At 61.2% G+C, this 57,671-nt stretch carries 44 protein-coding genes (2 of these 44 cut by a window edge); 21 read left to right on the top strand and 23 right to left on the bottom strand.

Annotated features, from left to right (window positions below):
• A protein-coding gene (locus tag HCK86_RS11760) for a phytanoyl-CoA dioxygenase family protein (RefSeq protein WP_176084665.1) crosses the window boundary here: on the bottom strand, positions 1-362 show its beginning. It extends 577 nt beyond the left edge of the window; only the first 362 of its 939 coding nucleotides appear in the window; its start codon is at positions 360-362; its stop codon lies beyond the left edge, outside the window.
• A 130-nt stretch (positions 363-492) separates the two neighbouring features.
• Here HCK86_RS11760 and HCK86_RS11755 point away from each other — a divergent pair, with 130 nt between their 5' ends.
• A complete protein-coding gene (locus HCK86_RS11755) occupies positions 493-1,350 on the top strand; it encodes an AraC family transcriptional regulator (protein WP_176084664.1) in 858 nt (285 codons plus the stop codon).
• A 54-nt stretch (positions 1,351-1,404) separates the two neighbouring features.
• On the opposite strand, the gene HCK86_RS11750 is transcribed toward HCK86_RS11755, so the two are convergent.
• The 12 genes from HCK86_RS11750 to HCK86_RS11695 form a co-directional block, all read right to left on the bottom strand.
• A complete protein-coding gene (locus HCK86_RS11750; protein ID WP_176084663.1) occupies positions 1,405-2,706 on the bottom strand; it encodes a TRAP transporter large permease in 1,302 nt (433 codons plus the stop codon).
• The gene (locus tag HCK86_RS11745; protein WP_176084662.1) at positions 2,703-3,221 is read right to left on the bottom strand and encodes a TRAP transporter small permease; all 519 of its coding nucleotides are present in this window, start codon (positions 3,219-3,221) and stop codon (positions 2,703-2,705) included. Before HCK86_RS11745 ends, HCK86_RS11750 begins: the two co-directional genes overlap by 4 nt.
• A 63-nt stretch (positions 3,222-3,284) precedes the next feature.
• A complete protein-coding gene (locus HCK86_RS11740) occupies positions 3,285-4,214 on the bottom strand; it encodes a 3-keto-5-aminohexanoate cleavage protein (RefSeq protein ID WP_176084661.1) in 930 nt (309 codons plus the stop codon).
• Position 4,215: 1 nt separating this feature from the next.
• Positions 4,216-5,244, bottom strand: a complete 1,029-nt coding sequence (locus tag HCK86_RS11735) for a branched-chain amino acid ABC transporter permease (RefSeq protein ID WP_176084660.1) — start codon at positions 5,242-5,244, stop codon at positions 4,216-4,218.
• Positions 5,241-6,107 carry a branched-chain amino acid ABC transporter permease gene (locus HCK86_RS11730; protein WP_176084659.1) on the bottom strand — a complete coding sequence of 289 codons (867 nt, stop codon included), beginning with the start codon at positions 6,105-6,107 and terminating at the stop codon, positions 5,241-5,243. The genes HCK86_RS11735 and HCK86_RS11730 overlap by 4 nt, the downstream gene beginning before the upstream one ends.
• Before the next feature lie 4 nt (positions 6,108-6,111).
• The gene (locus tag HCK86_RS11725) at positions 6,112-6,816 is read right to left on the bottom strand and encodes an ABC transporter ATP-binding protein (RefSeq protein WP_176084658.1); all 705 of its coding nucleotides are present in this window, start codon (positions 6,814-6,816) and stop codon (positions 6,112-6,114) included.
• On the bottom strand, positions 6,809-7,537 hold the full coding sequence (locus HCK86_RS11720; RefSeq protein ID WP_210259900.1) for an ABC transporter ATP-binding protein: 729 nt from the start codon (positions 7,535-7,537) through the stop codon (positions 6,809-6,811). Before HCK86_RS11720 ends, HCK86_RS11725 begins: the two co-directional genes overlap by 8 nt.
• Before the next feature lie 55 nt (positions 7,538-7,592).
• Positions 7,593-8,870 (bottom strand): ABC transporter substrate-binding protein, encoded by a 1,278-nt coding sequence (locus tag HCK86_RS11715; RefSeq protein WP_176084656.1) that lies wholly within the window; start codon positions 8,868-8,870, stop codon positions 7,593-7,595.
• An 81-nt stretch (positions 8,871-8,951) separates the two neighbouring features.
• Complete coding sequence (locus HCK86_RS11710; protein WP_176084655.1) at positions 8,952-9,899, bottom strand: 3-hydroxyacyl-CoA dehydrogenase family protein; 948 nt, start codon at positions 9,897-9,899, stop codon at positions 8,952-8,954.
• A 2-nt stretch (positions 9,900-9,901) separates the two neighbouring features.
• Positions 9,902-10,687, bottom strand: coding sequence for an SDR family NAD(P)-dependent oxidoreductase (locus tag HCK86_RS11705; protein ID WP_176084654.1), 786 nt, complete (start codon positions 10,685-10,687; stop codon positions 9,902-9,904).
• Positions 10,687-11,034, bottom strand: a complete 348-nt coding sequence (locus HCK86_RS11700; protein WP_176084653.1) for a cupin domain-containing protein — start codon at positions 11,032-11,034, stop codon at positions 10,687-10,689. Before HCK86_RS11700 ends, HCK86_RS11705 begins: the two co-directional genes overlap by 1 nt.
• An 87-nt stretch (positions 11,035-11,121) precedes the next feature.
• Complete coding sequence (locus HCK86_RS11695; RefSeq protein ID WP_210259899.1) at positions 11,122-11,958, bottom strand: cyclase family protein; 837 nt, start codon at positions 11,956-11,958, stop codon at positions 11,122-11,124.
• 227 nt (positions 11,959-12,185) lie between these two features.
• Between HCK86_RS11695 and HCK86_RS11690 the strand changes: the two genes are divergently transcribed.
• From HCK86_RS11690 to HCK86_RS11670, 5 genes are all read left to right on the top strand, one after another.
• Positions 12,186-12,950: an IclR family transcriptional regulator gene (locus HCK86_RS11690; protein ID WP_176084652.1), complete on the top strand. Its 765-nt coding sequence runs from the start codon at positions 12,186-12,188 to the stop codon at positions 12,948-12,950.
• A gap of 214 nt (positions 12,951-13,164) precedes the next feature.
• Positions 13,165-14,157: a TRAP transporter substrate-binding protein gene (locus HCK86_RS11685; protein WP_176084651.1), complete on the top strand. Its 993-nt coding sequence runs from the start codon at positions 13,165-13,167 to the stop codon at positions 14,155-14,157.
• A 137-nt stretch (positions 14,158-14,294) separates the two neighbouring features.
• Positions 14,295-15,239 (top strand): D-2-hydroxyacid dehydrogenase, encoded by a 945-nt coding sequence (locus HCK86_RS11680; RefSeq protein WP_176084650.1) that lies wholly within the window; start codon positions 14,295-14,297, stop codon positions 15,237-15,239.
• A 26-nt stretch (positions 15,240-15,265) separates the two neighbouring features.
• Positions 15,266-16,441: a M24 family metallopeptidase gene (locus HCK86_RS11675; RefSeq protein ID WP_176084649.1), complete on the top strand. Its 1,176-nt coding sequence runs from the start codon at positions 15,266-15,268 to the stop codon at positions 16,439-16,441.
• Positions 16,442-16,456: 15 nt separating this feature from the next.
• Complete coding sequence (locus HCK86_RS11670) at positions 16,457-17,425, top strand: amidohydrolase family protein (protein ID WP_176084648.1); 969 nt, start codon at positions 16,457-16,459, stop codon at positions 17,423-17,425.
• Between the two features lie 127 nt (positions 17,426-17,552).
• On the opposite strand, the gene HCK86_RS11665 is transcribed toward HCK86_RS11670, so the two are convergent.
• Positions 17,553-18,167 carry a LysE family translocator gene (locus HCK86_RS11665; RefSeq protein WP_176084647.1) on the bottom strand — a complete coding sequence of 205 codons (615 nt, stop codon included), beginning with the start codon at positions 18,165-18,167 and terminating at the stop codon, positions 17,553-17,555.
• A 101-nt stretch (positions 18,168-18,268) separates the two neighbouring features.
• Between HCK86_RS11665 and HCK86_RS11660 the strand changes: the two genes are divergently transcribed.
• The 7 genes from HCK86_RS11660 (at position 18,269) to ugpC (ending at position 26,212) form a co-directional block, all read left to right on the top strand.
• Positions 18,269-19,135 carry a LysR family transcriptional regulator gene (locus tag HCK86_RS11660; protein WP_176084646.1) on the top strand — a complete coding sequence of 289 codons (867 nt, stop codon included), beginning with the start codon at positions 18,269-18,271 and terminating at the stop codon, positions 19,133-19,135.
• Positions 19,136-19,351: 216 nt separating this feature from the next.
• Complete coding sequence (locus tag HCK86_RS11655; RefSeq protein WP_176084645.1) at positions 19,352-20,395, top strand: LacI family DNA-binding transcriptional regulator; 1,044 nt, start codon at positions 19,352-19,354, stop codon at positions 20,393-20,395.
• 28 nt (positions 20,396-20,423) lie between these two features.
• On the top strand, positions 20,424-21,677 hold the full coding sequence (locus HCK86_RS11650) for a sugar ABC transporter substrate-binding protein (protein WP_176084644.1): 1,254 nt from the start codon (positions 20,424-20,426) through the stop codon (positions 21,675-21,677).
• A gap of 136 nt (positions 21,678-21,813) precedes the next feature.
• A complete protein-coding gene (locus tag HCK86_RS11645) occupies positions 21,814-22,713 on the top strand; it encodes a sugar ABC transporter permease (RefSeq protein WP_176084643.1) in 900 nt (299 codons plus the stop codon).
• Complete coding sequence (locus HCK86_RS11640) at positions 22,710-23,552, top strand: carbohydrate ABC transporter permease (RefSeq protein WP_176084642.1); 843 nt, start codon at positions 22,710-22,712, stop codon at positions 23,550-23,552. Before HCK86_RS11645 ends, HCK86_RS11640 begins: the two co-directional genes overlap by 4 nt.
• A 4-nt stretch (positions 23,553-23,556) precedes the next feature.
• Positions 23,557-25,173, top strand: a complete 1,617-nt coding sequence (locus HCK86_RS11635) for an FAD-dependent oxidoreductase (RefSeq protein WP_176084641.1) — start codon at positions 23,557-23,559, stop codon at positions 25,171-25,173.
• Between the two features lie 4 nt (positions 25,174-25,177).
• Entirely contained in the window at positions 25,178-26,212 is a 1,035-nt protein-coding gene (gene ugpC / locus HCK86_RS11630; RefSeq protein WP_176084640.1) for a sn-glycerol-3-phosphate ABC transporter ATP-binding protein UgpC, read from the top strand.
• Positions 26,213-26,799: 587 nt separating this feature from the next.
• Here the strand turns inward: ugpC and HCK86_RS11625 are convergent.
• Positions 26,800-27,501 carry a response regulator transcription factor gene (locus HCK86_RS11625; RefSeq protein ID WP_176084639.1) on the bottom strand — a complete coding sequence of 234 codons (702 nt, stop codon included), beginning with the start codon at positions 27,499-27,501 and terminating at the stop codon, positions 26,800-26,802.
• Positions 27,498-28,958, bottom strand: a complete 1,461-nt coding sequence (locus HCK86_RS11620; protein ID WP_246739562.1) for a HAMP domain-containing sensor histidine kinase — start codon at positions 28,956-28,958, stop codon at positions 27,498-27,500. Before HCK86_RS11620 ends, HCK86_RS11625 begins: the two co-directional genes overlap by 4 nt.
• A gap of 294 nt (positions 28,959-29,252) precedes the next feature.
• Between HCK86_RS11620 and HCK86_RS11615 the strand changes: the two genes are divergently transcribed.
• A complete protein-coding gene (locus HCK86_RS11615; RefSeq protein ID WP_176084638.1) occupies positions 29,253-36,344 on the top strand; it encodes a YDG domain-containing protein in 7,092 nt (2,363 codons plus the stop codon).
• The gene (locus HCK86_RS11610; protein ID WP_246739561.1) at positions 36,341-38,158 is read left to right on the top strand and encodes a ShlB/FhaC/HecB family hemolysin secretion/activation protein; all 1,818 of its coding nucleotides are present in this window, start codon (positions 36,341-36,343) and stop codon (positions 38,156-38,158) included. The genes HCK86_RS11615 and HCK86_RS11610 overlap by 4 nt, the downstream gene beginning before the upstream one ends.
• Before the next feature lie 159 nt (positions 38,159-38,317).
• Here the strand turns inward: HCK86_RS11610 and HCK86_RS11605 are convergent, their stop codons facing one another.
• Complete coding sequence (locus tag HCK86_RS11605) at positions 38,318-39,043, bottom strand: hypothetical protein (RefSeq protein ID WP_176084637.1); 726 nt, start codon at positions 39,041-39,043, stop codon at positions 38,318-38,320.
• A gap of 573 nt (positions 39,044-39,616) precedes the next feature.
• On the opposite strand from HCK86_RS11605, the gene HCK86_RS11600 reads away from it, so the two are divergent.
• The gene (locus tag HCK86_RS11600) at positions 39,617-43,261 is read left to right on the top strand and encodes an autotransporter outer membrane beta-barrel domain-containing protein (protein ID WP_176084636.1); all 3,645 of its coding nucleotides are present in this window, start codon (positions 39,617-39,619) and stop codon (positions 43,259-43,261) included.
• A gap of 147 nt (positions 43,262-43,408) precedes the next feature.
• Here the strand turns inward: HCK86_RS11600 and HCK86_RS11595 are convergent, their stop codons facing one another.
• The 4 genes from HCK86_RS11595 to HCK86_RS11580 are packed head-to-tail and all read right to left on the bottom strand — an operon-like array spanning position 43,409 to position 47,665.
• Positions 43,409-44,416 (bottom strand): glycosyltransferase, encoded by a 1,008-nt coding sequence (locus tag HCK86_RS11595; protein WP_176084635.1) that lies wholly within the window; start codon positions 44,414-44,416, stop codon positions 43,409-43,411.
• A gap of 16 nt (positions 44,417-44,432) precedes the next feature.
• Complete coding sequence (locus tag HCK86_RS11590) at positions 44,433-45,422, bottom strand: glycosyltransferase family 2 protein (RefSeq protein WP_176084634.1); 990 nt, start codon at positions 45,420-45,422, stop codon at positions 44,433-44,435.
• 24 nt (positions 45,423-45,446) lie between these two features.
• The gene (locus HCK86_RS11585) at positions 45,447-46,385 is read right to left on the bottom strand and encodes a glycosyltransferase family A protein (protein ID WP_176084633.1); all 939 of its coding nucleotides are present in this window, start codon (positions 46,383-46,385) and stop codon (positions 45,447-45,449) included.
• 2 nt (positions 46,386-46,387) lie between these two features.
• Complete coding sequence (locus HCK86_RS11580) at positions 46,388-47,665, bottom strand: oligosaccharide flippase family protein (RefSeq protein ID WP_210259898.1); 1,278 nt, start codon at positions 47,663-47,665, stop codon at positions 46,388-46,390.
• A 245-nt stretch (positions 47,666-47,910) separates the two neighbouring features.
• On the opposite strand from HCK86_RS11580, the gene HCK86_RS11575 reads away from it, so the two are divergent.
• On the top strand, positions 47,911-49,101 hold the full coding sequence (locus tag HCK86_RS11575) for a polysaccharide biosynthesis/export family protein (RefSeq protein WP_210259897.1): 1,191 nt from the start codon (positions 47,911-47,913) through the stop codon (positions 49,099-49,101).
• A 58-nt stretch (positions 49,102-49,159) separates the two neighbouring features.
• On the opposite strand, the gene HCK86_RS11570 is transcribed toward HCK86_RS11575, so the two are convergent.
• Positions 49,160-51,772: an ATP-binding protein gene (locus HCK86_RS11570; protein ID WP_176084632.1), complete on the bottom strand. Its 2,613-nt coding sequence runs from the start codon at positions 51,770-51,772 to the stop codon at positions 49,160-49,162.
• 147 nt (positions 51,773-51,919) lie between these two features.
• The gene (locus HCK86_RS11565; RefSeq protein ID WP_210259896.1) at positions 51,920-53,275 is read right to left on the bottom strand and encodes a WecB/TagA/CpsF family glycosyltransferase; all 1,356 of its coding nucleotides are present in this window, start codon (positions 53,273-53,275) and stop codon (positions 51,920-51,922) included.
• 270 nt (positions 53,276-53,545) lie between these two features.
• Between HCK86_RS11565 and HCK86_RS11560 the strand changes: the two genes are divergently transcribed.
• The 4 genes from HCK86_RS11560 to HCK86_RS11545 all read left to right on the top strand — a co-directional run.
• Positions 53,546-54,160, top strand: a complete 615-nt coding sequence (locus HCK86_RS11560; RefSeq protein ID WP_176084630.1) for a response regulator transcription factor — start codon at positions 53,546-53,548, stop codon at positions 54,158-54,160.
• Positions 54,161-54,279: 119 nt separating this feature from the next.
• Positions 54,280-55,824 (top strand): hypothetical protein, encoded by a 1,545-nt coding sequence (locus tag HCK86_RS11555; protein WP_176084629.1) that lies wholly within the window; start codon positions 54,280-54,282, stop codon positions 55,822-55,824.
• Position 55,825: 1 nt separating this feature from the next.
• Positions 55,826-57,130 (top strand): O-antigen ligase family protein, encoded by a 1,305-nt coding sequence (locus tag HCK86_RS11550; RefSeq protein WP_176084628.1) that lies wholly within the window; start codon positions 55,826-55,828, stop codon positions 57,128-57,130.
• Positions 57,131-57,473: 343 nt separating this feature from the next.
• Positions 57,474-57,671: the beginning of a mechanosensitive ion channel family protein gene (locus tag HCK86_RS11545; RefSeq protein ID WP_176084627.1), read on the top strand. 3,513 nt of this gene lie beyond the right edge of the window; 198 of the gene's 3,711 nt are visible here — the first part of the coding sequence; it begins with the start codon at positions 57,474-57,476; its stop codon lies off the right edge, out of view.

The following is a 57,671-nucleotide window of genomic DNA, read 5'->3' as shown; positions in this document are numbered from 1 at the left end:
TCGACAAAGGCGTCATAGAGGCGCTGCTCCATGCGGTTATCCCAGAGATACTGATGATTGTAGATTTCCAGCATCCCGGTATTGTTGAGTTCCTGCATCTTGTGCTCGCGCCGCTGTGGCGCATACCAGGTGGAGGGATCGTTCGGGTTCTTTTCATCAAACGTCCAGAGGAGATCGACAAGTCGCTCCACATTGGCCGCAGGCACCGCCTGCCGGACAATGACGTAGCCCTTCGTCGTCCAGTGCTCCCAGTCTGCCTCCGACAGAACGCGCAGCGGCATTGTCTTCTTGAGGTCCTTGAGCTGCGTTGTCGCGGCGGTGGTCGGATGGCTGTTGCGCGTGTTGGTTGCTCTCGCTTGCATATCGTCTTCCTATCATGGTCTCACTGAGCATCAGGCGATGAGAGAAAGCTACGTTATTCCGGAAAGGCGTGTTGTCCGCAGACGCACAGAACTGATACTATTCTGGCGTAAAATCCAGAGAGGACGCGGAATGAGGTCACTTTTCGAACATCTGCCGCCGGCGCCGGACTCCTCCTGGAGGATGCTCAACCGACGTCTCAACGATACTATTCCGTTCGAGTGGCATCACCATCCCGAGTTCGAACTGACGCTGACGCTCAATTCCCGCGGCCAGCGATTTGTGGGCAACCATGTCGCCGACTATGATCATGGCGATCTCGTCCTGATCGGTCCCAATCTGCCGCATACATGGGCCTCGCGTGACAAGCGCGATCCGCTGCAGCCGCATGTGGCGCTGGTTTTCTGGTTCAGGAAGGAATGGATCGAGGGGTTGGCTAAGGGCGCGGTGGAACTGGCGCCGGTCAGACGCCTGATCCGCAGCGCCGCCACCGGGCTGGCCTTTGACGCTCAGCTGGGCCGCTTGCTGGCGGCGGACTTCGAAGCAATGTTTTCCCTCCCACCGGCAAGGCGGCTGACCGGACTTTTGAATATCCTGACGACGCTTTCGGAAGACAAGAGTGGTCAGCCGCTTTCGACCGTCGTGCCGCAGGGCATCGAAGGTGACCATGCGCGCATTGATCGCGTGCTCATCTATCTTTATCACCACTACCACAAGCCCATGCGCATCGGGCAGATCGCTGAGATCGCAGCGCTCAGCGAATCCGGACTGCACCGGATGTTCAAGAAACATACGCAGCTCAGCATCTCCGATTATCTCATCGGTTTGCGGGTCGGTGAAGCCTGCGCCCGGCTCTCCCGCACCACCCAGCCAATCAGGCATATTGCCGCCGATGTCGGCTACAATTCGCTTGCCAACTTCAACCGTCAGTTCCTGCGCCTGCGCGGAATGACGCCCCGTGATTACCGGGCGTCGTTTCAGCACCGGTAGAGAACGTCACCACGGGCGCACTGCACGCGCGTCAACGCCGTTCTGCGACCCGCCTCAATAGAGTATCGAGGGTAGCCAGAGTGCGATCTGGGGAAACAGGAACAGCAGAATGATCAGCGCGAAGGGTGCGATCAGGAAGGGCAGAATGCCCTTGTAAAGCTGCTGGATCCCGACATCGGGCAATTGCGCCTGGATGACGAACAGGTTCATGCCGACGGGGGGATGGATCAGACCAAGCTCGACGACGATCACGACAATGATGGCGAACCAGAGCGGACTATAACCATAGCCGACCACCACCGGCAGGAACACCGGAACCGTAATCAGCACCATGCCGATGCCTTCGAGAAAGCAGCCCAGCACGATATAGATGATGACGATCGAGATCATCACCGCCAGCGGCGGCATGCCGGCCGCGTGGGCAGCGGAGAGCAGCAGGTTCGGCAATTGGGTCTGGACGACGAAATTGGAAAACAGATTGGCGCCGATGATGATCATGAACAGCACGCAGCTGGTGGTGACGCTGGTTTTGAAACAGTGCAACAGCCGGTCGAAACTCAGGCGGCGGCCGATAAAGCCGAGCATGATGGCGCCGAATGCCCCGATCGCCGCCGCCTCGTTCGGGCTGAAGACACCGGCATAGATGCCGCCGATGGTGACGACGAACAGCACGATGAACTGCCAGGGCTCGCTCAACGCCCGCAGCCGTTCCATCAGGCTGGCGGGCGGATCGGCGGGCGCCTTTGCCGGATCGCGCCGGGCAATCCACAGCGCGATGATCATGTAAAGCGCCAGCAGCACCAGACCGGGAATGAAGGCGGCGGCAAACAGCCGCTGCACCGATTGTTCGGCGATCGCACCATAGATGACGAGGATGATCGAGGGCGGGATCAGAATGCCGAGACTGCCGCCAGCGGCAACGGAGGCGGCGGCAAAGCCGTCCTGATAATCGGCCCGGCGCATTTCCGGAATGGCGATCCGTGTCATAGTCGCAGCGGTTGCCACGGATGAGCCGCAGACCGCGCCGAAAGCGCCCGATGCGGCGATGGTGGCGATGGAGAGCCCGCCGCGCATGCCCGACAGGATGACGCGCGCGGCCCTGAACAGCTCGGCCGACAGTCTGGAGCCCGAGGCGACATCGCCCATCAGCACGAACAGCGGAATGACCGACAGGCCGTAATTGCTGGCCGTATCAAAGGCGGTTGTGCCGGTCACCGTCTGGGTGACGGAAAGCCCGTTGAGAGCGGTGTTGCCGACAATGCCGCAAATGCCGAGCGCGATCCAGATCGGCACGCGGGCAAAGAGCTGGAAGAACAGCAATGCGATCAGGCAAAGTCCGATGGCTGGAGCGCTCATTTGGCCTGCACTCCCCTGTCGCCGTCCTGCAGCCGATCGGCAAACAGGGTCTCGTAGACGATCTTGGCGGCGGCCAGAAGCGCAGCCCCCATGCCGATATAAGTCATGACCCAGACGATGAAGACGGGGAAATGCAGTTCAGGCTTGATGTCGCCATAGAGATGGGCCTCCAGCATCGGCACCCACATGGTCCAGAGCATGAAGGCAATCATTGCGAGCGCGAGGCCAGCGGCAATGGCGATCAGGATGCGCTGGACAGGTTTTGAGACAAACCCGTCAATCAGGTCGATGACGATCTCGCTGCGGCTGTTGATCACCGATGGCAGGCCGAAAAACACCATCACCGGCAGCAGGATCTGGACGAGATCATAGACACCGCGGATCGGCGCATTGAAGCAGTAGCGCATGAAGACATCGGCCACGACGGAAAGCATGATCGCGGCAAGGGCGGCCATCGCCACCAGAAAGAACAGGTCGAACAACCTGTCCAGAATGCGTAAAATCCGTATTTCCATTCTCCTGCGGACCTCCCATCCGGCATTCAAAGGATATTGCGGCGTGACGTTCCGGCGTCTGTCTCAGAAAGCGACCTTGTCGCCGCCCTTGAGGTCGAGAATGGCCCGCGCCTCCTCCGGCGTTGCAACCTCGCACCCCAATTCCTCAACGATCCGGCGGATCTTTGCAACCTGTTCGGCATTGTTTGACGCCAGCTTTCCGCGGGAAATGAACAGGCTGTCCTCCAGCCCGACGCGGACATTGCCGCCCATCTGGCTGGCGGTGGCGGCAAAGGGCATCTGTGCGCCGCCGGCCCCCAGCACCGACCAGTGATAATCCTTGCCGAACAACCGGTCGGCGGTCCGCTTCATGAAGATCAGATTGTCGATATCCGGACCGATGCCGCCGAGGATGCCGAAAATGAACTGGATGAAGATCGGCGCCTTGAACAGGCCGATATCCATGCAGAATTTCAGATTGTAGAGATGGCCGACATCATAGCATTCATGCTCGAACTTGATGCCATGCGGCGCCAGCTGCTTCGCCGCATTGGTGATATCGGCGAAGGTGTTGCGGAAGATATAGCTGTCGGAATTGGCGATATAATCCTTCTCCCACTCGAATTTGAAACTGTCATAGCGTTTGGCAAGGGGATGGAAGGAGAAGTTGATCGAGCCCATATTCATCGAGCACATTTCCGGCGAGAAGGTCAGCGCCGGGGCAATGCGTTCGTCAATCGTATTATGCAGGCTGCCGCCGGTGGAAATGTTGATCACCGCATCCGTCGCCTGCTTGATACGCGGCAGGAAGGCGGAAAAATGTTTGGGATCGATCGATACGCCGCCATCTTCGGGCCGCCTTGCATGCAGATGCAGGATGGAGGCACCGGCCTCGGCGGCGGCAATCGCCTGACCGGCAATATCCTCTGCTGTGAAAGGCAGCGCATCCGCCATGGTCGGGGTGTGGATCGCACCGGTAATGGCGCAGGTGATGATCGTCTTCTGTTTTGCCATGTCAGGCTCCCTGTTTCTGGTCAAGGCCGCGGACGCGGCGGCTTAAGGGGAAAAGCTCGGCGCCATGCCGGCCGCGGATCAGGCCCCACAACCCATTCGGGGCCTTCAGCATGGTGATGATGGCGACGGCGCCGAGCGCGACGAGATAGATGGTGCCGAGATCGGCGAGCGTTTCGCGCAGCGCGAAATAGACGAGCGTGCCGATGATCGGCCCTTCCACAGTTCCGATCCCGCCGATCACGACGATGAAGATGACGAAGGCGGTCCAGTCATTGGCGGAAAAGGCAGCATCCGGCGAGATCCTGAGCTTCTGCAGGAAGATCAGCGCCCCCACCAGCGTGGTGAGGCCACCGGTGACGATGTAGACGAGAAATTTGGTGCGCCAGATATCGATGCCGAGCGAGCGGGCGGCAAGCTCATTGTCGCGGATCGCCATCAGCGCCACCCCGCGACGCGAACGCAGGAAGAAGAACACCGCACCGGTGACGAAAACCGCAATGCCGAGCGCCAGCCAGTAGGTCAGGGCTTCGCGCGCCGCCCGTCCGTCGGCCAGTGATTTGACAATGATGACCGGCAGCGAAATGCCGGAACCGCCGCCAAGTGCCGTGGTCTGCGCCGCCTGCAGGCGGAACACCTCCGCCACGACCCAGGTGCCGATGGCGAAATAGGCCCCGCGCAGCCGGAAGATCAGCAGTGCGACGGGTGCGGCGATGATCGCGCCGATAAGCGGCGAAAGCGCAAGGGCTGCAAGCGGATTGATGCCTGACAGGATGGTGAGCGCGAAGAAGATATAGCCGCCCGCCCCGACATAGGCCTGCTGGCCGACCGAGACCAGCCCGGCATAGCCGGCAAGCAGGTTCCACAGCGAGGCCAGGGCGATATAGAGAAAGATCTCGCCGTAGAGCCGCATATCAGCCCGTCCGGCCCAGGCCGGGGCTGCGGCCAGAACCACGAGCACCAGCAGGAGCACCACCATCGATATGACGGAAAGCCTTGTCATGCGGGAAACGTGCAGGGGGGAATGTGTCATTCGTCGATCCTCGGGAAAAGTCCGCGCGGCCTGACCGCCAGGATGATCAGGAAGACCAGATGGCCGGCCTGGGTCTGAAAACCGGGATCGATCCTGGCCCCCAGCGTCTGGGCAACACCGAGAATGACGCCGCCTGCCAGCGTGCCCCAGAGATTGCCGAGCCCGCCGATGATCACTGCCTCAAAGCCGAAGATCAGCCGCGAGCCGCCGATTGACGGATCGAAGGCAGTGCGCATGCCGAGAAACACCCCGGCAACCGCCGTGACCGCAAGGCTGAGCGCCATGGCAAGGCCGAAGATATGGGCGCGGTTCAGCCCCATCAGCTGGGCAATATCCTGCCGGTCGGAGGTGGCGCGAAAGGCGCGGCCAAGGCCGGTGTGATAGAACATCCATTGCAAGGCGCCGACGATCGCCACCGCCGTGGCGAAGACGATCAGCGGCATGACGCCGATGGCTGTCTGCCCCATGGTCAGGCTGGCGGTCTCGATCGCGCCGCCATTGAGCTTCTGCGGATCGGCGGAATAGGCCATCAGCAGAGCGTTCTGGATGATCACCGACAGGCCGAAGGTCACCAGAAGCGGCGGCAATATATCGCCGCCCATCGTGCGGTTGAGCAGCAGGCGCTGCAGCAGATAGCCGATCAGCGCCATCATCGGCACGACGACGACAAGGGAGGTCAAGGGACCGATGCCGAGCATGGCGCATGTCGAAAGCGCCAGATAGGCGGCCAGCACGATCAGGTCGCCATGGGCAATATTGACCAGCCGCATCACGCCGAAAATCAGGCTCAGACCGGCGGCAAAAAGCGCATAGAGCCCGCCAAGCAGAATGCCCTGAATGATTGCGTCAAACCAGAACTGCATGGCATCAGACCCCGAAATAGGCATTGGCGATGGCCGCGCGGGTGACGCCATCGGAACGGCCTGCAAGCGATACCCTGCCCTCCTGCAAGCAGTAGAGCCGCGACGAGACCGAAAGCGCCCGGGCGATATCCTGCTCGACAATCATCGCCGTCAGCCCTTCGCCGACGATCGACGGCAGCGCGTCATAGATCGCCTTGATGATGACCGGCGCCAGGCCAAGGCTGATCTCGTCGAGCAGCAGAAGCTCCGGATTGGCCATCAGCGCCCGGCCGATCGCCACCATCTGCTGCTGGCCACCGGAAAGGGCGGTGGCGGGTACCAGACGGCGCTCCTCAAGCACGGGAAACAGGTCATAGACCCGCTTCAGGTTCCACGGTCCCCTGCGCCCGAGCTGGCCGCCGATGATGAGGTTTTCCTCCACGCTCAAGGACGGGAAAAGCAGCCGCCCCTCCGGCACCAGCGCGATGCCTCTGGCGGCGATCTGGTCGACCCTCAATGCGCCGATCGCCGTACCTTTCCAGGTGACAGCATCGGGACGGCTTTTGAGAAAGCCGGTAATGGCGCGCATCAGCGTCGTCTTGCCGGCGCCATTGGCGCCGATGATGGCGACCACCTCGCCGACACCGATGGCAAGATCGACACCGTAGAGCGCCTGAAAATCATTGTAGAAGGCATCGAGGCCGGAAATGGTCAGCAGTGTTTCAGGCATCGGCTTCAATCCCGAGATAGATTTCCCTGACAACCTGGCTCGCCATCACCGACCGGGGTTCCCCTTCAGCAATCTTGCGGCCGAAATCGATCACCATCAGCCGGTCGACAACCGCAAGCAGGGCATGGACGACATGCTCGATCCAGACGATCGAAATCCCGGTTTCGCGCAGTCCGAGAATGGTCTCGATCAGCGCATGACATTCATGTTCGGTCAGCCCGCCGGCAATTTCATCGAGCAGCAATATGCGCGGCCGGGCACACATGGCGCGGGCAAGCTCCAGCCGCTTTCGCTCCAGCAGTGTCAGGCTGCCCGCAATCACATTGGCCTTGGCGATCAGCCCGGTGCGGGCAAGCACATCGAGGCACAGGGTTTCGGCAGCATGGGCGGAGAGCCCTGCGCCCTGCGTCGCGGCGACAAAGGTGTTTTCGAAAATGGTCATGGCGGCAAAGGGTTGCGGCACCTGAAACGAACGGGCGATCCCGGCGCGGCAGCGCCGTGCCGCCGACCAGCCGGAAATATCCTCACCGTCCAGCATGATCCGCCCCTTGTCGGCTGCAATCGTGCCGGTCACCAGATTGAACATCGATGTCTTTCCGGCGCCGTTCGGACCGATAACGCCAAGCGCTTCACCCTTTTCGAGCGCCCAGCTCTGATCATCGGCGACGACGATCGCGCCGTAAGCCTTTTGCACATTGGAAAGTTCCAGAATGGCAGTCATCATCTCTCCATGCTTGGAGCACGGCCGCCTCAGTCGCCAGGCGGCCGCCGCTCCTTCAGTTCAGGAGTTGAAGCGTACCCGTCACCGGAATTTCCGGCGCCGGTGCATTGGTGACAATCTTGAGGTCGAAGCTCTTGTCAGGCTGCATCTGCCACTGTCCGCCGACCAGCGGCGTCTTGGTGACATTCCTGACCGGCCCGTCCGACCAGTTCACCTGGCCGACAATGGTCGGCAGGTTGGTCTGGACCGTTGCGTCGATGATCGCCATCGGATCATCGAGATCGGCAGCGCGGGCAATGACATTGGCCACCACCTCGAACAGCGCATGCTGATAGCCGATCGGCTGGGTCCAGACACGCCCCGTCGCCTTTGTGTAGCCATCGGCGAGATCGGCAGCACTTTCACCGGTCAGCGAGGATGTGAATGGATGGGACGGCGACCACCAGACCTCACAGGTGAGCCCGTTGCCGCGGGCGCCGAGCCCGTTGATCACCGAGGGGAACAAAAGCGCCTTGCCGATGGTGACGATCTTCGGGGCGAACCCCTGCTGAGCCGCCTGGCTCCAGAAGGTGCCGAAATCCGGCGGGATCATGTTGCCGGTGACGATATCGCAGCCCGCCTGTTTGAACAGGTTGATCTGGTTGGTGAAATCATTGGACATGGGCTGGTAGCGGCCGGGATCGACAAGTGTGTAGCCCGCGCCGCTCAAGGCCGGTGGCAGGCCGAGCTTGGCATCGCCCCAGGCATTGCCATCGGCATCGTTGGGAAACAGGCCGCCGACTGTCTTTTCAACACCGGAAGCACCCCACATGGCCAGAAAGACATTGATGACGTCCTCAAGCCCCCAGAAGAAATGATAGGTATATTCAAAGCCCTGTGTCGGCGTGCCGCCGCGGCCGAAATAATAGGGCTGCCAGGGGCAATTGGTGGTGATGCAGGGCACCTGATTGAGTTCGGCCTGATCGGCAACGGGGTTGACCGTATCCGGCGTGGCGGCGGCCAGCAGAATATCGACCTCATCGTCAAGGATCAGATCCGAGGCGACTTCGGCCGCCCGGTTCGGATTGGACTGGCTGTCCTTGACGATGATCTCGACCTGATAGGTCTTGCCATTGTTTGCGATCCCACCCTCAAGGCGCTGGCGCACCCCTTCGAGAATATAGTCATCCGCCTCGGCAAAGCCGGCCAGCGGCCCGGTGCGCGGGCTGACAAAGCCGAGCTTGACCGTCGGCTCGGATGCATAGGCGCGCGTATGGCGCAGGATTGCGGGTGCCGCGATCAGCGTCGCAGCACCGCTCAGGAATGTGCGTCTATTGGTAACAATTCTTGCCATGGTTTCCTCCCAGAACAATGCCAGAATGTCTTTTCAGCCGGGCGGCAATCGCACAGCCCGGCGCCGTGTCCGCGCCCGGCCTCACGCCGGGGGCGGGATCTCCTCATCCTCCAGAATGTCTTCAAGACGGCGCAGATGGGTTGTCACCCTTGCGCGCAGCCGTGCCGCTTTCTCCGGCGTCCAGTCGTAAAAGCCGGATCCCGATTTCATTCCCAGCCGTCCCTCGGCAATCATCTCCGTCAGAAGCGGCGACGGACCGGGGCGGCTTTCCAGATCCGCGAGAACCTGGCTGTGAATGTCGAGCGTCAGATCGATGCCGACGAGATCGGCATTTTCCAGCGGTCCCAGAACCGAAAGCCTTCGGCCGAAACAGGATTTGATCACCGTATCGACGGATGCCGCATCGCAGATGCCCCGCTCGACAAGGCTGATCGCCTCACGCCACAGCGCATGCTGCAGCCGGTTGCCGATAAAGCCGGGCACATCGCGGGCAACCCGAACCGGCGTCTTGCCGGCATCAGCAAGCAGCGTCATCATGGTTTCGACCACCGTTTCATCGGTCCATTCGGTTCTGATGACCTCGACCAGCGGGATCACATGCGGCGGGTTCCACCAGTGGGTGCCGAGTGCGCGGCTGCGGTTTTCAAGCCTGCCCATGATCGCGGTGATCGGCATGACCGAGGTGTTGGAAGCCAGGATGGCATCCAGCCGTGCATGTCGCTCGACTTCAGCGAAAATCGCCTGCTTGAGTTCTATTTTTTCCGGCGCCGCCTCGAACACGACATCGGCCTCCGCAACCGCCCTTTCGAGCTCTTCGCACACGCTGATCCTGCCGAGGATCGCCGCAATCGCCGGTTCCGTCTCGTCCAGCAGGGCAAGACTTTCGCCAATACGGGCAAGAACGGCGTCGCGGGCCGCCGCGACCGGATCGGTGATGGCGACCTTAAGCCCGGCCCGCGCCATGGTGAGCGCAATGCCGTGGCCCATGAGGCCTGCACCGATGACCGCGATTGTTTGGGGCTTTGCCATCATCAGCCTGCCGTATAGCCGCCATCGGCATAAAGAATGTGACCCGTATAGAAGTCCGAGGCCTTTGAGGCGAGGAACAGCAGCGGACCGGCAAGATCTTCCGGCTCGCCGAGCCGGCCCTTCGGAACGCGGCTCAGAAAACCGGTCCGCACGGTCTTTGCCGCTTCGCTATCCTCAAACATCCAGGCGGTCAGCGGTGAGCGGAACACGGTCGGTGCAATGGCATTGACGGTAATTCCGGTCGGTCCAAGCTCGCAGCCGAGCGCCTTGGTGATGCCGTCAACGGCAGCCTTGGAGGCGCAATAGGCGGTGTAGCCGGCCGGATGGCCGAGAAGACCGCGGGCCGAACTGACCAGCACGATCTTGCCGCCAGCCCCTTGCGCCTTCATCTGCGTGGTGGCGGCACGAGCCAGAAGCCAGCTCTGGGTGACATTGGCATCCATGACCGACTGGAAGGTCTCCGGCGCCATGTCCTCGATCTTGGCGACCTTGTTCATGCCCGAAGCGACCACCAGAATATCAAGCGATCCGAAGGCTTCGACGGCACTGCCAACTAGGCTTGCACAGGCCTTTGGCGTGTCGGGCCTGTTATTGACCTCGATGACCTCGGCGCCGGCGGCCCGGCATTCATCGGCGATCTCTTTCAGTGCTGCGCCATTGCCCGCCGCCAGCACCAGCCGGCAGCCGGCTGCCGCCAGCGTGCGCGCGGCGACCATGCCGAAAGCGCCCGAAGCGCCGGTAATCAGCGCGACTTTTCCGGTTACGGCAAACATGGAAAGCGGGTCCATCACGCCACCTCCTTCGGATAGGGGATCACCACCAGCATGGTGCAGACGTGATTGGAGCGGTTTTCGATCACCCGGACTTCTCCCGGTGCGATGGTGCAGCTGTCATAGCGGCCAAGCACCGTTTCAGCGCCATCAATGATCACGGTCATCTCGCCATCGAGAACCACATAGACTTTCTCGAAAGGGGTTGCGTCAGGACCGGCGCCCCCGCCGGGCAGAAACTGGCTGAGGCCGATCCACTGATTGGTCGGTCCTCCCGCTTCAAAACCCTGCAATCGCAGCCCGGTCACCCCCCGGTGATTGGGCGCGTCATAGGGTTTTGCGTCACTAAAACGCTTCAGATGCATCGCTCGCCTCCCGTCGATAGATACAATATGCATGTTGTGTCGGATGGTCCGCGCCGCCGCCGCCTCAAGCATGCGGCGCAGCACCGATCAGAAGGCTTCGCCAGCCTCGATCCGATAGTTCTGTCCCTTGTCGATCATCGCCACGAGGCGGATGATGCAGCCATCGCCACGATCCCAGTTCCAGGGGAAAAAGGCGAAGGTGCAGCGCTTGCCGGTGACCGCGTCGAGATCGCCGCCGACGTTTTCAATGCCGAGAATACCGTTCCTGAACAGGATGTTGTGAACCGGTTCCCAGTCCGGGAAGTCATCCTTCCAGTCGCGGCCGCCGGACCATTCCTTGTATTCCTCGGCCAGATGCGGCAGCAGCGGACCATTGCGCTGCGGGCCGATGGCGGTGGCCAGCGGATGGTCGTTGGCCTGGGTATCGTGGCCGACAACCTTGATGCCCTTTTCCACCATCCATTCACCGGCAGAAGGGACAAAACCCGGGCAATAGGCGAAGTAGTCGCCATCCTCATATTGCTTGTGCCAGCCGGTATTGATGATCAGCACATCACCCTTGCGGATGGCGTGGCCGCAGGCCTTTTCGAGATCCTCGCCGGTGATCGGCTCCCATTTCTTCTTCGGCAGGCTGACCACGAGGCCGGTTCCGAAGAAATGCGGCAGCGGCACCTCGTCAATGAAGGGCGTGCCTTGCACCACATGCGCCGGAGCGTCGATATGGGTGGTGGCATGCATGGTCGTGGTGATGCGCTGCGACAGCACCCCGGACTTGGCCATGTAATGGATGCGCTCGATCTGGGTGTCCTGAAAATAGGGCCAGTTGGGGTTCTGGAAGCCGAAGCGATGGCTGAGGCTGTAGAATTCAAGCCCCATCGTATTTTCGGTGTTGGATTCAAACTCGATGCCACGGATGGTGACCATTATGCGCTCCTCCTGCGCTCCGTTTCTCCTCACCGCAAGCGCTCCCGGATCCTCCGATCCGATGAAAATACTTGCGAACGGTTATTACCACGATATGATGCATGTGTATCGAATCGCGGTCAAGACATTTGTTTTTTGTCAGTTTTGCACCGTATCGTGGATCAGTCTGGCTGGCCTTCGGAGGCGGGGCATGCCATTGATCAGCTGATCTGAATGGGAGCGGACCTATGGAAAAGGCGAATAAAACCGAGCCTGCGCTGGCGAAAAACGGAATTCAGGTGATTTCGCGCGCCGCTGCCATTCTTCGGGCGCTGCGCGAAGACCCGAACGGCCTGTCGCTGGGGCAGATTGCCGACCGCGTCGGTCTTGCCCGTTCTACGGTACAGCGTATTGTCGGTGCGCTACAGGATGAGCGGCTCGTCTTTGCCACCGGCAGCGGCGGGATCCGCCTCGGGCCGGAAATCAACGCGCTGGCGGCGGCCGCCAAGTTCAATGTCGTCGATATCTGCCGCCCGCATCTGGCCGAAATCGTCCGCCAGATCGGTGAGACTGCCGATTTGTCTGTGCTCAAGGGCCATGCGATGATCTTTCTCGATCAGCTGCCCGGCACGCACAGGCTGCGCACCGTTTCGGCGATCGGCGATGTCTTCACGCTGACCGACACGGCCAATGGCCGGGCGGTGCTGGCCCGCATGCCGCAGGATATGGCCGAACGGCTGGTGCGGGAGGAATGGCAGCGGCGCGATATTGCCGGGTCCTGGCCTGAATTTGCCGCCATGCTGGAAATGATCCGGCGCGAGGGCATCGCCTTCGACAGTGATGAACACACGGTCGGCATTTCCGCCGCAGGCATCGCCTTTGCCGACTGGAAGGGCGCGCTTCACGCCATTTCCGTGCCCATTCCGACGCCGCGATTTGAAACGCAGAAGGAAGCGGTGCGCGCGGTGCTGACCAAAATCGGCGCCGATCTCAAGGACACGTTTGACAGCTAGAGCGCCGTGCGTCCTTTTGGACGCACCAGGACACTCTAGCTTATTGAATCGACGCATCGTTCTTTTTGAAAATCGATTCCGATTTTCAAAAAGAACGATGCACTAGGCGGCGCAGTGCCGTTCGCCTGCGGGCAAAGTGCGTTGACCGTATTGCAGTACATATGTATTGTATTGTGGTGCCATATGGAGGATATGGCCAATTCGGGAGGAGATCATGAAAATTGCTGTTCGCGGGGCGCTCGTCGCCGCGCTGTTATGGGCGTCTCCGTCATTTGCCGGGACGGTCCTGAAAGTATCGAGCTATCTGCCGCCAAATCACACCTTCAATGTCGAACTGGACAAATGGGGCAAGATGCTGGAGGAGAAATCCAATGGCGAGCTGAAGCTGCAGATCTATCCGGCCGGCCAGCTGGGCCCGGTCGAGCGGCAGTTCGACATGGCGCGCACCGGCGTCGCCGATATTACCGTTGTGCTGCACAGTGCCACGCCCGGCCGCTTTCCGCTGTCAGAGCTTGCCGGTCTGCCGCTGACCTATCCAAGTGCAGGCGAGACGAGTGAGGTGACCTCCGCGCGCCTGACAGAACTGGCACCGGAATACCTGGCCGATGAGCATAAGGGGACCAAAATCCTCTGGATGGCGGTCACACCGCCGTTGAAATTCAACTTCGCCAAGGTCGATCCCACCGGTCTTGATGCGTTCAAGGGCCTGCGGATCCGCTATGCCGGACAGGTGTTCCAAAATGTGATTGAGAAGCTGGGCGCCGTGCCAATGGCGGTCTCGCCGGGTGAAACCAGTGACGCTCTGTCCAAGGGCATCATCGATGCGGCGACCTTCCCCTTTGAGGCGACCATGGCCTTCGGTCTGGCGCCGACGCTGAAATATTCGCTGGAAAACGGCATTGCCTCGGCCACATTTGCGGTGGTGATGAACCAGGCCAAGTTCGATTCCCTGTCGCCGGATCTGCAAAAGCTGATCACGGACACGACCGGGACCGCCATGGCGCAGCAATTCGGCGCCGACTGGGACGCCCATGAAACGGCCGGACGGAGCTATCTTCAGGACAATGGCGTTTCCATCGTCGCCTTGCCCGATGCCGAAGCCGGCAAGCTCAAGGACCTGCTGACCCCGATGATCGATGAGGGAATCAAGGCGGTGGCCGATACCGGCAAGCCGGCCCAGGCCTTCTATGATGCCTATGTGAAGTAAGATTTCGCGGGCCGAGCAGGGTGTACCGTCCGGCCCGTTCGAACCTCACATCCCCATGCCATCAGATTGCCGCGCTGTGGCCACCGTCCTTGACGCGGTCTGGCCCCGTCACGGCAACATACCGAGCGGAACTGCCCATGCGTGACATTCTCGTCATCGATCGCGATGCCGGATTCTACTGCGACGCGCTTGGCCGCGCCTTTCCCGGCTTTACCTTTCATCGCGCGGACACGGCTGACAGTGTCAGCGCACCAGCACTTGAAAGCGAGGTCTTGATCGGCCTCGCGCCCTATCTCGGCGACGCGCTTCTCACCCGTATGCCCCGTCTGAAATGGGTTCATGCATTGACAACCGGTGTCGACAATCTCATTGCCGCTCCGGCCCTTGGCCCTGACGTCGTCATTACCAATACCCATGGCATGCATGGTCCGCAGATGTCGGAGCTCGCCATTTTGATGATGCTGTCCCTGCTCAGGCGCTTCGAGCAGATGATGGCGCAGAGCCGGGCCGGTGTCTGGCAGCGCTGGCCGCAGCCGCTTCTGTGCGGAAAGACGGTGACGATCCTCGGCCTTGGCGCGATTGGCGAAGCGCTGGCCGCGCGCTGCAATGCGTTCGGCATGACTGTGACCGGCATTTCCGACGGGCGGCAGACGGTTGATGGTTTCGCCCGGATCTTTCCGCGTGCCCGCCGCGCCGAGGCGGCAGCGGAGGCTGATTTTCTGGTGGTCATCGTGCCCTATTCGCCAAAGACGCATCACATCGTTGATGATGCCGTGCTTTCGGCCATGCGCCCCGGCAGCTATCTCATCAACATCGCCCGCGGCGGCTGTGTGGATGAGGCCGCCCTTCTCTCCCATCTTGCATCCGGCCATCTTGCAGGTGCCGGTCTCGATGTCTTTGCCGTCGAGCCGCTTCCCGCCGACAGTCCGTTCCGCGCCCTGCCCAATGTGATCGTCACCCCGCATATTGGCGGCATGAGCGATACCTATGCGGCACAGGCCCTGCCGCTGGTGAAGCAGCATCTCGCCGAATTTGAGGCTTTCGGCCTTAAGGGCATTACCGACAGGATCATCCGCGGCTAGAGCGCCGTTTCACGAAAGGAAAGTCGATGTCTCTGCGACTGAATGCCGTTTCCGATGCCGAGCTTGACCGCCGTTTTCATCTGCTGCGCGGTGAGATGAGCGCGCTCGGTCTTGACGCCATCATCGCCACCGGCAGCAATGACTGGCTGGGCGGGCATTTGCGCTGGCTTACCGACATGCCGGCCACCAACGGCTATTACCGCACGGCAATCTTCTATGCCGACCGGCCGATGAGCGTGGTCGAAATGGGCTCCTTCGGCGGCCGGAATGAATTTGCCGGTCGCGATTCCATTCACCGTGGGGTCGGACTGCAGCTGACGGCGCCGGCCTTCTCCGCCATTGCCCAGACCAACCGGCTCGACGGCGAACTTGTTGCCACGCAACTTCAAGACTGCCGCCGGATCGGCCTGGTGACGGCCGGTGCGATGCCAGCCGCCCTGCTTCATGCCATCGAAGCGATTGACGGCATCGAAATCATCGACGCAACCCCGCTTCTCGACCGGCTGAAGGCCGTAAAAAGTGCCGAGGAAATCGAGAATTACCGGCGGACCTGCCGCCTGCAGGACGAGACCTTCGCCCATGTGCTGGGGGTCATCAGACCCGGCATGCGCGACATCGATGTCGCCAGTGCCGCCATGGCGAAGGCGCAGGCGCTTGGCAGCGATCAGGGCATCGTGCTGTGCGGTTCGGCGCCGCAGGGAAAGGCCGCCCGCTTCAATCCGCGCCATCTTCAGGGCCGGGTGATCGAACCCGGCGATCACTTTTCCATGCTGATCGAGGTGAACGGTCCGGGCGGCGCCTATGCGGAAATCGCCCGCACCATCGTGCTCGGCCATGCGACCGATCCGCTGAAACGCCATTTCGATACCGTGCTGGAAGCGCAGCAGGCCACGCTGTCTGCGATGAAACCGGGCGCGGCGGCGGCGGAGATCGCCGCTGCCCATGACCGCTTCATGCTGGCGCGCGGTCTACCGCCAGAAACCCGGCTTTATGCCCATGGACAAGGCGGCGACATGGTGGAGCGGCCCCTGATCCGTGCCGATGAGACGATGGTGCTTGCCGAAAACATGACGCTCGCGGTTCATCCCGGCTATGACGACGGCACGGTCTTCGCCGTGATCTGCGACAATTACACGATCGGCCCGGCAGGCCCCCTGCCCTGTGAGCACAAGACCGCAAAGACAATCTTTGAAATCCACTGACGGGAGTGAGACGGGATGACGGGAAAAATCGCACTTGAAGAACACTTCATGGCGCCGGGCATGGAGGACTATTTCGCCAAAACGGCGATCAATATCAGCCCGGATCTTTTCGGCAGGGCGGCTGAAGCCCTGGCCGATTTCGGCGACAGGCGGCTTGCCGCCATGGACCGGATCGGCATCGACCATGCCGTATTGTCACTGTCGGGTCCCGGCGTGCAGGCCGAAGCCGATACCGCCACAGCCGTGCGCAAGGCGGCCGCCTGCAACGACTTCCTGGCGGCGAAAATGGCCGGGAGCAAGGGCCGCTATGGCGGCTTTGCCCATCTGGCGGTGCAGGATCCGAAGGCCGCTGCCGACGAACTCGAACGCGCCGTCAGCCAGCTTGGCATGTCCGGCGCCATGATCAACGGCCAGACCAATGGCGCCTATCTTGATGATGACCGGTTTTCGGTTTTGTGGGAACGCGCTGCCGATCTGCAGGCGCCGATCTATATCCATCCCTATAATCCTCCGGACTTTCCGTACATGTATCACAACCATCCGGAACTGTTCGGTCCGGTCTGGAGCTGGACGGTGGAGACCGGGAACCACGCGCTGCGGATCATTTTCGGCGGCATTTTCGACCGTTTCCCGAAAGCACGGTTGCTGCTTGGCCATATGGGCGAGACGCTGCCCTACCAGCTCTGGCGTTTTGACAGCCGCTTTGAGATCTCCAATCGCGGCGACCGCCGGCTGGCGATGAAACCATCCGACTATTTCCGCCGCAATGTCTGGGTGACCACCGCAGGCGTCTGCTCTGATGAACCGCTGCGCTGTGCGCTGGATGCGCTCGGCGCTGAGCGGGTGATGTTCTCGGTCGATTATCCTTTCGAAAAACCCGAAGAAGCCGGACACTGGATCGACCATGCGCCGCTTTCCGATCAGGAGCGCCGGGCTGTCTGCCACGACAATGCCGAACGGCTTCTTGGCGCGGTGAAGCGCTGACGGAGTTGATCGTGCAACTCACGTAATGCGCAGCGGGGTTGCCCTGGCCGCAGCGATATACTGCTATCGGCTTCCATGGCGAGACTGCGTGGGCCACGCCAGGACAATCCTGAGGCAAGTGGTCCCCTCAACCTTTGACAGCTGTCAGCAGCCCTGCCCCCACGAGCCATCCGGCACCTATGCGATTGGCGATGCGGATATGGCTGCGCCGGCCAAAATACCGGGAGATTTTCGATCCGAGCAGAATCCATGCCGCGTTGCTGAGAACGACAAGGCTGAGAAATGTCGCTTCGATCATGACAATCTGCGGGAAAAATGCGTGGTCGGCAGAGATGAACTGCGGCAGGAAGGCGACGAAGAAGACGATGTCCTTTGGATTCAGCGCCGTCACCCAATAGGCGTTAGCAAATGCCCCCCATCCTTTGAACGGCGCATGGTCGTCTGCGGCGATCGGCTTTGTGTCGTCTCTCCAGAGCTTGATGCCCAACCAAAGAAGATAGACGGCACCAGCCAGTTTCAACGTCAAGAACAGGCTAGACGAGGCCGCAAGGATTGCGCCTGCACCGAGCATCGAAAGCGACATCGCGGTGAAATCGCCCAGCAGGACGCCCGGCACAGCCGCCGCCGCTGCCTTTGGCCCATGCCCGAGCGTATAGCCCAACAGCAGCATGACCACGGGTCCGGGGATCGCCAGCAAAGCAATACTTGCAGCGCTAAAGGCCAGCCAAGTGTGTATTTCCATAACATTTCTCCGAAACTAAACTTCGATTTGACTTCAATTCTATGCAGTTTTCTGCCAATTTCACGGCAAATATCTTTTCAGGTCGAAAGGAAAACTACGATATGAACTGGAGCCGGATGCCGCCGCTTTCCGCGTTGCGCGCCTTTGATGCCGTCGCCACGCATCGGAGCTTTTCGATCGCGGCTACCGGCTTGAATGTCACCGAGGCGGCCGTCCGTCAGCATGTCCGTGGCCTTGAACGTCATCTGGGGCTGGCGCTTGTCGAGCGGACAGGGCGCGGTATCAATCTGACTGCGGTCGGCGCACGTCTGGCTGATGCGACCCATGAGGGATTCGGCACGATCCATTCAGCGCTCGACGTGCTGCTTGCCGAAGAGGCGCTTCGCCCGCTGCGTATAACCGTCCCGCCCTCATTCGCAGAAAGCTGGCTGATGCCGAGGCTTGGTGAGTTCTGGTCTGACCATCCGGAGATACGGATCGAGCTTATTCCAAGTCTGGCTGTGCTAGATTTCAAACATGAGCGGCTGGACGTGGCGATCCGCTACGGGCACGGCGATTGGGCTGATTGTAAAAGCCGGTATCTCGTATCCGGCGAATATCTTGTCGTCGCGCGGACGGACACGTTCTCTGACAGGATCAGCGCTGACCCGGCGTCCATGGCAGAGCAGTGCTGGCTGTTCGAAACCGGACGCACCGAACATATGCATTGGGTGGAGCGGCATGGGATCGCGTTTGATGCTGCGCTGCACCGGCATTACCCGACCAATTCCCTGGTGCTTTCGGCACTTCGGGCAGGCCAGGGCATTTCGCTGCAATCCCGCGCCCTGGTGCAGCGCGATCTCGATAGCGGCCTCCTGTCCGTGCTCTATCGTGATCCCTCCGAAACCCTTGGATATTATGTGATTGTTCCGCCCGAGCCGGGCCCGGCCGTCAGGCATTTTCTAAAATGGCTGGAGCGCGCAAGCTGATGTAGGTTTGACAGCGGACGCCCCCCTCCGAAAGGCCCGGGTCCTGATCCGGGGGGCAATCCTGTCTCGCAGCCGCAATCGCCGCCCAGCCCCTCCTTATGGTGCCGTTCGGCAGGATTTTCGACTGCGTGCGCCCTGATCCCAAAAAACGGCGAAAATGATGATTGACAGCAGAATGGCTTTGATTATACGCTTAATCAATCAGAGGAGGACATCTTGACGGACCGTGGGCAAAAGCGCGCGAAGCGCATCACCCAGAGCGATGTGGCAGCGATGGCGGGCGTTTCGACCGCCGTGGTTTCTGCCGTCATCTCGCCCAAGCCCGGCAAGACGATCCGTGTCGGCGAAGAGGCTGCAAAGCGCGTCCGGGCCGCGATGGAGACCCTTGGCTATGCGCCGGATGTCGTCGCCCAGTCGCTCGCACGCGGTCAGCGCAACATCATCGGCGTCTTTACCTATGAAGCCGTTTTCCCCTCCGACCGCAAAAACTTCTTCTATCCCTTCCTGCTCGGGATCGAGCGCGGAGCGATGCGGTGCGGCCAGGACCTTCTGCTCTTCACCTCTTCGACTCTCGACAAGGGTCGCCGCAGCATTTTCCCCAACGGCACCAACCGGATGGGCATTGCCGATGGCGCCATTCTTCTGGGTGCCGTCCAGGACAAGGCCGAACTCAAAAGGCTCTGCGATACCGGCTTTCCCTTCGTGACCATCGGCCGGCGTGAGGTCGGGGGCCGCGCAGTCAGCTGGGTCGCCCCGGATTACTGTTCCGCCGTGCGCGATGTTGTCGCGCGCTGCCGCGCGCTTGGTCACCGCACACTGAAATTCATCGGTGAATCCGAGATTCGCGAACAGAACGAGGATCGCGAGCGCGGTTTTCTCGAAAACGGCTTTGACGACCTGTCGCTGTCCGTCGAACGCATCGACCCTGACAAGATAACGCAGGCTTGGGTGCGCATGCTGCTTCGGTCCGATGCCACCGTGGTGCTGACCGAGACCTTTGCCCATGCCGTGGCGCTGGAGCGGCAGATCAGCGCGCTCGGCCTTGATATTCCCGACGTGATCTCCGTCGTCGCGCTGGCGGCCCCGCTGTTTGACGAGGCCGAGGGCTCGCGCTGGACCCGCATTTCCATTCCCCGGGAGGAGATGGGCGAACGGGCAGTCGAAAATCTGATCTTGAAGATCCGGGATCCGGCCAATGCGCCAGACAATGTGATGCAGAAGCTGGGCTATGTCCCCGGCGAAACGCTTAAGGCCGTTTGATAAGACTTAATAAGTGGGAGAAGAGAACATGCAGACCAAATTGATTAAGCGGTTAATCATAGCGACAGCGCTCTGCGGAGCCCTGACGACAGCCGCCAATGCAACCGAACTTCGCTTCACCGTGTGGACCGGCAGCCAGCCGCATCTCGACATGCTGAACGCGATTGCCGCCGGCTTTGCCGAAACCCATCCGGACGTCACGGTCAAATTCGACACCATTCCCTTCAACGACTATGTGCAGAAGATCACGCTTCAGCTCGCTGGCGGCAATCCGCCCGATCTCGGCTGGCTTCTGGAGAATTCCGGCCCCGCCTTTGTCGACGCCGGTACGCTGGTCGACGTGTCGAAAACGCTGAACGACACTGCGGGTTACGACTATGCCGATTTCTCCAAGCCGGCGATGGGACTGTGGACCAGCGGCGATGCCGTTTATGGTGTGCCCTTTTCGACCTCGCCTTTCCTGATCTACTACAACAAGTCGCTCTATGACGCCGCCGGGCTGGAAACGCCGAGCGAACGTGTCGCCGATGGCAGCTGGACCTGGGAGCAGCTCAAGGCCGATGCGGCTGCCCTGCGCGATGCCGATGCCGGCATCTGGGGCTACGAAACCGTCGATGGCCAGGGCTATGGCGCCCGGGTGATGCACAATCTCATGCCGATCGTCAGGGCCTATGGCGGCGAAGCCTGGTCTGACGGCACCTGCACGCTGAACAGTGATGATGCCGTTGAAGCCGTCACCCTGTTCCACGATATGGTTTACAAGGACGGTTCGACGGTTCCGCCCGGTGAGCAGGGCGACTTCTTCTCCGGAAAGTCGGCGCTGACCATGACGCAGCTGTCGCGGGTCTCCAAACTTGCCGATGCCGGTTTCGACTGGGGGATTGTACCGCTGCCGAAAGGCCCTGCGGGTGATGCGCAGACGGTTGGCCAGGCGGCCATCGTTGCCTTTGCCCAGGGCAAGAACAAGGAACTCGCCGCTGAATTCCTCGCTTACATGACCGACAAGGACAATGTTGCAAAAATGGCGGAATTCTTCCCGCCGGCGCGCAAATCGGTGCTGCAGAGCGAGGCTTTCCTGTCCTCCAATCCGGCGGTCACGCCGGAACAGATGGAGATTGTCGCGGCAGGCATCGAGGCTGGCAGCGTGCTGCCCAACAGCGTCAACTATCCGCAGATCGAAGCCGAGGCCCGGCCCGATTTCGATGCGCTCTGGGCACCGGACGCCAATGTGAAGGCGGTGCTCGACAAGCTCTGCAAGGATATCCAGCCGCTCTTGAAGTGATGGCCCGTGCCGGTGCCTCGGCACCAGCCGGAAAGACAGGACCGGCCGAGCTGCGGCCGGTTCTGAAACCGCCCGTCCGCGACCTGCGTACCGGCTCGTAACCACAAAACCCATCTGGCAGAAAGGGAGGCGCATCATGTCGGCTGCCGAACGGGACCCGTCCCTGTCCCTCAGGACACGCGAGGCCATTGCCGGCTGGCTGTTTGTCAGCCCGATCCTCACCGGCTTCCTGATCTTCTTCGTCGGACCGCTGGTGGCCGTGTTCTACTATTCCACCACCGAATGGAACCTGCTCAGTCAGAAGTCACGCTTCGTCGGTATGGAAAATTACGTTGATGCGCTCACCGCCAACGACACCTTCTGGCATGTGCTCGGCAATTCGCTGATCTTCGCTGCCGGGCTGGTGCCGCTCAACATGGCGCTGGCACTCGGCCTGGCGCTGGCGCTTTGCAAACCGATGCGCGGCGTGGTGATCTTCCGCACCGTCTTCTTCGCGCCGGTGATCACCTCGGCGGTGGCCTGGGCGATCATCTGGACCTTCCTGCTGCAGCATGAGAGCGGCGCGGTGAACCGGGCGCTCGGCCTGTTCGGCATTGATGGCCCCAACTGGCTGCATCAGCCGGGCTGGGCGATGTTTTCCGTGATCATCACGCGCGTGCTGAAGACCGTCGGCCTCAACATGATCCTCTATATCGCCGCGCTGCAATCCATCCCGCGCGATTATGAGGAGGCCGCGCGGCTCGAAGGGGCGAATGGCTGGGACATCTTCCGCCGGATCACCTGGCCGCTGCTGGCGCCGACGACGCTCGTCATCATGGTGATCACCGTTGTCGGCTCGCTCAAGGTCTTCGATCATATCTATCTCATGACCGGCGGTGGACCTCAGAACGCCACGCTGGTGCTGGCCTTCTACATCTACGAACAGGGCTTCAAATTCTTCAATACCGGCTATGCCGCAGCGCTCGCCGTCGTCCTCTTCGTTCTGATCCTGGCGCTGACCATCCTGCAAATGCTTTTGAAGGCGGCACGCAAATGACCTATCGCCAACACCAGAAAATCACCCGGATCTGCTGGGTCCTCGGGCTTGCGGCACTGGCCATTCCCTTTGTCTTTCCCTTCATCTGGATGCTGTCGGGATCGATCAAGGGCCAGGCGGACGTATTCTCCTCCGCCGCCCTCATTCCCGCCGTCCCGCATTTCGAGAACTTTCCGCAGGTCTTCGCCTATCAGCCCTTCGCCCGGCAATATTTCAACTCGCTCTATATCGCCGTGGTGGTCACCGGACTGACGCTGTTTCTCTCGTCGCTGGCGGGCTATGCGCTGGCCCGGCTGCGCTTCGCCGGCAGCGGACTTGTCCTGCTGATGCTGATTTCGGCGCTGATGATGCCTGAAGAAGTCACCATCATTCCGAACTTTTTCCTGATGAAGGCGCTGGGCCTGATGAACACGCACATGCCGCTGATCCTGCTGCCAATATTCGGTTCGCAGGGCGTGATGGCGACCTTCCTGATGCGGCAGTATTTCCTGGCACTGCCGAAGGAACTGGAAGAAGCCGGACGGATGGACGGGCTCTCGCGGTTTGGCGTCTATTTCAAGGTCGCCTTGCCGCTGTCGAAGCCGGCGCTCTCGGCGGTGGGCATCATCACCTTCCTGTTTTCCTGGAACCTGTTTCTCGAGCCGCTGGTTTTCGTGAACGACATCAAGCTCTTCACCCTGCCGCTCGCGCTTGCGAATTTCACCGACACCTATGGCCTGCCGCTCTGGAATCTCCAGCTTGCGGCCACCGCGATGGCCGTCGTCCCCATGCTCATCGTCTACATTCTGGCGCAGCGCCAGATCGTTGAAAGTTTCGCCATGTCTGGCGTGAAAGGATAATGAAATGAAAGAGCTTGGCTCTGATCTCGTCATCATCGGCGGCGGACTTGGCGGCGTTGCCGCTGCCCTTTCCGCGCTGAAGCTCGGACGCAGCGTCATCCTGACGGAAGAGTTCAAATGGCTTGGCGGTCAGCTGACGACCCAGGCTGTACCACCGGATGAAAATCCCTGGATCGAGACCGGATCGACCGCGAGCTATCGTGCGCTCCGGCGGCTGATCCGCGAATATTACCGCGATTTCTATCCGCTTACGCAGGAAGCCCTGAACGATCCGCTGCTCAATCCCGGGCTTGGCAATGTTTCACCGCTCTGCGCCGAACCGCGCGCTGGCCTTGCCGCCATCGAGGCATTGCTCGCCCCCTGGTTTGCAACCGGCCGGCTGACGGTGCTTTTGAATACGAAGCCGATCGCGGTCGAGACGGACGGAAACCGTTTCCGGGCGATCACCGTCACCTCGGCCGAGCATGGCGACATGGTTCTGACGGGCCGCTACTTTGTCGATGCGACCGAGCTCGGCGATCTGCTGGAGCTGGGCGGCGTTGAACATGTGATCGGCGCGGAATCGCAGGCGGACACTGGCGAGCCCAACGCGCTTCCGGGCCCTGCAGACCCGATGGACCAGCAGGCCGTGAGCTGGTGCTTCGCCATGAGCTATCACCCCGACGAAGATCACACGATCGCCCGGCCGCGCGATTACGACGACTGGCACGATTTCAAGCTCGATTTCTGGCCCGACCGGCAGCTGTCCTTCATCGGTCCCAATCCGGTCACCCTGGAAGCCGATGAGCGGCCGCTTTTCGTTGGCGACAGCGACAGCCGCTTTGCCCCCGACAACTGGCACTATCGCCGGATCTTCGCCCGCCGCAATCACCTGGCCGGGCGTTACCCCTCCGATATCTGCCTCGTCAACTGGCCACAGATCGACTATTGCGGCGGTCCGCTTGTCGGCGTCTCGCCGGCGGAAGCTAAGAAACATCTTGAAGGCGCGCGCCAGCTGTCACTGTCCATGCTCTACTGGATGCAGACCGAAGCCCCGCGCCATGACGGCGGCTACGGCTATCGCGGGCTGAAACCGGCCGGTGCGGTGATGGGCACGCTCGACGGGCTGACCATTGCCCCCTATATCCGCGAGAGCCGACGCATCAAGGCGCTGTTCACCATCACCGAGAACCATGTCGGTATTGATGCGCGGAAAGGCATGACAGGCGCTGAACAGTTCGAAGACAGTGTCGGTGTCGGCTCCTACCGGATCGACCTTCATCCTTCGACGGCGCCGCGCAACTATGTCGATATTGCCAACTGGCCGTTCCAGATCCCGCTTGGCAGCCTGATCCCGACCCGGGTGGAGAACCTGCTGCCGGCCTGCAAGAACATCGGCACCACCCACCTGACGAATGGCTGCTATCGCCTGCATCCGGTGGAATGGAACATTGGCGAAAGCGTCGGTGCACTGGCCGCCTTCTGCCTAGACAGGGCCGTTTCGCCACGTGGCATTCACGAGACGAAGGCCCTGCGCTCAGCCTTCCAGACACTGCTCACCGAGACCTTTGACGTGCCGCTCGCATGGCCGAAGGAGGTGCGCGAAACCCCAAGGCTCGAACTGTTTGGACGCGTGGAGTAACACCATGGCAAAGCTTGAACTGAAAGCGCTGAAGAAATCATATGGCGCGACAGAGATCATCAAGGGGATTGATCTCGCCATCGAGGACGGCGAATTCTGCGTCTTTGTCGGCCCGTCGGGTTGCGGCAAGTCGACCCTTTTGCGCATGGTCGCCGGACTTGAGGATATCAGCGGCGGAACGCTTGAAATCGGCGGCCGCCGGATGAACGATGTCGCACCGGCAAAACGCGGCGTCGCCATGGTGTTCCAATCCTATGCGCTCTACCCGCATCTGACCGTCGAGGAAAACATCGCCTTCGGGCTCAAGGTCCGCAAGACACCGAAGGACGACATCACGCGGCTGGTCGATGAGGCCGTGACCATGCTGCAGCTCGACAAGCTCAAGGCGCGCTTCCCGCGCGAGCTGTCCGGCGGCCAGCGCCAGCGCGTCGCCATCGGCCGGGCCATTGTCGCCCAGCCGGAAACCTTCCTGTTCGATGAGCCGCTGTCGAACCTCGATGCCGAGCTACGGGTTCACATGCGCACGCAGATTTCCGAACTGCATCAGCGCCTCGGGCGGACCATGATCTACGTCACCCATGATCAGGTGGAAGCGATGACGCTCGCCGACAAGATCGTGCTTCTGCGTGACGGCCGGATCGAACAGGTGGGCACGCCGCATGACCTTTACGAGCGGCCGGAAAACCTCTTCGCCGCACAATTCATCGGTGCACCGAAGATGAACATCTTCACGTTGACGGACGGGTTTGAAGCCCTGCGAGCAGCGTTTGCGCTGCCGGCGGCAGCACAGCATTGCGGCATCCGCCCCGATGCGCTGGTGATCGCCGAAAATGGCGTCGGGCCGATTGCGGCAACCGTGCGCCTGACCGAATATCTCGGTAATGCCCGCCTCGTTCATGCCGATGTCGAAGGCCATGGCACCGTCATCATCGAGTTGCCGGCCGGCGCGACGCTGTCGCCAGGAATGCCGATCGCCCTGGCGGCACGACCGGGCAGCACGCATTGCTTTGACAAGGCAGGCTGCCGTCTTCCGGCATGAGGCATTGGCGGTGTGATCAACCCGCCGACCGAAGGCGTGGTCATGGGCTGAAGGCCTTTCGTGCGGACCTGAACCGCCCATGATCTTCTCAGACTTGCCGGTTATGCCGATGGCTGCCCGCAATGCGGCTGTGCAGCCCTATGCGAGCCCGGAGACGACGCATGCTCACCCGAATGGCATTTCCGGTCCCGGATTGCCCGAATTTGCCCCCTTAGTCTTGCGGTCATCCGCACTCGGATTGCATTCCACAGTCGTATCGGGAAGATAGAATTTGCCGTCCGGCGATACCTGGGTACCACCTGGGCAGCCGGGCATATTCGCAGTGCCGTCGCCGCCATCATGTCCGTCCTGGGCCAAACAGGATGTGACCAAAACGATGCTTAAGGCAAATGCGCCGTACAATTTGCGACCAAAACGGACGCCGCGAATTCTTCCATCATAAAGCAAAGCGAATTCCTCCCTTCGAGGAATTTCATTTTATACTATGATTTTAAAATATATTTTGTATATATATCAAATATAAATGCAGCCTGGGACCGTATGAATGACCTCGCGATTTTGCACCTCGCTGCGTTTTCCGGTGCCCCTCACCCGCCGAGCTTGATCCTGGCCGGAGCGCTGAAGGAATAGCCAATGCCGTAGGTCGAACGGATTGGCGTCTCCGTGCCGATTTCGTTTTCGATCTTGCGGCGAAGACGGCTGACGACGGCATCGAGATGGCGATTGTCGAAAGGCGTCTGGCGTGTGGCAAGCCGGCCATAAAGCATCTCACGCGAACAGGGGTTGCCCGCGCTTTCAATCAGCACCGACAGGAAGTCCCGTTCGGTTGCCGTCAGCCGGATGTGCTTGCCCTCGGGCGAAACAAGCTGCCAGGCCGCATTGTCCAGCACCCATTCACGACCGGCTTTCGTTTCGCCATCGCGGCGCGGCAGCCTGCGCAGCAGGCTCTGCACGGCGGCAAGGATTTCCCTGAGGCTTGTATTCTTGACCAGATAGATGTCGGCGCCGCTTTCAAAACCGCGCACCCTGCTTTCCGCATCGCCATGGGCCGTCAGCATGATGATCCCGGCATCGTCCGTCTCGCGCAGCCTGCGGGCAATATTGAAGCCATTGCCGTCCGGCAGCGCGATATCGAGGATGATGACGTTCGGCCGCCACGGTGTATCGAGCACAGCCTGCATCGCAGCCGCCGTTTCGACACCGACAGCCTCATAGCCGTGCAGGCAGAGATAATCGACGAGATCGGTGCGCAGGAACGCCTCGTCCTCGATGACCAGAATGGTGCTCATGTCGGTAACGGCTCCTCCCCCATGCCCTCACGTGCCGGGCTCATGCCCGGTAACGGCAACTGCACCACCGCCGTTGTTCCGCCGCCGAAGCGCCGATAGAGCAGCACCGTTCCGCCATGATAACCCGCCAATCGGCAGCAGGTATTAAGGCCAAGACCAGTCCCCGGTATGGTGCCGGTATTGGACGCCCGGAAAAAGCGCCGGCCGACCTCAGCGGTCTCGGCCCGCGGCACGCCGATGCCCCTGTCCCTCACCTCTATGATCAGCAGATCATTGCGCGCCAGGAAGCCGAGCTCTACCGGCCTGTCGAACGGCGAATATTTCAGCGCATTGTCGACCAGATTGACGATGATGGTCCAAAGCATTTCGACATCCGCATGATATTCAGGAAGATCATCGGCAACGGTAAAGCGAAGCCGGCTTGCCTGCTCCACCCGGTCGAAATGATTTCGGACATTTTCGGCCAGCGTGGAAAAATCGATAGTTTCGGTTTCCGGAGCACCGCCGATCAGCCGCTCGCTATCGAGAAACTTGTCGATCAGCATCGTCATCCGGGTGACGGATTCGTCAATACCCTGCAGGCGCTTGCGGATGGTCTCGGAGGGCTGCTCGATAAGCATTTCCAGCATTTCGCCGGCATAGCGGATCGCGGCAAGCGGTGTGCGGAATTCATGGCTGACCGTGTGTACCAGCTGCTGCTGCTCTTCGCGGCTTGCCCGTTCTGCCGCAAGACTGGTCGAAAGCTCGGCCTGCAGGCGGCGGCGGGTCGCGATCTCCATCGACAATGTTCGATTGCGGTCAAGCAGATCCTGGTTCAGCCGGATGCCAAGCATGAACAGGAGGCAGATATAGAAGGCCGACATGAAGATGATGCTCTCGAAGAAATACCAGGCATTGACATTGCTGATCACCGGCCCGGCGTCCACGGTCACCGGCCACCAGTAGACGAGCGCGCTTTGCAGGAGGTCTATGCCGATATGCCCGGCCAGGAGAACGATGCCGGTCCACTTGAGAGCAGCGGGAAGGGTTTGGTCGATCCAGAGGCTGTGGATCATCATACCAAAGATGACGAGGGTGAAGGCCGCCGACAAATGAAGCCGCAGCGCCAGATCCCCCGGATAGTAGACGAGCGCCAGCAGCCAGAGCGTCATATGGATGACAAGGCACCATGCCGCCAGTCGGCGAAAGCCGGGCTGGCCAAGAAAACGCGACATTCCATCGGCAAACGCCACCACACCGACCTTGATGAACATATTGTCGAAGAAAATCTGGACGCGTGACGGTTCGGGGTCGCGCAACAGGAACAGCGCCAGGCCGATGGCGATCGACACGAAGCCGATGGCCAGATCCCGCAATTCATAGAATTGCTGCCAGACCCGCCAGATCAAAAGCCAGGCTGCGGCCTGCAAGGCTGCGGCCACCGACCCGAACAGCAATAAAGTCTTGAGATCCAGCATCGCCAAGACATGCCTGACGTCGAATTCCGGCGCAAGCGGCATAAGAGCAACAACTGCGCGAAACAACGTGCTTTTCGACCCAGATCGGAGGTTGCGTCTGCCCGCTGTCAGAATTGGTCAGATTTCGTCAGAATTGGTAAGTGGATCGCCTCTCCAGACAAACATTATACAGAGCGAAGGGATGCCGGGCCGATCGCCTGGCATAAGGGGGGCTGATTCGGAATGTCTAGCGCGTATCTTCGCAACGCTCTTCGCTCATCAGGCACGGCTGGGGTCAGCGCTCGCCGTTCTTCAATGCGGCGGCTTGTTGCCCTGTTATCCGTTGCAACAGCGCTCGTTCCGGTTTCGGTCCTGGCGCAGGAAGCCCTGCCGAGCGGCGGCGCGTTTACAACCGGCAGCGGTTCGATTTCCGCCTCCGGCACCAGCATGACCGTCACCCAGTCCTCTGACGCCGGCATCGTGTCCTGGGGCGGGTTTTCGATCGGCAGCGGCAATATTGTTCAGTTCAACAATGGTTCCGGCGCGACGCTGAACCGGGTCACCGGCAATGTGACGTCAACGATCGACGGCAATCTCTCGGCAACCGGCAGTCTTTACCTCGTAAACCCCGCCGGCATCGTTGTCGGCTCGGGCGGCATGATCGCAACGGGTGGCACCTTTGCTGCCTCCACCCAGGACCTTTCCGACAGCGACTTCCTCGATGGCGGATCCATGACCTTCTCCGGCTCCAGCGCCGCCGAGGTGGTCAACGCCGGAACCATCCATTCCGCGCAAGGCGACATCGCGCTGATCGCCCGCCGCGTCGAGAACACCGGAACGCTGGAGGCGCCGAACGGCACGGCGGCGCTTGCGGCCGGATACCAGGTGCTGATGAAGGACAAGGCCGACGAGAATGGCCTGCTTTCGGTCGAGCTTGGCGGCGAGGATACCGAAGCGGTCAATACCGGCACCATCAAGGCAGCAAATGCCGAGATCCGCGCCAATGGCGGCAATGTCTATGCGCTTGCGGGCAATACGGACAGCGTGATCAAGGCAACCGGTGTGACGAAATCGAGCGGCCGCATCTTCCTGACAGCCGGCAACAAGGGCACGGTCAAGGTGACGGGCAAGGTCGTGGCGCGCAAGGCGGCGGCCGGCGTCGACCTCGCCAATGTCCCCATCCCCTACCGCAAGCCGACCGAAGGCGGCGATGTCGCGATCACCGGCGGCACGGTCGAAATTTCCGGCACGATCGACGCCTCGGCGGAAGCGGGCGGCACCAAGGGCGGCACGGTCACGGCGGTGGCCGATGGAACCATTTCGTTTTCCGGCAGCATTCTGGCGCAAGGTGGCACGGGCGGAACAGGCGGGAGTGTCGAGACGTCCGGCAGCCATGTCGATATTGGCGATACGGCTCTCGTCAATACGCTCTCCGAAAGCGGTACGGCGGGCAACTGGCTGATCGATCCGTATAACGTGACGATTTCCGACGCTGCCGATACCGGCGTGGGCTTCACCGCGGCGGCCAACAATACGGTGATCAATGTCACCACGCTCACCAACGCACTGGCGACAACAGGCGTCACGGTTTCAACGGGAACCAGTGGCAGCCAGTCTGGCGACATCACTGTCGATGCCGCAATTTCCTGGGGTGCCGACACCGTTCTGACATTGGATGCCGCTGGCAGCATCCAGATCAACGCGGATATCACCGCCACCGGCACAAGCGCCGGTCTGGCGCTTGTAACGGGGAGCGATTACAGCCTCAATGATGGCGCCCGCGTTACCCTGTCGGGGGCGAACGCCAGCTTCTCGGTCAATGGTCAGGCCTATACGCTGATTCATGATGTCAGCGAGCTGCAGGCGATCACCGGCAGCGGCTATTACGCCCTTGGCAATGACATTGATGCTTCGGCGACGGCAAACTGGAACAGCGGTGAGGGATGGGACCCGATTGGTGGCTTTTCCGGTGTTCTTGCCGGCTTCAATCACGCAATTGACGGGTTGACGAGCAATCGAACATCCTCCAGCTCTGTCGGGATGTTTTCATCGACCTCCGGGGCCTTCCGGGATTTTACCCTCTCCAACGTCCTGATCGTGAGTGGCGGCAGTGCCGGCGCTCTCGCCTACCGGCTCAACCCGTCCGCGTATGTCCGCAATATCCACGTGACCGGCAGAGTCACCTCTGTTGGAAGCGGCGGCCAGGTCGGCGGTCTGATCGGCTGGGACGACCAGACCACCATTTCCGGCTCGTCCTCGGCGGCAACAGTGACCGGCTTCGGCGAGGTCGGCGGCCTGGTCGGGCGCCTGCGCGCCGCCACCATTACAAATTCCTATGCAACCGGGGCAGTCACCGGCACTGAGGATTATGTCGGCGGCCTGGTCGGCAGCACCTATCAGGGCGGCACGCTCACCAATGTCTATGCCAGCGGCAATGTCAGCGGCACGACCAATGTCGGCGGCCTGGTCGGCGGTGCGGCCTATGCCGGCGCAGTGACAGCAACGAATGCGTATTGGGATGTTGATTCGACCGGCCAGAGCACAAGTTATGCCGGCAGCGCGATCACCAATGCCAATGCCTATTCATCCGCCAGCTATTCCGGCTTCGACTTTACCAACACCTGGGTGATGATTGCCGGTCAAACCCGGCCGATGCTGCAATCAGAATATTCGACCGTGATCTATACCCCGCACGCCCTGCAGCTAATGGCGCTGAATCTGACCGCCGATTACACGCTCGGTGCGGATATCGACATGACCAGCGCCTTCACCGCCAATAGTGGCGGCTATTATGGCGATGTCTGGGGTTCCGCCGGGTTCTCACCGGTTGGCAGTGGCGCGACGCCCTTTGCGGGAAGCCTCGACGGGAATGACCTTCAGATCAATGGCCTGATGATCGCGCGTGGTTCTTCGGCCTATGTCGCGCTTTTCGCCGCCGCCAGCGGCGCCCGACTGGTCAATACAGAACTGACAAATGCAAATGTGACCGGGCGCAGCTATGTCGCCGCACTGGTTGGCTATGCGCACACCGGAACCGTGATATCAGGCATCAGCGTCGACGGTGCGGTCACTGCTAGCTACGGCTATTCCGGTCTCGTGGTCGGAAGTCTTAACACCGGGAGCCTGACCGGTTCGTATTCTTCGGGAACGGTTCTGGCGTCTGCAGGCTCCACGGCGCTGGGCGGACTGGCAGGACAGATCACGGCAGGTACCACGGTCGATCAGGTCAGCTCCAGTGCAAGCGTAACCGGGACCAGTTCGGTGGGTGGTCTGATCGGAATGTCGGCCGGCGCGATCTCCAATGCCTATGCGAGCGGGCGCGTGACCGGCCTTTCCGGCGGCGCTTCGGCAGGTGGACTGGTTGGCCAGAACTATTCGTCGGGCACCATCACCAGTACATATGCGACCGGCTATGTGACCGGCGGCACGCAGGTGGGCGGTCTCGTCGGCTCTAATGCCGGCGCGGCCTCCGGCATCACCAATTCCTGGTTCGATACCGGCACCACCGGGCGCACCAACGGCATTGGCAGCGGTAGCGGCGGCGTTACCGGCCGGACCACGGCCCAGCTCCAGGGCGCTTTGCCCAGCGGCTTCTCATCGGCGATCTGGGGAACGGGGGCCAACCTCTACCCCTATCTCACCGCGCAATATGCCACGACACCGGTCGCCGTCTCGGGCATCGCCTATAGTGACGGCGGCACGACGGCGCTGGCCGGCATCGATGTCAGCGCAATCTCCGGCGGCAGCCTGATCGGCACGGCAAGTACCGGCGCCAACGGCTACTATTACATTCTGAGGCCGGCCGGAACAGTTACGTCTTCCGGCTCGCTTGCTTTTCTCGATGGCGCAGGCATTGATGGTGCTGCCTTTGGCGACAGCGTCACCGCGACCGGTGTGAGCGGGCTCGATATCTATGGCACGTCGCTTGATCTCGTCACGGGAGCGTCCTCGCTTACCGGCACCATCGCCAATCTCGTCGCCACGCTCGGTTCCTACAGCGACACCGATCTCGCCTTCATCCACCCCGCCGCAACGCAGCTGACATCGACCGACTACGGCCTCTATATCGATACCGCCTCCACCTATTCGCTCGACCGCAACCTCACCTCGGGCGGGCTGCTGATGCTTTCGGGCACGGGCAGCTACGCGGTCAGCGGCACAGTCACGCTCACCGCCGCCGGTGACCTGACGGTTGACGGCGGGCTTTCCTGGAGCGATGCCGCAGCGCTGACGCTCAAGACGACCGCCGGCGATATCGCCGTCGATGGCGCGGTCACGGCGACGTCCGGCGCTATCACCCTCAATGCCACCGGCGCTGTCAATGTGACCGGCGCCGTGAATGTCGGCACCTTCACGCTTGCCGGCGGAACATGGTCGCAGATCGGCGCGACCCTGCCCAGCTTCGCCGCCACGGATTTCCGCCTTACGGGCGGCACCTTCGTCCGCGCGCTCGGCGGCGACGGCACGGTGGCGAACCCCTATCAGCTCTTCGACGTCTATGGCCTGCAGGGCGTCGCCTCGGTCATCGCCGGCACGGCGACCGGCGCCAATTATGTGCTCGCCAACGACATCGATGCCACCTCGACCACCGCCTGGAATGCCGGCACGGGCTTTGCCGCAACCACGCTTGGCGGCAATTTCGACGGCGCCGGCCACACGATCGACGGGCTGGTTCTGGCGGGCTCAGGTCTCTTCGGTTCCTTTACGGATCATGGTTCGGATGTGGCGATCCACGATCTCACCCTCACCAATGCGACGAGGACTGCCATCAGTGCGTCGGGTTCCGGCCTTCTCGTCGGCTTGATCTCCGGCACGGCATCCATCAACCACGCCATCACCAATGTCTCCGTCAGCGGGACGATCACCCTGACCGGCGTCGGCCAGAACGTCGGCGGACTTGTCGGCGCCGTGAACGCGGGCACGCGCGCCACCATCACCGGTTCCAGTTCGGACGTGACGATCGATATCCTCTCAGGCAGTGACGCCGGTGGTCTGGTCGGCTATAACGGCGGCGACCTCACCATTACCGGCTCCTCCGCCTCCGGCGACGTCACCTCTCTCTCCTTGGTCGGCGGCCTTCTGGGCGAGAGCGGCGGAACGCTGACGATCAGCCGGTCATTCGCCACGGGCGACGTGACCACAAGGGTTGGCACGGGGTTGTATTTTGGCGTCGCCGGCGGCCTTGTCGGCGCGATCAGCGGTTCGGCAAGCCTGTCGGAGGTCTATGCCAGCGGCGCGGTTTCCTATGAGGGCCGGTCCGATCCAAGTAGCGTCACCCTCGGCGGCCTGGTGGGAGTAGGTTCCGGTTTTTCGATCACCAATTCCTATTCGGCATCGGATGTGACCTCTTCCGTCGGCAACAGCACTGTCGGCGGGCTCGTCGGCGAGGCCTATAATGATGTGACGATCACCACCTCCTATGCTTCCGGGGCGCTTTCCGGCACGCTCGCCGGCGGGCTGATCGGCAAGGCCTCCGGCTCGGGAACCGCGATTTCGGGCGGCGTCTGGAATGCCGGGGCGACCGGTGTGGCCGTTGCCATTGGCGACAATACAGGCGCGGCGACACTCACCAATGTCCTGGCCGCCAGCACCGCGGAAATGACGAGCCTTGCGACCTATGCCGCGCTCGGCTTCGACATCGATGACGAGGGCGGCACGGGCAGGGTCTGGCGCATCTATGACGGCTCGACCACGCCGCTCTTGCGTAGCTACCTCACCGCGCTCACCATCACCGGCGGTTCCAGCACCAAGGTCTATGACGGCAGCACGGTTTCGGGCGATGTCGGCGGGCTGACCTACAGCAATCCGGGCTACGACACATCCGAAGTGCTCGGCACGGCCTATTACACCGCGAATTCGAAGAATGTCGGCACCTATTCGGCAAGCGCTCTCGGCCTTGACGGGATCTATTCCACCCAGACCGGCTACGACATCACCTTCGTTTCTGGAACCCTCACCGTCACGGCAAAGACGCTGACCGTGAGCGCAAGCGCCAATGACAAGGTCTATGACGGCACGACGGATGCAACCGGCAGCCTGACGCTTTCCGGCGTCATCCTCGGCGACACGGTTTCGGCAGATGGCACCTATGCCTTTACCGACAAGAATGCCGGTACGGGCAAGACGGTCAATGTTTCGGCGATCGCCCTTTCGGGTGCGGACGCCGGCAACTACACCATCGTCACGACGGCCTCGACCACGGCGGCCATCACGGCGAAGACGCTGACCGTGAGCGCAAGCGCCAATGACAAGGTCTATGACGGCACGACGGATGCGACCGGCAGCCTCACGCTTTCCGGCGTCATCCTCGGCGACACGGTTTCGGCAGATGGCACCTATGCCTTTACCGACAGGAATGTCGGCACGGGCAAGACGGTCAATGTCTCGTCGATCGCCCTTTCGGGCGCCGATGCCGGCAACTACACCATCGTCACGACCGCTTCGACCACGGCGGCCATCACGGCGAAGACGCTAACCGTGAGCGCGAGCGCCAATGACAAGGTCTATGACGGCACCACGGATGCCACCGGCAGCCTCACGCTTTCCGGCGTCATCCTCGGCGACACGGTTTCGGCAGATGGCACCTATGCCTTTACCGACAGGAATGTCGGCACGGGCAAGACGGTCAATGTCTCGTCGATCGGCCTTTCGGGCGCGGATGCCGGCAACTACACCATCGCCGCCACCGCTTCGGCCAGCGCCGATATCACCGCCAAGATGCTGACGGCCAGCGCCACTGCCAATGACAAGATCTATGACGGTACCACGGATGCAACCGGCGCCATCAGCCTCGTTGGCGTGATCGCGGGCGATACGGTATCGGTCGATGGTGCAAGCTACGCCTTTACCGACAAGAATGCCGGCACGGGCAAGACGGTCAATGTTTCGGCGATCGCCCTTTCGGGCGCAGATGCAGCCAACTACACCATCGCCGCCATCGCTTCGGCCAACGCCGATATCACCGCTGCCACGCTGGAGGTTGCCGCCGCCAATCAGCAGATGGCAGAAGGTGATGCCGTGCCGCTCTTGACTTACAGCTACGAGGGTCTTGTTGCAGGTGACGACGCCACGCTGTTTTCCGGCGGGCTTGCGACGACGGCAAGTTCGGTCTCGGCCACGGGCCTCTATGCCATCACGCAAGGCACACTGGCGGCGACAGAAAATTACGTCATCCATTTCACCGACGGCACACTGGCCGTCACCAGTGGCGCCGCGGTCAATGACGAAGACAAGCCGATTCCGGGCCATATTGCTGTGTTCGAGCGCGACCTGCCGGCCCTTGAACTCAATGAGCCTGAGCGTGATAGCCGGCTCTGCGAGGTGCCATCCCAAATCGGCGAACAGTCCGGCGCCACTCCCTGCATTCGCTCCTACGGAAACTGGCTGAGCGCGGTGATAGACCAATGAGAGCAATCAGATCGCCATCCCCAAGACAGTCTGTCGCCCGAACGGCGCCGCGTCAGCAAATGCTGGCGGCTTCGCTGCTCGCCTGTGTCGTCGTCCTGAGCAGTGCGCCGGCCTTCGCCCAGCAGGCGCTGGAGCGCAATCTGCCGGAACGCGCACCGGACGAGCCTGTGACACTGGATATCGGCGCCCAGGATTTCGGCACGGAGGATAGCACGCCACTTGGCGTCGACCTTCATGGCGTGCACCTGATCGGCCAGGACGAGCCGGTTGCCGAAGCGCCGCCGCCAGGGATCACCGGCGCGCCGGTCGGCATCGACGCGCAGGCGCTATCCGCCGCACTTCAGCCGCTTCTCGCGCATCCGCTGTCGCTGGCGCTCGCAAGCGAGGTTCAGGCAGCGATTGCACGGATCTATCGGCAAGCAGGCTTCCCCTTCGTTTCGGTGACGCTGCCGCCTCAGGAAATCACCGGTGGCGTGCTGCAGGTGCGGATCATCGAGTTCAAGGCCGGCACGGTGACCGTCAACGGCGTCACACCCGACGAAGCGGTAGCGATCGCCGCCGATCTTCGGGTCGAAAAGGGCGGGCAGATCGACGCCCGGGCACTCAACGAGGACCTTGTCTGGCTGAACCGCTCGCCCTATCGCCGGGCATCGGGCATGTTCCGTCCGGGCGAAGAGACCGGCGAAAGCGATCTGACTGTCACGGTTACGCCCGGCAAGCCCTGGCAGGTCTATGGCGGCTGGTCGAATTCCGGCTCTGCCGATACCGGGCGGGACCGGTTCTATATCGGCGGCAATGCCCGCCTGCCCGGACCGACCGGTGCCTTCCTCTCCTACCAGCTGACCACCAGCGACGAGGTGTGGAGCGATCCATCGATCATCTTCCCGACAAAGGGAGCCTATCCTGACTACGTCAGTCAGGCCGGACGGCTGACGATCCCGATCCTTTCCCGCCAGAGCCTTGAAATCGCACCATCCTTCGTCGCCACCCGCCAGCAGGCCAACAGCTATTTCGACTTCGAGAACACAACCTATGAACTGCCGGTGATCTATCGATCGGCGATTTCCAATTTCGCGCCAGGTCACTATTGGGGCGATATCTATGGCGGCGTCGAACTGAAGCGCCTCGAACGCACAACCTATTTTGACGACGTGGCCGTCGGCGACGGCGCGGCAGATCTGTTTCAGCTCGTACTCGGCTGGAACAATGCCTTTTCTGATCCTCTCGGGCAGACGGCCGTGGATGTCAGCATCAGGGCCAATCCTGGTGGTGTGCTGCAGGGCAATGCCGCCACAACCTGGCAGACATTCTCCAACGGCCGCGTCGACAGCGTGACCTATGCCTATCTCGCTGCCGACATCGAGCATGCCATGCCGCTGCCGGCGCGCCTATCCTGGATTTCCGCGCTGTCGGCAACGCTGTCCGGCGTGCCGCTGCCCGATACGGAACGGATCTCGCTTGGCGGCCGCTATGCGGTGCGTGGCTATAATTACGACGATGTCAGCGTCGATAGCGGTTTCATCTGGCGCAACGAATTGCGGCTGCCTTCGATCGCGCCGCTCGCGGGACATCTGCCTGAAAGCTTGCCCGCCCTGGCCGACAATCTCTCGCCATATGCCTTTGCCGATATCGGTTTCGGGGTCGATCACGATAGCGGCGACACGGCAACGCTGTCCGGCATTGGCGCCGGCTTCGACTACCGGCTCGGCAACAGCCTGACGGTCAATTTCATCGCCGGTGTTGCCTTGCATGACGCAGGTGTCACCCAAGCCGGCAACTGGAACCTCCAGGCCGCGATCACCGGCCGGTTCTAGCGCATCGGCTCGAAAATCATGCGATGCATTGCGGATAGTGGCCTCAGCGTAAAGCGATGGCGGAGCTTTCAGCCGGGGCATTTCGGCCGGGATTGTCATCCCGTCGCCCGCTGCGGCAAATGCAAGATCAACCTTGCAATGCCGCAGACGGGCATCCGATCATGATTCATTCAGTTTTGCCGACTCTTTGCACGTCACTTTCTCTCTCACGCAATAAAGAGCCATGAGAGACGACTCGATGTCTTTCTCGATCGCGCTGAAAACAAGGTTCTGCAAGTCCCAACTGTCCTGCTCAAGTGCATCATATATGCGGTAAATGTCATGGGAGTGAGCCGCAAGATCATCGCGAATGTCTTGTTTATCAAGCGCCTTGTCTTCCTGACGTCGCGCAAAGCGATGGAATATGGAGCCAAGCAGTAAATCTGTCCTGTATGCAAGCGTTAAGGGGTGCGCAGGAAGCGGCGATTTTGATTTCTCAAGCTTATCCGTGGCGGTATCGACCGAGGTGAACCGAGACAGTGCCGGCCTGCCGAGACGCGAATATTCGCGAGCGAGGTCTCGGGGCAATAGCTTGGCGGAATTGTCGATCCCGCTCTTCTTCTCGAGGAGCTCGAAGCGAAGGGATTCGTTGCGCCGGTTGATGTGCTCACTCAGAGACATGAGATGCTCTCTCTGCTCGTGCGAAGGTTCATCTTTATACTTCGCTTCCTCTTCCTGCTTGAGCTTGGGCAAGCGCGCATCAACCCATTCACTTCTGAGCTCGCTGGACCGGAAAGTCTGGCAGGCGCGAGCGCGTCTGACGTCTTCGACGGGCAGTTCGGCGGTGGGCAGACGATCAGCGGACAGGTGACGATGTCGGTTGTTTTGAAGTGGCGAAGTTGGCATTGTATTTTTCCCTATATTTTCACAAGGAAAACTATATTGCTAATTCGCCTTATATTATATTTTATTTAACTACTTATATTGATGGAATATCTGCCGGATTATCCAGATGACCGGTATATCGTGCAGTCTGTCATTTGATCCTGATATCTCGTGGCTCATCCTTCCGGCCTGAACGGCGGATGCGCTTTGGGACATATTTCACTTGAGCGCAGCTGCGCGACAGAAGCCGGACCTCCGCGTCCACCTTTCCTGCCGTGCTGACTGCATCCGGGTCCTGATGGTTTCATACCGTCCTGACCGACCCATTGGCATCGCTTGGCCCATACCGACAGCGACCCTGGTTCTCTGCGCCCGAGTTCTCTCGGGAGAGAGTCCTCGCGCAGTTGTTGCAAATTTGCATCACAACCACCGGATACAGTATAATATTTTGCAATGTAAGATTGCGTTCACCGTCTGTCGTCGTTTCAATCCCCGCAAATCGGATTGAAAGGCGAAACGATGCATCGCGGAAATAATTTTCATGGAATTTCAGGCCTGAAGCAGGATCATCGGAGGGCTGCGGGAATAACCGCCATGCTTGCCTCGGTGTCATTGCTGGCAGTTCTTTGGGGCAGCTTATCGCCGGCCATGGCCGATGATGAATGCGGCGAGCCTCAAAATGGAGTCGTCATCTGCGATGCAGCGAGCTACGCGGATATCGATTATGCCCCTCTCGAAACGCTGACGATCCTGTTTAGCAATCCCGACACGCTGCTGACGGGTAAGGTAAATCTTGTGGCGTACAGCTTGGCCGACGAAGTCGATGGGCAGATCGTCATACCGCAGCTCAGTTCGGTCAATGGTGACATTCAGCTGATGGCCTTTCAGAGTGATGGACAAATCATGCTCGGCAGCGTCTCCGCTGTCGGTACGAGCCACACCATCACCGCCTACACGATTGTCGGCGATGCAGAAATCACTCTGGGGCTAGGGGACGGTCCTACGGTGATCAGTGGTTTCGGTCTCTACGCGACGACGTCCGTAGGACCATCGGGCGATGCACGGATCGTGTCTACCGACGCCCATCAGACCATCAATATCACCGGGAGCATTTCCTCGTCCAACGACGCCAGCGGCGATGCCATCATCGATATTGATTTTGGAGATACGACCACCGCTGATTTCGGTGCTTTCACCGCCACCGATTTTAGTCAGGCCCCCTTGCATGCTCAGGCGAGCGGATCGGGGAATGCAAGCATATCGCTCAGCAACGCCATGATGACGATCAGCAATTACAGCGACGGTGCGGATGTTGTCCTGGCCGAAACGACTGCGGCCAATGCATCTGGCAATGCGACCATTTCGATTGCCGATGTCACCGTTATAGGAGATCTGGGCCATCCGCTCAACATAAGGGCGACATCGGCAAACGGCGACGCGAGTATCTCGATTACCAATTCTCAGGGTCTAGAACCGGGAATCCTGATGGCGGGTGTTGTTGCGGAGGCCGCCAACGGAACCGCAACAATCATCCTCGGCGGCTCTGGCACGATCAGTGCGGTGGGCTCCGCCGCCGGCCTTGTTCGGGCCGAAGGGCAGCTCGCCTCGATTGCGGTCGACAGCTATGAGATCAGCGCGCTCGACGATGGCTCCGGCATGATCACCGCCCTCTCGACGTCGGGTGGTTCCGGCACCAATGCATCGCTCTCGGTTTCGAACAGTCTGGTCAACGCCGCAGCAGACTATGCCACTGCGATCCGCTCAGCCGGCAGCACGACCGTGCAGCGCAGCGCTATCGCGGTCGAGGGAACTTATTCCACCGGCCTCCAACTGGTCACGCGGGCCGGCGCTTCGGGAGCCAACACAGCCTCCATTGAGGATACGACGATCAATGCCACGGGCGCGGGCACCACAGCGGTTCTCATTGATGCTGCGGCGAACAGTTCACTCTCTCTCAACCTGCTTGGCGTTTCGACGCAAGTGAAACTGGCCGATCCGGTTGCTTCGGGACGCTACGTCGCTTCGGCAATCAGCATGCTCGACGATGAAACCTTCGGTGTGGAGGGCGTGCGCGACATCACCATGACCATAGACTCGGGCACGACGATCAGTGTCGATACCGATCCTGATCTGGACTCGCTGCCCGACACGGTCGAAATCGTTCAGTATGCCTTTGTCAACGCCATTGATGCCGCCGGCAACACGATTACCATCACCAGCGAAGGCGTCGTCATCGGCGATACCATGCTGGGCGGCGGATCCTCGAATGTCACGATTGCCGATGGCACATGGATCGGCAATATCTACGGCGATTTCGACAGCGTCAACGGTTCGTCTGCCGATACGCTCAACCAAGGGACGGATCAGTTCACCTGGACGGGCGGCAGCTTTGTCGGTGGTGTTTTCGGTGATGGCGGCGACGATTTCTTCGACATCGTGCTCACCGATAATCCGGAGGCAATTTCCGAAGCCAGCTTCGACGGTGGCGCGGGCGCCGATACGCTGCTGCTGGAGGCAGGCGATTACGGCACGATTTCCGGAGCGGCCATCACGGCCTTCGAAAATGTCATCTTCTCCGATGTCAACGCCGATCTGCAGGCAAGCGGACTGATGGCGCTCGATCTGCGTTCGGCCTATGCCGATGACGGCGTTCTGGGCACGCTCATCCTCGATCAGGGCACCAGCACCGCCTTCATCAGCGATCCGGACAGCGCCGATGGCGCCGTTCAGCTCGGCGGGCATCTGACGCTGACCGGCGGCGTGCTGGCGCAGCCGGCATCGAGCCAGCTCGAGGTTCTTGGCGATGTCAGAAACTGGGGCACCATCGCGCTGGCCGATGGCGCGATCGGCGGCGTGCTGACCATCGATGGCGATTATTACGGCAACGACGTGCCAGGCGGGCTGGCGCTGGTTTCACTCGATATATCGCGCGCTGGCGGCAATGACAGCATCGTGATCGGCGGGGATGTGTTCGGCACGACCGTTCTCAGCCTCAATGCCACAGGCCGCAGTCTGCGGCCACATATCTATGAGCTGGTACAGCTTGAAACCGGGGCGTCCGCCTCAGCCGATGCCTTCGCGCTCGACGGTGGCGGTTTCCGTTCGCGGCTGTTCAATTATGATCTCTTTTATTACGACAGCATATTCGGCGTCTTCGACAGCGGCTATTATCTGCTTCCATTCTTGAGCACGGGCAGCATTGAGGCCGGGTTCGACGAGGCGTTTCTGGCGCAGGCCAGCATGGCCGACCTCGTGTCGGCCGGCATCTCGCTTCAGCCCTATGTGCCGCTCTACGAAGCCTATCCATCCGTGCTTCTGGATATGATGGCCATACCCTCGCTGGAGACCCGTTCGGCAGGGCGCTACGCGCATGGCGAGGCGCTGTCGTCGGGGCCGGCTCCGGCGGCGCTGTGGGGACGCCTCGGCGGCTCCTTCAGCCACAACGATCCGGGACAGTCTACCACCGGCTATGATGACGATCTGTCGACTTCGCGCATGCAGGCGGGGCTTGACGGGCTGTTTTTCGACAATGCCGCCGGCGCGCTTGTGGCAAGCTTCACCGGTAACTACGCCAATGGCGAGGCGAAGGTCCGCTCCGCTTACGGCAATTCGAAGATCCATACGGATGGCTGGGGTCTCGGAGCAACGGTCACCTGGTTCGGCGAAAATGGTTTCTATGCCGATGGTCTGGCCGAGATGACGCTGTTTTCCAGCGAACTCAAGGCAGATGGCGAGATCATGTCGCCCGGCGACAGCGATGCGACAGGCTATGGGCTTTCCGCCGAGGTCGGACAGCGCTTCATGCTGACCGACACAATTTCGCTGACGCCGCAGGCCCAGCTTGCATTCACCTCGGTTTCGATCGACAGCTTTACCGGCCCTTATGGAGAGGCGGTCAGCTTCGACGATGGCCAGAGCCTGCTCGGTCGCATCGGGATCGGCATCGAAACGCTGAGGTCATGGCAGGATGGTTCGGGGGCGCCGCGCTCGGCCCGGTTCTACAGCACGGCCAGTCTCGACCATGAATTCCTCGATGGCACAAATGTCGTTGTCGACGAAATCTACAATCTGGCCTCGGTTCCCGATGACTGGTCGGGGACGCTGTCACTGGGCGGCTCCTATGGCTGGCAGGCCGGCAATGTGGCGATTAGCGTCTTTGCAGAGCTCAGCGCCGCCACAGGTTTTGATACCGGTTCTTTTGGCTATGGCGGCAATGTTGGCCTGAAGGTCCGGTGGTGAGAGGCTCCCGGCCAGCTTTCCTGCTCCGTCAGGCGTTCTGGCCACGGCCGCAACGAAGGCAGAAGACGCACCGACGGCAACCGCCAGCCGATGCGTCGAACCGATAAGATAGAGCGTCCTGATGCGTCCAAAAGGACGCACGGCGCTCTAGGCGGCGGCCTGGAACTGCTGAGTGTCTTCGGCCAGCACGTCGAGGAGATGCAGCCAGCGCTTGGCAAACCGCTGCTCGGCGTCTCTGGCCTGCTTGCGGCGGGAAGCCTCACCAGGGCGGATGGTCCGGAATTCTAACCCATCCAGGAAGTGACGCCAGCCATCCGGTGTGTTGTCGCCGACATTGATGGCACCGTTTTCTATATGTCCGGCTAGGCCGTCGGCGTCGGAAGCGATCACCGGCCGTCCGGCCGCCATGGCTTCGAGTGCGACCAGTCCGTAGGGCTCGAAGCGCGAGGGCATGGCAATCACATCGCAGGTTGACATGGCCGCGGCCGGGCTTTCCGCATAGCCGCAGAAGACGATCCGTGGGTCCTGTCCGGCAAGCTTGCGAAGCTGCTTTTCCTGCTCTCCACAGCCGAAGAGATGCAGTTCGATATCCTGCCGATCCGATTTGCGCAGCCCCTCGATCAGAATGTCGAAGCCTTTCTGCATGTCGAACCGGCCGATCGCGCCGATCACCGTCTTGCCGGCGGGCAAGCGGTCGGGCAGCGCAAAGAACGCGTCAAGCGCGACGCAGGGCTCGATGACCTCGAGACGGTCTTCGCTGACGAATTTGCGGGCAAGCCACTGGCCCTGCTGCCAGCTGACGGCCACGACCTTGTCGAAGAGCGCATAGGCTGCTGAGAGCAGCGTTTCGAAGCGATCGCGGTTTTCGACCCGTGCCGTAACGAAACGTTCCGAATAGCTGTGCTCGACATGAATGAGCGGAACGCCAGCATAGCGGGCACGAAGGGCGGTGATCAGCGGCATGTTCTTCCAGCAGATCGACAGATGCGAAACCACATGGCTGACGCCTGCAAGGCGGGGCGGCGAGAGCTGGCCGCGCTTGATGCGCACGATCTGGTGGCCCGCAGCGTTCTGCCCGGCCATCCGGGTGAGGTGATCAAGCATCCGGTTGACACCGCCAAAACTGGCATCATCGACGAGGTGGTAAACGGTCATGGGAGTTCTCCTCAATTCAGGCGTTGCTGGTGCCGAGCAGGCGGTTTTCAACAGTGCTGTACAAGCCGTCGCCGGCGACGGCGATGATGGCGGCGGCGACAAGGGTGACGACGGACTTGACCGGTTCCTCGATGAACGGCCGGCGCGAAGCCTTCAGCGAGCGCAGCGCATAGCCGAGCGCGGCACGCCCCTGACGCATGGAGACGCAGCGCCGCGCGAGGTAGCGCAGCTGGTAGGCTGCGGCGCGGTCGCCATGGCGCTCGATCAGTCCCGGCGCCAGCCGTGCGAGCTTGTCGCGCATGGCAAGCCAGGTCTGGAACTGCTTTTCGACATTGGCCGAGAGCCCGCCGACATGGATGCGGTAGAGCGTCAGGTGGCCGGGAATGCCTTCGATCTTCCAGTCTTGCGTCACCATGAAGCGCAGCCAGCCCTCAATGTCGTCGGACTGGCGAAAATTCTCGTCGAACCACCAGTCACGTTCGGTCTCGCCAGCGGGACGATAGGCGAAGGCCCTGAGCGCTTCCATGCGCATGACGGCGGCGGAACCGTTACCGATCGGATTGCGGCAGAAGACATCGGCGGCGCTGATGTTCTTCAGCTTCGGCGACTGATTGAGGCCGACGGGCTTACCGTTCCGGTCGATCATGCGGGATCCGGAGAAGCTGATGCCGACATCCGGCCTGTCCTGAAGATGGCGGATATGCAGCTCGAGCTTTTCCGGCAGCCACAGGTCATCGGCATCGCAAAAGCCGACATAGGCGCCTCTTGCGGCTGCAATGCCGGTGTTATGAGCGCCGGCGAGGCCACGATTTGACTGCGAGATCAGGCGAAGGCGCGGATCTGCATAGCCCTTGACGATAGCCACCGTGCTGTCCGAGGAGCCGTCATCGACGACGATGATCTCGAAATCGGCAAATGTCTGGTCGAGCAGGGAATCGAGCGTTTCACGAATAGTCGTCGCCGCATTATAGGCGGGAACAATGATGCTGGCTGCCGGGTTGTTCATGGTCGTTATCTCCTGAGCGATTGATTAGTGGCTTGCCGAAAGACGCCGGAAGGCGCCTGGGCAAAGGGCTTCGGCGGTCGCCGCGCCGAGCGTCAGCAGACCGCGGCTTGGCTGTTTGAAGAAGGCACGCGGGCTCAGCTGCAGCGCCTTGATGGCCAGCTTGAGCGCTGTGCCGCGCGTGCTTTCAAGCCGCAGCGCGCGGCGGGAGAGATAGCGCAGATGCGTTGCTTCCGCCGCCGCGATCTCCCGCTTTGTCAGCGAGACATTGAGCTTCAGCGCGGTCGAAAGCGCCGTCTCCCACGAAAAACGCATCGCCGAGAGGTCGGATGACAGACCGCGGCGGCTGGCACGATAGAAGGTTGCAAGCTGGTCGATGCCTGCGATCTTCCGGCCGGCGGCGGCAAGACGCACCAGCCACTCGACATCCTCGCCATGGACGATGCCGGCATCGAAACCGCCGGAGGCCAGGAAGGCTGCGCGTGTGACGACGATGTTCGACATCGTGCAGGTTTCGTTTTCGGCAATCAGGTCGGCGACAGTGAGCGATGCTTGCGACACCGTCGACTGGGTTTCTACGGCCGCGATGGTCGTGCTGAAGAAGGCGACCCGGCCATAGGCGACATCGGGAGCATCTTCGCCGGCAAAACGCTTTTCGAAGGCGTTGAGGCGACCGGATGGCCAGACGTCATCGGCATCGAGGAAGGCGATCAGCGTGCCCGCGGCATGGTCGAAGACGGCGCGGTTGCGCGCCACGCTCGGCCCCTGATTGGCCTGCCGTACAAGCCGGATGCGGCTGTTGCGCCCGACAAACTGGTCAACGATTGCAACGGTGTCATCGGTCGAACCGTCGTCGATGACGATCACCTCGAAGTCCGGGAAGGTCTGGCCGAGCACGGAGTTCAGCGTTTCGGCAATCGTCGCGGCAGCGTTGTAGCAAGGAATGACAACTGAAAATTTCGGCATGATCAGGCTCCCTGAAAAGTGGGGTTGCAGACAGCGCCGGTGCGGACACCGAAGGCTTTCATGAGCACCGGCAGCGAGACGGCGACCTGCGCAGCCGTTGCAACCGCGAGGGTCGTCCAGGCAAGGGCGTGCAGACCGTGCGGCGCTGCAATGATGACGGCGCCGGTGATGGTGACGCCGGAAATCATCGACAGGAGCAGTTCCCGGTCGGCACGGCCGGACGAACGCAGCCACTGGGCGGCGACCGACCACAGCATGTTCGGGATTGCCGTCAGGCAGAGGATTGCAACCAGCGGCGAGACCGATGCCCACTTGCTGCCGAAGACCAGCGATACGTAATGGGATGCGGCGAAGCTCTGGCTCAGGGCGACAACGGAGATCGCTGCCATTGCCAGCATCAGGGCGCGCTTGAGGGCGAGCTTCCGGTCATCACTGGTCGACAGGTAGGGAAACAGCACCGTCGACAGCGCCGTTGCCAGCGAGGTCGAGATCCCGACCCCGGCATTGAAGGCAAAGAAGTAGATGCCGAGGGCCTCTGTGCCGAGGACGGCGCCGACGATCAGCTTGTCGGCCTGCGCCCGCACCGCCTTGACGAATTCAATGCCGAGCACGGAGGCACCGAAGCGCAGGAAGGCGGAAAGCGGAGCCGGCGTGACGTCCGCAGCAGGCGACCAGGCGACCAGGCGCCGCATCCCCACCAGCCAGACGGGTGCGGAAATCAGCTTGGGCAGCACCACCGAAAGAGGGCTCGGAAACAGCGCCACGAGAAGGCAAGTCAGAAGGTTGGCACTGACATTCTGGGCGCCGGATACCGCCGCCGTTCGGGCAAGCATGCCCTTGCGCATGGCGAGCGCACACTGGACGAGGCCGCCCGGCATGAACAGATACTCCAGGCCAAGCAGGGCCATCAGGGCAAAGGTCATCACGCTGCCGCCGGCAAGCCAGACGCCAGCGCCGACGGCGACCTGCAGAAGTGTGAGGCCTGAGCACCAGACCCAGAAGATGCGGTGGGCTTGCTTGCAAACGGCCTCAACGTCGCGGTCATCGGCGATGATGATGCGCTGGCCGACGCCGTTTTCGGCGAGCGATTTCAGAATGTCAGAACCGGCCATGGCCGCTGCGGCAATGCCGATTTCAGCAGGAGAGAGGAAACGGGCCATCACGACGACGACAGCCAGGCGCGACACCTTGGCGGCGGCCTCCGATGCCAGATAGGCAGAAGCACCGCGCAGGAGCGGTGAATCGGCTGTATCTGCAATCATTTTTCTGAGCGCGGTCATCAGGCATTCCCGTCTTGTTACAATCTGTGGACGTCGGCTTCTGTTGTGTTAGGCTTATAGAAGAGAGGAGGACGGCCCGGTTGGGTGCCGAAGGTCAGCAGGATGCCCATCGGGCGCAGTCTTCTATACTTCGGCATAGGGGACAGGCTGCGGGACCATGTGATTACTGGGCGTCTCGGTGGCGGCAGATAAAAGCCGCTTTGCAAATTGGGTAACTGCGTTTGGAAAACCATCTGAAATCGGCAGTGAGCCGGATCGCGATCGTCGCTCTCCTAGCCTTTGCGCAAGGGTGCACCTCACTCCAACCGATCGAAAACAGTGAGAATGTCAGCCAGGGCGAAAGCTATCAGGCGCAGTATCGCGCGACCGCGGATGACGAGGCCGAGCGGGTTCGCAAATCATCGGTTCTGATGAATGCACAGCGTTGCGCACCCGATCAGAAACTCGGCCCTGCCGGAAGTCACGTCGTGCCACCCGATATCGATTTCCTGTCGCCAGGCGATCTGATCGACGTGTCGATTTCCGATGATGATGTCATCTCGGGCAAGTATGAGGTGTCCCAGGACGGCATGCTTCGCCTGATGCATGTGCCGCCTGTCAATGCCAAGGGCCGCTCGGTCGACGCCGTCGAGGAATCGGTCCGGCGTACCCTGATCGATCAGGGGCTTTACAATACCGTGCCGCTGGTCTCGATCCGGGTGATGGATTTCGCGCCGGCGCGGGTTTTCGTCGCAGGTGCCGTGTTCGAGCCAGGATCGGTGACGGTCGGCTCGGTAGCCGCGACATCGCTCGACAGACTGCGGCAGGAGACGCTCGGCGGGCGGACAAGCGAACGGCGTCTGGCACGGGCCCTTCAGTCGGCCGGCGGCGTGCGCCCTGATGCGGATCTGTCGCGCGTCACCGTCTGGCGTGGCGGATCGAGGAAGGTCTACGACATGCGGCCGGCGATTACCGGCCATGCCTATCCCGATCCCGTCCTGCTGGAGGGCGATCAGGTCGAAATTCCGAGCCGTGGCTGTTTCCAGGAGGAGCTCGTCGCACCGTCGGTCGTCTCTCCGCCGGGCGTCAAGGTATTCATGTCCAACCTTTCGGTGCCCGCATCATCCAATTCCCAGGCCGCCATTTCCAAGGATACGGTCGAATTGCGGTACGGAACGCGCTTCCTGCAGGCGGTGTTCAGCCTGAACTGCGTCGGCGGTGCGCGGCTCACCAATTCCAACCGTTCCGCCGTGCTGTTCACGCGCAATCCGATAACAGGTCAGTCGATTGTCATCGAACGCAATCTCGAGGACCTGCTGCGACGCAGTGATCGCGACGATTTCGATCCTTACCTGATGCCCGGCGACGCGCTGGCCTGCTACGATTCCTCGGTGATCAACATCACCGATCTGGCGACCAAGCTCGGTATCATCGGAGCGCTCGGGGTGATCATCTAGAACCCGGCGGTTCGCGCATGACCGCTTGACGCCTCAAGCTGCAGGGGTCCAGGGCCCGTCAGGCCCGTTCGCGCTCGGCTGGCAGTCCGCTTAGCGCCTTCACCGTCTTCGCAAGCGTTTCGTTTGCCGCTTGGCAGAGCGGTTGGAGCTCTTCGCGCGTGCCGTATCTGGCCGCGGTTTCAAGATCCAGCAAGGCGGCGCGCAGTGCAACCGCGCCGAAGACCGCCGCAGAGCCTGCCACCTTGTGCGCGCAGCCAGCGAGCGCATCGAGGTCTTCCGTCGGCTCGGTGCTGCGCAAAAGACGCTCCGAAGTCTCGGCAAGCTCGCTCCTGAACCGTTCGAGTTGACGCGCCATCAATGCGGCCGGCAGCGTCTCGGTCAATTCCGAGAGCGTCTCCCGGTCGATCAGGTCAAGATCGCCGGCCGGCGCGTCTGCCGTGAGCGAAGCGTCTTCTTCGACCTGACGCTGATCGAGCAGCTGGGCGATGACGGCGCTCACCTTGGCGCGTCTGAGTGGCTTGATGATGCAATCGCGCATGCCCGCCTCTTCAAGCCGGCGACGCTCGTCTGGCAGAGCATGGGCCGTGAGGCCGATAACCGGGGTCCTTCGCGAGCGCCCCTCGCCTTTGCGGATCGCCTGGGTGGCGCCAATGCCGTCGAGCCGGGGCATGCTGACATCCATGAAAATGACATCGAAACGCTCGGCCGCGGCCTTCTCCACGCCTTCGATACCGTCATGGGCTTCGACAATCCGGCAGCCATATGTCTTCAGCATCTCGCGCGCCACGAAACGATTGGTTTCATTATCCTCGACAAGAAGAACCGAAAGACCCGAATCTTCGATCACCGCCCGATCAGCCTGCCGGCTCGCTTCGACGGCGGTTTTTCCGTCGTCAGCGACCGCAAGCGGTGGCAGGCGGAAATAGAACCGGCTGCCATTGCCCGCGACACTCTCCACACCGATCTCTCCGCCCATCAGGTCGACGAGCCGGCGCGAAATGCCAAGGCCGAGACCCGAACCGGGTGCCGTCCGCTTGTAGGAGGGGTCGAGCATCACGAAATCATCGAAGATCCGTTTAGCATCGCCTTCGCCGATGCCGATGCCGGTATCGCTGACGGAGAATTCGATCCATCCGTCGTCTCCCCAGGGGGTGGCGCGGATGACGATGCTGCCGTTCTCGGTGAATTTCACCGCATTGCCGACCAGGTTGATCAGGACCTGACGCAGGCCATGGCGATCCTGGTCGAACGACGCAGCATCCGCAGCGGTCACGACGTCAATGACGTTTCCGCGTGATGCCGCTGCCGGGTCGCTCATCTTCTTCACCTCGGTCAGAAGCGGTGCGACCGCGAATCGCTCCGGGTTGAGCCGGGTGACACCGGCCTCGATGCGGGTGATGTTGAGAACGTCATCGATATGGCCCTGCAGGATCTCGCCCGAAGCAATCGCCGTTTCGACATAATCGCGCTGCTTGCAGGTCAGGCGGGTCTCGCTCAGCATGTCGAGCAGCCCCATGACCCCGTTCAGGGGCGTGCGCATCTCATGGCTCATCACGGCGAGAAAGTCCGACTTTGCCTTTGCCGTCGCCAGCGCATCGTCGCGCGCCTGGGTGAGGTTTTGCTGTGCCATCCGGCGTTCGGAAATGTCGCGGATATAGGTCACGATGATCCGGCCTGCACCGCGCCGGGTGAGGCCAATCGAGACTTCGGCCGGGAAGACTTCGCCGCTGGCCCGCATCGCGTTGATCTCCAGCCGGCCGGAGAGGTTGCCCTCGCCGCTGCGAAACTGCGCGAGCAGCTGCGCGCGCCGGTTGCGATGAAGCTGGATGTCCGCCTTGGGAATGACGAGTTTTTCCGCATCGACGCCGATAGCATGTTCCCGCTTGTAGCCGAACAATTGTTCTGCCGCCGGATTGAAATCGAGGATGCTGCCGGTTTCATCGGAAACGATGATGGCTTCGAGTGATGCGTTGATCGCGCTTTCGTAAAGCATGTTCTGCGCCTGCAGGTCTTCCGATCTCCGTCTTGCGACCCGAAACTGCCATACGGCGAGAAAGAGCGCGAGGAACATCGATAGCATGACACCCAGCGTCACCATGGCAGTGCGCAACAGCACGCCGAAGAAGATCTGCCTGTCCCGGTCGGACTGCACGGCCAGAAGGCGGACCCCGGTGAGCGCGATGGCGCGGATATCGCCGCGCAATTCGCTCAAACGCGCACCAAGGGAGGGCAAGGCCCCGGCCAGCGCCCGGTCCGGCCCGTCAATGACCGGAACCGCGCCATCGAGAGCATCTGCCACCCTGTCGAGACGGCTGCGCGCTTCCGCTGTCTGCGTCACACTGCTGAAGACGGCGCCCTGCTGTAGGGTTTTGATGCGGCTGTAGAAAATGTCGAAGCGCTGGCGCACCGCATCAAGGGCGGTCCCGGTCTCACCATGGATCGCATCATCGATGGTCGTCTCAAGCACCAGAAGCTCAACCTGTATCTGCGACATCGACCATTGCACGTTGTCGGTGGAGGCCGATCTGAGCCGCGCGATCTCCTGCATCAGCTGGTTAGCCAGCAGGCCCAGAATGAGGGTGACTGCAAGCAGGACAACCCCTGCGCCAACATAGATACCTTTCCGTTCGCGCGGTCTCGGGGAACTGCTGATGTCAGCGATGTGGTGCATGCGATCGTCCTGACTGGATTGGAGTTGTCTCAGCCTCAAGCGAGACACATCTGGCCCTTGGGTGAACAGTATGGCCCTGCCAGACCGGTGGCGCGGTCGGGCCGGCGCGCGATGGCGCCAGCCCGCTGGTCAAACCGAGGACAGGGCTCAATAGGCGCCGCGACCGGAAAACACCGCACGCACCGTCAGTGCGATAATGGTGAGATCCAGCACGATGCTGCGCGAGCGGATATAGGCATTGTCCATCTGCAGCATGCGTTCGAAGCCGATTTCGGCACGGCCGGAGACCTGCCAGAGGCCGGTAATGCCGGGTTTGGCCGCGAGCCGCGACATCGCTTCCGGTGCATAGGCCGCCACCTCCTGGGGGAGCGCCGGACGCGGGCCGACAATCGACATGTTGCCCTTCAGCACGTTTAGGAGCTGCGGCAGTTCATCGATCGACAGCTTGCGCATGATCCGGCCGACGGGGGTGATGCGTGGATCCTTGCGCGACTTGAAGCAGATGCCTTCGCGGTCGCTGGTCGCAAGCAACGCCGCGCGGCGGGCTTCCGCATCGCGATACATCGAGCGGAATTTATACATGGTGAAGCACTTGCCATTCTCGCCGACGCGGACCTGGCGGAAGAAGACCGGGCCGCGCGAGGTGGCGGCAACGGCAAGTGCCGTACCGGCCATCAGCGGGGAGAGCATGATGAGCGCCGAGGAGGCAACCGCAATGTCGAGCAGGCGCTTGCCGCGAACCCGTGCAGCCGCCGAAGCGCCGGCGCGCACCGCGCGGGCTTCACGATAGGCATTGATCACGAAGCGGACATTGCCCAGCAGATAGCGTTTGGCCATCCGTCTTGGCTCCATCATCAACCGCCAGACCCATTCGCAGCCGGCCTTGCGGAAGACCAGCGGCGCGCGTGTCATCCGGCCCGACCAGAAATCGAACTGGGCGCCGACACCCATGACCAGAGCGGCGTCGAGCTTGTGGCGGTTGCGAGCAATCCAGACATCCTGCATCGGCACGCCGAGCGCGACGAGCACGATATCGGCGCCGGACCGGTTGATCGCCGCGATGATCGAAGCTTCGCTGTCCTTGTCGAAATAGCCGTGCCGCGTGCCGGCGATCTTCAGCCCCGGAGCCATTTCACAGGCGCGGTTGGCTGCAGCTTCGGCGACACCGTCCTGGCTGCCGAAGAAATAGATCGAGCGGCCAAGGCGTGCCGCCTCCGTGCAAAGCGGCACGAAAAGATCGGTTCCGTTCAGATTGGCTTCAAAGCTCTTCTTCTGCAGCTTGGCGGCAAGCTTCATGCCGGAGCCATCCGGCAGGAGATAATCGGCCTTGCTGATGGCCCAGCGATAGGAGGCATCCTCCTTGTGCGTGTTCATGCAGTGCGCGTTGAGGAATGCGGCCGTCCGCTTCTCGTGCCGTGCAGAGAGCAGTCCGCCGACAGCTTCCATCTGCGTTGCGCTGACGATCGGAAGTCCGAAGAGTGAGATTGTCTTGAAAGCGTCCATGTGACCCTCCACCATGCGTGTTGCTGTTGGAGGCGAACATGTCTGATGCGAGACTGGGCCGCATTATCGAGGAAGGGGAGGTGAAGCTGCTGAAAGCATAGGCGATGGCACCGGCAAAGTGATGCCCGCTGCTTTCGGATGTGAAACCTATCCAAAGGACGGGTTTCGGCGGTTCCACATATCCCTTAGGTTACAACTCAGCTGGAAGTGGTTACAAACCATCACTTGTTAGGTTATGGATAATATAGGCTGCGGAGGGTATGGGCGCTGATGAAGATATTGATTGCTGACGATCACGAACTGGTGCGCGACACCATATGCGCCTTTCTTGCGAGCGAGCCGGACTTGCGGATCTCCGTCGCTGCCGATTTTGACGGCGCTGCAGCGCTGATGAACAAGGAGGCGCCCTTCGATCTCGTTCTCCTCGATTATTCAATGCCGGGAATGAATGGGCTTGAAGGCCTGGAAAAGGCCAAGGCGCTGAACTTCGGCAGTCCGGTCGCGATCGTCTCGGGCACAGCCTCGCGTGCCGTCGCGGAGCAGGCACTGGCCTCGGGTGCAGCCGGCTTCCTGCCCAAGAGCCTGCCCGCCAAGTCGCTGATCCATGCGGTGCGGTTCATGGCGGCGGGCGAACAATATGCGCCGGTGCAGTTCATGACCGAAAAAGAGGAAAAGACGACACACCCCCTCGAAGAAAAGCTCAGCAAGCGCGAGATGGATGTCCTGAAGGGGCTGATCGAAGGCCAGTCAAACAAGGAGATCGCGCGCGATCTCGATCTGCAGGAGGTCACCGTCAAGCTCCACGTCAAGACGCTGTGCCGCAAGCTTGACGCCCGCAATCGCACCATGGCCGCGATGATCGCAAAGAATGCCGGCCTGTTCTGATCCCTATCCGAAAGCGTAGCCCGACATGCGGATGGGCACGTCGGTTGTGCCATCGTGCCGCCCGGGGATGCGCGAAAGTCTTTATCTGAGAACCCGAACTCGAACCGGGGGACCGTTTGATGAAGACCAGCAGCCCAGAAACCGCCCAGCATCCGTCACGCCGCATGTCGCTCTTCAGCCGGTCGTCAGCCTGGCTCCTGCGATCGCTGAAGTCCGTATTGCGCGGGGCCGTCTTCCTGCCGCGCCTTCTGCATCTCAGCCGTGGCGGCCGGATCAGCCTGTGGCGTGTCGCATCTGGCGGAAATCTCGCCGATTCCGGTCGCCTGCCGCGCTACGTCCTGCTCGGCGCGATGATGCTGGCGGCAATCTGGGCGCCGGTCATCAGCTATGTCCGCTATGCGCCGCTCACCTTCTCCTCCGAAATGGCGCTGATCCTGCCCGGCGCCGGTGCATCGACCTCGATCAACCTGTCCGATATCGGCCAGGCATCCTCTTCAGCCAATTCTGCCTATTCCAGCTCGACCCTGAGCCCGACGGTGACCTATCAGAGCCTGCTGTCGTCACCGCAGGTGCTCGAGCGGGCGGCAAAGGACATCGGCGACGATCCGGAAGGCTTCGGCCAGCCGCGCATCAAGCTGCTCGACCAGACGAGTTTCATCCAGGTTGCCGTGAAGGGCGGAACGCCGGAGCAGGCACGGGCCCGCAACAAGGCGCTGCTGGATGCATTCCTGGTCGAACTCGACAAGCTGCGCAACGATGAGATCGCGCGCCGCGAAAGCTCCGTCGTCGGGGCGATCGATGCCTATCAGGCCAAGGTGGACGACGCCCGCACAGCGATCGCCGACCTGCAGCGCGACAGTGGCCTGAAATCCAACGAACAGTATGATGCCATCATTGCCGATAATGAAGACCTGCAGATCGAGATCGCTGCTGCGCAGGCGAGGCTCGACGAGCTGACGAAGCGCATTGAAATGCTCGGCAGGTCGCTCGCAACGACACCGGACATGGCGGCTCTGGTCCTGAAGCTGCGCGCCGATCCCGAATATGTGACCCTTGCCGACACTCTTGCGCGTGACAGGGCCGACCTTGCCAGGCTGGCAGTGAATTTCGGCCCGAACCATCCGAAGATCGTCGGCGCCAACAACCGCGTCGCCGGCCTGAGCGACCGGCTGTCGAGCCGCGGCATGGTCCTTGCCGGCTTCGATACGCTGGATCTTGCCGGTGAGGTCGACGCGCTTGCCGACGGACCGCGGGCCGCTCTTTTGTCTTCGCTCGTCACCCTTTCCGCCGAAGCCCGTGGACTGTCAGCCGAAATCAGCACGAAGCAGCAATCGCTGGCACGCGGCGCGGCGCGTGTCCGCTCGCTTTCGGATGCGGCTGCAAAGCTCGATGCGCTCCAGCGCGAATACAAGGTGGCAGAGGCCGTATTTGCGTCTGCCCTGGCGCGGATCAATACGGCGAAGTCCGACATCTTCGCATCCTACCCGATGGTGCAGGTCGTCAGCAGCCCGTCGATCGAATACAAGCCGACCTCGCCGAACATCAAGATCGCGATCGCCGGCGGCGTTGCGGGGAGCGCATTCGCGCTGTTCAGCCTGCTTCTGGCATGGATCCGCCAGCCGCTCCTCGGGCGGGCGGTCAGCCTCTTCACCGAGGGCAAGTGAGATGGCGTTCCAACCCGCCAACCTGCCGGAGACCATCGTTTACAAGACGCTGGTCTTCACCTGGCTCTTCTATGCCGTTGGTGCGCTCTATGTCGTCGGCCCGGTTCTCGGGTGGCTGCTGTTCGGGCTGGCCGTCATCGCGCTCTATTTCGGTCCCTCGCTCAGGCCGTCGCTGCGGCCGACGGGGCCGATCCCATTCATCGTCTGGCTGTGGATTGCCGGCATGCTGGTCATGCTGATTGCCTTGTGGGGCGGGCATCTGCAATGGGGTCTCGGCCTGAAACAGACCATCAAGTCTAGCGTCGGCTGGGCCAAGGGATGGGCGCTGCTGGCGCTCTTTCCGCTCGCCGGCGCCATCCTTCAGGTACGGCGCGAGACGCTGGTCCGCGGCCAATGTGTCATCGGCCTCTGGACGCTCATCCTGCTGCCGATCATGTTTGCCGCCCCTTATGCCGGCCTGCCGGAACGGATCTTCGTGTCGCCGCTGAAGGCCGTCGGCGGGCCGGGACCGGAATATTTCTCGGTCTATTTCTACACGCTCGATCCCTCAAGCTGGACGCCGCGCTGGCAGTTCTACGCACCGTGGTCGCCCTTTGCCGGCCTTCTCGGGATCGTCATGGTGGCGTTCGCGCTGGAGGAAAAACAGCCTTTCTGGAAAACCTGCGGGATTGTCGCAGGCCTGGCGATGATCGTGCTGACGAAATCGCGCATGAGCCTCGTCGGGGTCGTTGTCTGCACGGTCGGCCCGCGCATGCTGCCGCTCATCGCAAAGATCTATGCCTGGCGGCTGGCGGCGGCCTTCGCGACCTTGATGGCGATCTTCGGCGGCGCCGTCTTCACCATGATCGAAGGGGGGATCTATGCCTTCAAGAATGCCCGGGCCGACAGCACCCGCGTGCGTGAGGCATTGCAGCGTATCGCCTATGATCGCTGGTCGGAAGCCTACTGGTTCGGCCATGGCACCGTGCAGCCGGGCCCGCATCTTGTCGAGCACATGCCAATCGGCTCGCATCATACCTGGTTCGGCCTTCTGTTCGTCAAGGGCCTCACCGGCTTTCTGGCGCTGCTGCTGCCATTGCTGGCCCAGACGGCCATCGTCATCATCGACTGCATTCGACATCCCCGCGGCCGGTTGCCGCTGTCGATCGTGTTCGTGATGATCGTCCTGACATTCGGCGAGAACATCGAAATCGAGGCCTACCTGCTGTGGCCGGCCCTGATGATGCTCGGCATCCATGCACGGGAAATGAAGCTGGCCCAGAACCGCGCTTCGGCGCAATGCGCCCAGAGCAGCGCTGCCGAGTGAGACTGTCGCCTCAGTTATCCGGGCCGGTTTTCGGGGAATTGCGCCGGAAAATCTGAGCCAATTCAATAAAAACACATATTTAGCAATTTATATTTAGCGCAATTGAAAAAAAAATAGTGTTGTTATAGTTTTCAACGACTTTTGTTAAATATGTTAGCGAGCTATGTCGTTGATCATAAGCATTTTAAAAAACAATGCGTCAATTTACGGAGGCGAAAGATCGGATTCTGTTCGGTCTGATAGTGCTCTGAAAAAACATATCATCGAAGGCTGTATTTATCTGACATGTAGAATATATCATTTCAGCGTATTTCTATCGATATTATATTGTCTATCTGTTTCGATGTCCTTTGCTCAGGAATCGCGCAGCGAAGATCTTTCAGCTGAGGCCTTTGTCGACAGGCTTGAGCAGGAACAGAAGACGATTGATGCGATCAACGGGCAGATTACCGGCCTCATGGCGAATATGGAAGAAGCGGAGGCCACGCTTCGGCAGCGTCTCGTTGACGCAGAATCCGGCACGCTGACGGAAGGCGACGAT

Origin of the sequence: Martelella sp. HB161492 (assembly GCF_013184775.1) — a bacterium.
GTDB lineage: Bacteria > Pseudomonadota > Alphaproteobacteria > Rhizobiales > Rhizobiaceae > Martelella.
This window is presented reverse-complemented; position numbering and strand designations above follow the sequence as displayed.

What these genes read in the sequence shown, in the direction of transcription:
- HCK86_RS11755 (WP_176084664.1), top strand. Translation starts at nt 493, where the DNA reads ATGAGGTCACTTTTCGAACATCTGCCGCCGGCGCCGGACTCCTCCTGG.
- HCK86_RS11750 (WP_176084663.1), bottom strand. Translation starts at nt 2,706, where the DNA reads ATGAGCGCTCCAGCCATCGGACTTTGCCTGATCGCATTGCTGTTCTTC.
- HCK86_RS11745 (WP_176084662.1), bottom strand. Translation starts at nt 3,221, where the DNA reads ATGGAAATACGGATTTTACGCATTCTGGACAGGTTGTTCGACCTGTTC.
- HCK86_RS11740 (WP_176084661.1), bottom strand. Translation starts at nt 4,214, where the DNA reads ATGGCAAAACAGAAGACGATCATCACCTGCGCCATTACCGGTGCGATC.
- HCK86_RS11735 (WP_176084660.1), bottom strand. Translation starts at nt 5,244, where the DNA reads ATGACACATTCCCCCCTGCACGTTTCCCGCATGACAAGGCTTTCCGTC.
- HCK86_RS11730 (WP_176084659.1), bottom strand. Translation starts at nt 6,107, where the DNA reads ATGCAGTTCTGGTTTGACGCAATCATTCAGGGCATTCTGCTTGGCGGG.
- HCK86_RS11725 (WP_176084658.1), bottom strand. Translation starts at nt 6,816, where the DNA reads ATGCCTGAAACACTGCTGACCATTTCCGGCCTCGATGCCTTCTACAAT.
- HCK86_RS11720 (WP_210259900.1), bottom strand. Translation starts at nt 7,537, where the DNA reads ATGACTGCCATTCTGGAACTTTCCAATGTGCAAAAGGCTTACGGCGCG.
- HCK86_RS11715 (WP_176084656.1), bottom strand. Translation starts at nt 8,870, where the DNA reads ATGGCAAGAATTGTTACCAATAGACGCACATTCCTGAGCGGTGCTGCG.
- HCK86_RS11710 (WP_176084655.1), bottom strand. Translation starts at nt 9,899, where the DNA reads ATGGCAAAGCCCCAAACAATCGCGGTCATCGGTGCAGGCCTCATGGGC.
- HCK86_RS11705 (WP_176084654.1), bottom strand. Translation starts at nt 10,687, where the DNA reads ATGGACCCGCTTTCCATGTTTGCCGTAACCGGAAAAGTCGCGCTGATT.
- HCK86_RS11700 (WP_176084653.1), bottom strand. Translation starts at nt 11,034, where the DNA reads ATGCATCTGAAGCGTTTTAGTGACGCAAAACCCTATGACGCGCCCAAT.
- HCK86_RS11695 (WP_210259899.1), bottom strand. Translation starts at nt 11,958, where the DNA reads ATGGTCACCATCCGTGGCATCGAGTTTGAATCCAACACCGAAAATACG.
- HCK86_RS11690 (WP_176084652.1), top strand. Translation starts at nt 12,186, where the DNA reads ATGGAAAAGGCGAATAAAACCGAGCCTGCGCTGGCGAAAAACGGAATT.
- HCK86_RS11685 (WP_176084651.1), top strand. Translation starts at nt 13,165, where the DNA reads ATGAAAATTGCTGTTCGCGGGGCGCTCGTCGCCGCGCTGTTATGGGCG.
- HCK86_RS11680 (WP_176084650.1), top strand. Translation starts at nt 14,295, where the DNA reads ATGCGTGACATTCTCGTCATCGATCGCGATGCCGGATTCTACTGCGAC.
- HCK86_RS11675 (WP_176084649.1), top strand. Translation starts at nt 15,266, where the DNA reads ATGTCTCTGCGACTGAATGCCGTTTCCGATGCCGAGCTTGACCGCCGT.
- HCK86_RS11670 (WP_176084648.1), top strand. Translation starts at nt 16,457, where the DNA reads ATGACGGGAAAAATCGCACTTGAAGAACACTTCATGGCGCCGGGCATG.
- HCK86_RS11665 (WP_176084647.1), bottom strand. Translation starts at nt 18,167, where the DNA reads ATGGAAATACACACTTGGCTGGCCTTTAGCGCTGCAAGTATTGCTTTG.
- HCK86_RS11660 (WP_176084646.1), top strand. Translation starts at nt 18,269, where the DNA reads ATGAACTGGAGCCGGATGCCGCCGCTTTCCGCGTTGCGCGCCTTTGAT.
- HCK86_RS11650 (WP_176084644.1), top strand. Translation starts at nt 20,424, where the DNA reads ATGCAGACCAAATTGATTAAGCGGTTAATCATAGCGACAGCGCTCTGC.
- HCK86_RS11645 (WP_176084643.1), top strand. Translation starts at nt 21,814, where the DNA reads ATGTCGGCTGCCGAACGGGACCCGTCCCTGTCCCTCAGGACACGCGAG.
- HCK86_RS11640 (WP_176084642.1), top strand. Translation starts at nt 22,710, where the DNA reads ATGACCTATCGCCAACACCAGAAAATCACCCGGATCTGCTGGGTCCTC.
- HCK86_RS11635 (WP_176084641.1), top strand. Translation starts at nt 23,557, where the DNA reads ATGAAAGAGCTTGGCTCTGATCTCGTCATCATCGGCGGCGGACTTGGC.
- ugpC (WP_176084640.1), top strand. Translation starts at nt 25,178, where the DNA reads ATGGCAAAGCTTGAACTGAAAGCGCTGAAGAAATCATATGGCGCGACA.
- HCK86_RS11625 (WP_176084639.1), bottom strand. Translation starts at nt 27,501, where the DNA reads ATGAGCACCATTCTGGTCATCGAGGACGAGGCGTTCCTGCGCACCGAT.
- HCK86_RS11620 (WP_246739562.1), bottom strand. Translation starts at nt 28,958, where the DNA reads ATGCTGGATCTCAAGACTTTATTGCTGTTCGGGTCGGTGGCCGCAGCC.
- HCK86_RS11615 (WP_176084638.1), top strand. Translation starts at nt 29,253, where the DNA reads ATGCGGCGGCTTGTTGCCCTGTTATCCGTTGCAACAGCGCTCGTTCCG.
- HCK86_RS11610 (WP_246739561.1), top strand. Translation starts at nt 36,341, where the DNA reads ATGAGAGCAATCAGATCGCCATCCCCAAGACAGTCTGTCGCCCGAACG.
- HCK86_RS11605 (WP_176084637.1), bottom strand. Translation starts at nt 39,043, where the DNA reads ATGCCAACTTCGCCACTTCAAAACAACCGACATCGTCACCTGTCCGCT.
- HCK86_RS11600 (WP_176084636.1), top strand. Translation starts at nt 39,617, where the DNA reads ATGCTTGCCTCGGTGTCATTGCTGGCAGTTCTTTGGGGCAGCTTATCG.
- HCK86_RS11595 (WP_176084635.1), bottom strand. Translation starts at nt 44,416, where the DNA reads ATGACCGTTTACCACCTCGTCGATGATGCCAGTTTTGGCGGTGTCAAC.
- HCK86_RS11590 (WP_176084634.1), bottom strand. Translation starts at nt 45,422, where the DNA reads ATGAACAACCCGGCAGCCAGCATCATTGTTCCCGCCTATAATGCGGCG.
- HCK86_RS11585 (WP_176084633.1), bottom strand. Translation starts at nt 46,385, where the DNA reads ATGCCGAAATTTTCAGTTGTCATTCCTTGCTACAACGCTGCCGCGACG.
- HCK86_RS11580 (WP_210259898.1), bottom strand. Translation starts at nt 47,665, where the DNA reads ATGACCGCGCTCAGAAAAATGATTGCAGATACAGCCGATTCACCGCTC.
- HCK86_RS11570 (WP_176084632.1), bottom strand. Translation starts at nt 51,772, where the DNA reads ATGCACCACATCGCTGACATCAGCAGTTCCCCGAGACCGCGCGAACGG.
- HCK86_RS11565 (WP_210259896.1), bottom strand. Translation starts at nt 53,275, where the DNA reads ATGGACGCTTTCAAGACAATCTCACTCTTCGGACTTCCGATCGTCAGC.
- HCK86_RS11560 (WP_176084630.1), top strand. Translation starts at nt 53,546, where the DNA reads ATGAAGATATTGATTGCTGACGATCACGAACTGGTGCGCGACACCATA.
- HCK86_RS11555 (WP_176084629.1), top strand. Translation starts at nt 54,280, where the DNA reads ATGAAGACCAGCAGCCCAGAAACCGCCCAGCATCCGTCACGCCGCATG.
- HCK86_RS11550 (WP_176084628.1), top strand. Translation starts at nt 55,826, where the DNA reads ATGGCGTTCCAACCCGCCAACCTGCCGGAGACCATCGTTTACAAGACG.